This window comes from Carboxydocella sp. ULO1 (assembly GCF_002049255.1).
In the GTDB taxonomy this organism is placed as follows: Bacteria; Bacillota.
On the sequence record NZ_BDLQ01000081.1, the window covers coordinates 145,268 to 189,967 of the forward strand.

The window sequence follows — 44,700 nt, forward strand, 5'->3', positions numbered from 1 at the left end:
ACAGCACTGGTTCTGGCCGGAGATGCTACCGGTTGGCCACTGGAGAGGGGAATGATGATTTTTCTTTTTGCCACTGATTATCCCTTCTTTCGCAAAGACGGAAAGCCCCGCAGGGCTTTCCGCGGAGCTTAGTCCTGGTTGCCAGGATAGGGCCAGAAGGGGAATCCCAGCAACAGCAACACGATAATAATCACCACGATAACAACCACTTCTCTATTCCGGCGATGACCCATATGAATCCCTCCTTTTTAATACTTCAGATTACAGGACATCCAGTAACAAGAGGATGACCACAATCACCACAATGATGAAGATAAAATTGGGATAGTAATGCATAGGAGCTTCCCCCCTTCCCGATTTCTGCTTTATCTTACGGCAAAAGGCGGTCAGGGGTGCTCGGCGGTTAGCCTATTTTTCTGGGCTTGCGCTTGGGAAAGGAAATAGGGTATGATGGGAAAAAGAACTATTCTATGGGCTGTAGGAGGAAGACAGGTATGTTGCACAGATTTTCCCGCACAGAATTGCTGCTGGGGCCAGAAGGATTGGAACGGCTGCGCCAGGCCCGGGTGGCAGTCTTTGGTATTGGCGGGGTGGGTTCTTATGCTTGTGAAGCCCTGGCTCGAGCCGGGGTAGGGTCACTGGTGCTGGTGGACTATGATGATGTCTGTTTAACCAATATCAACCGGCAGATTCATGCTTTGAGCAATACAGTGGGGCGGCCTAAAGTGGAATTGATGGCGGAACGGATCAAATTGATCAATCCCGGAGCAGAGGTAGAATCCATCAAGGAATTTTATGCTCCTGAACATAGAGAGCGCCTGCTCAGGCCAGACTATGATTATGTAGTGGATGCCATTGATAATGTCACCGGCAAGCTGGACTTGATCAAGGGCTGTCTGGCGTTGAATATCCCCATAATTTCCGCCATGGGAGCAGGAAACAAACTGGATCCTACTGCTTTCCGGGTGGCAGATATTTCTGAAACGGCGGTCGACCCTCTTGCCCGGGTACTCCGGCGGGAATTGCGCAAAGCGGGGATCTACCGGGGGGTCAAGGTGGTTTATTCGGAAGAGCCACCCATCCCACCCAGGGTAGGGCTGGCTGATTGTAAGACCAATTGTGTTTGCACCAGCGAACAGGGCCGGGGCAGCTGCACCTTGCGGCGTCAGATTCCAGGCAGTGTTTCTTTTGTACCTCCGGTAGTAGGGATGATTATGGCCGGGGAAGTGGTAAAAGATTTATGCGGTCTTGTTGACAAAAGGACAAAAGGGGCATATAATAAAAAGCAAGATACCCGGGTATAGTATAGGGGGTGAGGATAGTGAACAGTACCGAAGTATCGGTAGAAGGCAAAGAGGAGATACTAAAAAGGCTGAGAAGGATAGAAGGGCAGGTCAAAGGGATACAGCGGATGATTGAAGAGGATCAGGATTGTCTGAAGATCCTCACCCAGATCGCCGCTGTTAAGGCAGCTGTTCAGGCTGTCGGAGTGACCATTGTAGAGCGCAATACCGTCAAGTGTCTGGAATCAGCCTGCAGCCAGGGGCGGCAGGATGAGTATGTCAAACATTTAGTAGAAGTGCTGATGCGCTTCGCTAAATAAGAAAAAAAGGAGGAGATTACATATGGCAGGCGCAAATGTTAAAACCTTTACTAATGCCAACTGGAAAGCGGAGGTTCTGGAAGCTACTCAACCGGTACTGGTGGATTTCTGGGCAGCCTGGTGTGGCCCTTGCCGCATGATCGCACCGGTAATTGACCAGCTGGCCGATGAATATGTCGGCAAAGTGGTAGTGGGCAAACTGAATGTGGATGAAAACCGGGAAACAGCCATTGAATACGGGGTCATGAGCATTCCCACCTTGTTGTTGTTCAAAGATGGCAAACCGGTAGAGCGGATTGTTGGCTACCAGACCAAAGAGCAACTGGCCCGCATTTTGGCCAAACACATCTAAATAAACAAAGGGGCATCCCTGGTGGGTGCCCTTTTAGTTTCATCTGGCCTGTTTCAGTAAATAAATTTCTCGCTCGTTTTCGGCAATTTTGCTGGTCTGGTAATCGATATAGGCTTGAATATTAAATAGTTTTTTGTTGATATTCTCAACTTTACCGGATAATTCAACAACATCTTCTGTTGTCCGTTGCAAAGCAGCGGAAATATATTCGGTGCGGTGTTCAATAGAACGGGTCACAAGATACAGCTCACCCTGGCGTGTATCAATTCCGTCAACCCGCTGTTCCAGGCCATTCACGCGTTGCTCCAGGTTGTCCATACGTTGTTCCAGGCCATTCATGCGTTGCTCCAGGTTGTCCATACGTTGTTCCAGGCCATTCATGCGTTGCTCCAGGTTGTCCATACGTTGTTCCAGGCCATTCATGCGTTGCTCCAGGTTGTCCATGCGCTGTTCCAGGCCATTCATGCGTTGCTCCAGGTTATCCATGCGTTGTTCCAGGCCATTCATGCGTTGCTCCAGGTTATCCATACGTTGTTCCAGCCGGTCGAAGCGCTGATTGAAAGTGCTATGCAAGTTTTCAACAGCATGCAGTATCTGGTATAACATTTGTTCCACCTTTTTCCCTCCCCCCATAGAAAATCCTGAATAAATTATAGCAAATGGGCATAGTGGAGAACAAGTGTTTTTGGGGAGAAAATTTTTAGAGAGCGATAATTTTATAGGGATGGGCGATCAGCCGTCTAGGGAGAGAAAAAGCCACCAGAGTCTGCTGATTATTGCAGATCTGCCAGTTGCCCACTTCTCTGGCCAGAGCCTGGGCCCGGGAGAAGACCAGGCCCAGGTTTTTCTGCAAACAAAGGGTGGCTCTTTGCAGAGCAGTATTCCAGGCGGTTTTGCTACTGGAATGGGATACTAGAAAAATCAAGGCATTAGGGGCTTCCAAAACAGGACCCTGTAACGGGAAGTCATCCAGTAAAGACATTTTTATATCTACCTGACAGGGAGGGGCTTCCCGGCAGTAGCTTGCGGAAACCATTGAGGGAACAGCTATCGGACCGAGATAAAGCAGGGGCTGACATTCAGAAACAGGCAAGTAGGCTGTCCAGCCAGCTTTGATAGTTATCGGCCAGAACCAGCCACCATGGCGGTTGAAATCAGCCAGGAGATGGGAGGAAAGTTTTAGTCCGGTCAGGCCCAGAAGCAAACTGGAGGGAATTTTGAAATGCAAAAGCTGTTGGATTTCCACAGCCAGTACGTGGCCAGTACGAGCCTGGGGTAAATATTTGCTGATTTGCCAGCTAAAGCGGTTTGGTTCCCGATGAGTCACCGGACAGACTGGAATTTGTAACTGAATTTCTTCCATATCCCTTCCCTCCTTGCCTTTTGTTCATTGATATGCAGCTAGCTCCCGGAATATGTGGGGAAAGATGGCGAGGAAAGAGAAGGTTTTTGGGGAAGAATGTAGAATGGGAAAAAAACAGAAACTGTCACAGGGGGGAATAAAGTGAAGTACATAGACTTACGCAGTGATACCGTAACCCAGCCGACCGAGGAGATGCGGCAAGCCATGGCCCGGGCGGAAGTGGGGGATGATGTTTACGGGGAAGATCCCACGGTTCGGCGATTGGAGGAAAAAGCGGCCGAGCTGTTTGGCAAAGAGGCGGCCCTGCTGGTACCCAGCGGGACTATGGGCAACCAGCTGGCGGTGCTGGCCCATACCCAGCGGGGAGATGAGGTTATAGTAGAGGCAGAAGCTCATGTCTTTTTCTATGAGGTAGGAGGCCTGGGCGCCCTGGCCGGAGTCCAGACCCGTACCATCCGCGGGGAAAAAGGGGTGTTGCCGGCTACCAGGGTGCGGGAGGCCATTCGCCTCAGTGATATTCATTTTCCACGCACGGCCTTGATCTGCCTGGAAAATACCCATAACCGGGCGGGGGGAACAGTAATGGGGCTTCAGGAAATGGAGGCTATTGGCCAGATTGGCAAGGAATATCAAATTCCCATTCATTTGGATGGGGCCAGGATTTTCAATGCTGCCACCTACCTTGGACTGACGGTAAAGGTGCTGACCAAGGATATGGATTCGGTGATGTTTTGCCTCTCCAAGGGTCTGGCAGCTCCTATCGGTTCCATGCTGGTCGGGTCTGCCCAGTTCATTGCCCGCGCCCGGCGTTTGCGGAAAATGCTGGGCGGTGGTATGCGTCAGGCCGGGATAATTGCGGCAGCTGGACTGGTGGCCCTGGAGACCATGGTGGAGCGGCTGGCAGAAGACCACCGGCGGGCCCGTCAGCTGGCGGAGGGATTGGCTGCCATTCCCGGGCTGAAGGTGGACCTGGAACGGGTACAAACTAATATCGTAGTGGCTGATATTATGGCAACAGGCTTGAGTCCGGCGGTTTTCCTGGGCAAATTGAAAGAACAGGGGGTACTGGCCGCAGCATTTGGCGGCAATCTGGTGCGGTTTGTTACCCATAAAGATATCGATGATCTGGATATTGATCAGGCACTAATGGAAATCGAGAGGATTTGCCGGAAAGGGAGATAGTATGAATCTGTTTGAACAGGCTAATCTCACGGGACGGGGGAAAATGGCTCCCCTGGCGGACCGCATGCGCCCTCGTACCCTGGAGGAGTTTGTGGGGCAGGAGGAAATTGTGGGGCCGGGGCGGCTTTTACGCCGGGCCATTGAGGCTGACCAGCTCAGTTCCATGATATTTTACGGTCCGCCGGGCACGGGAAAAACGGCCCTGGCCAAAGTAATCGCCAACCAGACCCGGGCTGTGTTCACTCAGCTCAATGCCGTGACTTCTGGTGTCAGTGAGCTGCGCCAGGTCACAACAGCGGCAAAAGAACGCCTGCTGTACGAGCAAAAGCGGACTCTTTTGTTTATTGATGAGATTCACCGTTTTAATAAAAGCCAGCAAGATGCCCTGTTACCTTTTGTAGAGGATGGGACCATCATTTTGAATGGGGCGACCACGGAAAATCCCTACTTTGAAGTGAATAAGGCTTTGCTTTCCCGCTCCCGGGTTTTTCAATTCCGCCCCTTGACTGAACAGCACATCCTGGAACTGCTGCGTCGCGCTCTCGACGATGAGGAGCGGGGCCTGGCCGGTTACCGGCCGGAGGTGACCGAGGAGGCCCTGCGGCATTTAGCCCGGATGGCCAACGGTGATGCTCGCAAGGCTTTGAATGCCCTGGAGCTGGCGGTGCTGACAACTCCGCCGCAGGAAGACGGCAGGCGGCTGGTAGACCTGGCGGTGGCGGAGGAATCCATCCAGCGCCCGGCCTTGCTTTATGATAAAAGCGGGGACCAGCATTATGATGTGATTTCGGCTTTTATCAAGAGCATGCGCGGTTCCGATCCCGATGCCACACTGCACTATCTGGCCCGCATGCTGGAGGCGGGGGAAGAGCCGGAGTATATAGCCCGCCGGATTATTGTCCATGCCGCCGAAGATGTGGGACTGGCTGATCCCCAGGCCCTGGTGGTGGCGGTAGCTGCTGCCCAGGCGGTGGAACGGATTGGTATGCCGGAAGGCAGGCTACCGCTGGCTCAGGCTGCTCTCTATGTGGCACTGGCACCCAAGGAAAACCGGATTATCAAGGCTATTGATGCGGCTCTGGCTGATGTGCGGGCTGGCAAAGGGGGACCGGTTCCCCTCCATTTGCGGGATACCCATTACGCGGGAGCCCGGGACCTGGGCCATGGACAGGGGTACAAGTACCCCCATAATTATCCGGGCGCCAGGGTGGAACAGCAATATCTGCCCGATGATCTGCGGGGTCGGCAGTACTGGCCCCGACAGGAGAAAAAAGACGAGTAAAATAGTTGGATTTGAAATTGACAAATATACCCCTGTATGCTATTATATGACCAGAAAGAAAACCGACGAATTTGCTAGGAATTGAGGTGAGGGGCATGAAGCTGTCCACGCGCGGTCACTATGGGGTGCAGGCTATGTTCGATTTGGCCCAGCACTACGGGGAAGGACCGATTCCTTTAAAAAGCGTGGCAGAACGCCAGAACCTCTCCGAACACTATCTGGAACAGCTGGTGGGCAGCCTGCGCAAGGCTGGCCTGGTCAAAAGCATTCGCGGAGCCCAGGGAGGTTATATCCTGGCCCGGGACCCGAAGGAGATCACCGTCGGGGACATTATCCGGGTGCTGGAAGGTCCGGTGGCTCCGGTAGAGTGTGTCGGTGAGGAGATGCAGGAAAGCTGCAATCGCCTGGATGTCTGTATTACCCGGCTGGTCTGGCAGCGGGTGAAGGAAACCATCGACCAGGTGCTGGATTCCATCACTCTGGCCGATATGCTGGAAGAAGCAGAGAAGTTGAAACAGCAAGGTGATTTTTATATGTACTATATTTAAAGGAGATGAAAGCAAATGCGGCGCATATACATGGACCACAGTGCTACCACTCCGGTGGATCCGGAGATTGCCCAGGCTATGGTCAAGTACATGACTGAGGATTTCGGTAACCCCTCCAGCATTCATGCCTTTGGCCGGGAAGCCCGCAAGGCGGTGGAAGAGGCCCGGGAGCGGGTGGCAAAAGCTATCGGTGCCAATCCCCAGGAAATCATTTTCACCAGTGGCGGTACAGAGGCGGATAATATGGCCATACTGGGGGTAGCCCAGGCTAACTGCAAGAAGGGCAATCATATCATCACTTCCTCGGTGGAACACCACGCTGTACTGGATACCTGCAAACATTTGGAGAAAAATGGCTATTCTGTCACTTACCTGCCTGTGGATGAATATGGCCGGGTACGGGTGGAGGATGTGGAAAAGGCTATAACCAAAAATACCATCCTCATTACCATCATGCATGCCAACAATGAGGTGGGTACCATCCAGCCCATTGCTGAAATTGGCCAGCTGGCCAAAAAGCATGGAGTGCTCTTCCATGTCGATGCCGTGCAGTCTTTTGGCAAGATTCCGGTGAATGTGGATGAGCTGCAGGTGGATCTGCTCTCCCTTTCCTCCCATAAAATCTATGGGCCGAAAGGAGTAGGAGCTCTCTACATCCGCCGCGGTACCCGCATCACTCCTATCACCCACGGTGGGGCCCAGGAGCGCAAGCGCCGGGCCGGGACGGAAAATGTGCCGGGGATTGTCGGCTTTGGCCTGGCAGCGGAAAAAATTGTAGCGGAAATGGCAGAAGAAAGCCCGCGCCTGCAGGCTTTGCGGGACAAGCTGATCAAAGGCATTATGGAAAAAATGGATTATGTCAAGCTCAATGGCCATCCGACTGAACGGCTGCCCCATAATGTCAATTTCAGTTTCCATTTCATTGAGGGCGAATCGCTGCTTTTAATGCTGGATATGAAGGGTATCGCCGCTTCCAGTGGTTCAGCCTGTACTTCCGGTTCTCTGGATCCTTCCCATGTCTTGCTGGCCATGGGGCTGAGCCATGAAGTAGCTCACGGTTCCCTCCGCCTGACCCTGGGCAAGGTCAATACAGAAGAGGATGTGGATTATGTCCTGGAGGAGTTGCCGAAAATTGTACAGCGGCTGCGGGAAATGTCTCCCCTGGGACCGGGAGTGACTATTGAAGCAAAGGAGTGTTATCATCATGTACACTGAGAAAGTAATGGACCATTTCACCAATCCCCGCAATGTGGGGGAAATTCCCGATGCCGATGGGGTAGGGCAGGTCGGCAATCCTTCTTGTGGGGATATCATGAAAATTTTCATTAAAGTGGACAATGATGTGATTACAGATATTAAATTCAAGACCTTCGGCTGCGGGGCAGCAGTAGCTACCAGTTCCATGGTCACTGAGATTGTCAAGGGCAAGACCATTCAGGAAGCCCTGCAGGTCACTAACAAAGATGTGGCTGAAGCTCTGGAAGGTCTACCACCCCAGAAAATGCACTGTTCCAATCTGGCTGCTGATGCTCTGCACGCAGCGATCAAGGATTATCTGCAAAAGCAGGGACGCAGTGAGTAAGGATGAAAAAAATCGAAGCCGTAATTCGGCCGGAGAAACTGAATGAGGTTAAACAGGCATTAGAAGCCTACGGGATCAAGGGTATGACTGTCTCCCAGGTAGTAGGCTGTGGACTGCAAAAAGGGCGGACTCAGCTTTATCGGGGTACGGAAATCAACCTCAACCTTTTACCCAAAGTGAAACTGGAACTGGTGGTACCCAATGCCTGTGTCGAAGAAATTATGAATGTTATACTAAATTCTGCTTGCACAGGCGCCGTGGGTGATGGTAAAATATTTGTGACAGCAGTGGAAAATGCCATCCGGATTCGAACTGGAGAAGAAGGAGAGGCAGCTCTTACTTAATAAGTTTTAACCCGGTGCGATGGGGTACCGGTTGAAAAAGGCGATGACGCCGATAGGACAGTCAAGGTAGACTGTCTTGTCGGCGTTTGTTTTTTTATTCCACGAGGAGGAGGAGAAAGGACAATGGAGTTGAATTTGCAAAATCTGTCTGTGGGTCTGGATACTATCTGGGTTTTGCTGGCGGCAGCTCTGGTTTTCTTTATGGAAGCCGGCTTTGCGGCCCTGGAGGCGGGGTTTGTCCGCTCCAAAAATACATTGAATATCATCATGAAAGTATTAATGGATTGTGCTCTGGGTTTACTGGCTTACTGGGCTGTCGGTTTCGGGTTGATGTACGGGCAAAGCAAGGGCTGGTTTGGCACTAATGGTTTTTTTCTGCAAGGGGATTTCAGTTTTCTCGGTTTAAATATTCCAGTCTCTGTTTTCTGGCTCTTTCAGGCTGCCTTTGCCGTGGCAGTGGCCACTATCGTATCCGGTGCGGTGGCGGAACGGATGAAATTCAGTGCCTACCTGATTTTCAGCGCAGTAGCTACCGGACTCATTTACCCGCTGGCTGCCGGCTGGGTCTGGAATAGCAATGGCTGGTTGCATAACCTGGGCATGCTGGATTTTGCCGGTTCCGCTGCGGTGCATGCCGTTGGCGGCTGGGCGTCCCTGGCGGCGGCGATGGTGCTGGGGCCGCGGCTGGGCAAGTATGGTAAGGATGGCACTATCAATGCCATTCCTGGACATAATATCCCGCTGGCAGCACTGGGGGGCTTTATCCTCTGGTTTGGCTGGTTTGGCTTCAATGCGGGCAGCACTCTTTCCGCTTTGCACAAAGACATCGGCCTGATTGCTCTCAATACCAACCTGGCGGCAGCAGCCGGGGGTACGATGGGTTGTCTCTATACAATGTTCCGTTTTGGCAAGGCCGATGTCAGTATGGCTATTAACGGGGCCCTGGCCGGGCTGGTGGCTATAACCGCTGGTTGCGCCTATCTGGAACCGGCGGCTGCGGTAGCGGTGGGCCTGATTGCCGGCTTGCTGGTGGTGGAAGCTATTGGTCTCTTTGACCGCCTGCGCATTGATGATCCAGTGGGGGCTATTGCAGTCCATGGGGTTGGCGGCAGTTTTGGCACCCTGGCGGTGGGCTTGCTGGCCAAAGACGGTGGCCTCTTCTATGGCGGTGGCTGGCATTTGTTCCAGGTGCAGTTGATTGGGTTACTGGCCGTTTCAGTCTTTGCTTTTGCTGCAACTTACCTGTTGTTCCGGCTGCTGGCTGCGACAATCGGCATCAGGGTAAGTGCCGAAGAGGAACTGGAGGGACTGGATATAGCCGAGCACGGCTTCCAGGCCTATAATGAACTGGTCAGTGGCAGCCTCAGTACAGCAGCATTGCCATCAGTTCTGGCGGAAAGCTGGGTGGAAAAGGTAGAAACCAATTAGAGTATGTGCCGGCCTTCGGGCCGGTTTTTTGCTGGCAAGGTAAAGAAAATTTATGATAAAATGAGGATAGTAATACAAAATCGAAAGGACTGGGAGTATGTCAAAAGAGTCTATTTATTCTTTAGAGGACATAAAAAATAAACTTGAACCGATATTCAGGAAGTTTGGGTTAAAAAGAGCTGCTGTTTTTGGCTCTTATGCCAGAAAGGAAGCCAGCATGAGTAGCGATGTGGATCTGCTTGTTTTATTGGATGACACTTTTGAACTGGAAAAATACTTAAAATTCGAGGCAGCTGTTAAAAGGGCACTAAAGAAGAATGTAGATATTCTAGAATACAGATGTATTAACCCTGTTATGAGAGATGATATTTTAAAGGAGGCTATAGAAATTTATGGAAACAAGAGACAGGAAAATACTCCTGGCAATTCTTGAGGATATAGAAGACATTTATAAGGCACTAGATGAATTTAGTTGTGATACTATGGAGAAATTTTTAGCAAGTCGTTTGTTACAAAAGTGTGTAGTGATGAGTTTGATAAATATTAGTGAAGGAATAGGAGAACTGAGTAAAGAATTGAAATCCAAGTACAAACAAATTGATTGGAGTCAGTTTAAAAAGTTACGTAATATTGCCGCACATAAGTATGGAGCTATTAATTTTGTTGTAGTATGGAATATTATCAACAAAAATATCCCTATTTTCAAAAAAAGTATAATTAACATTTTAAAAGAAACTGAGATACAGCAATAAAAACTTTAGTTGGAGGACTACAATGCTAGTTTTACTGGTAGCTATCGGTACGGCCCTGCTGGGGGAAGTGAAAATTCAGCCTTTCGGGACGGCTTTTCGCTTTGGCCTGGGCAGTGTGTTCTTTCTGCTGGCCCTGATATTCTGGCGCCAGCTGCCATTACGCCTGACCGGCCTGGTGGTGGGCCTGACCACTGTTGCCTGGCGGATAGGGCTGGCCAGCTATCACGGGCTAAGCTGGAGCGAGGCTTTGTGGCTGCATTTGCCGGCCCTGGCCTACTACCTGACCCTGGTTTTCTTCTTGCATAATGCGGGCTGGGAGAGCAAGCGGGAACAGCCCCTGCAACTGGGGGGACTGGTGGCTCTGGCTGATGGCGGGGCCAACCTGGTGGAGATGCTGGTACGCACCGGTTTCAATCTGGAGCTGCTCACCCCCGGAAAACTGTGGGCCTTGCTGGTCGTAGCCTTGCTGCGGGGGTTAGCCGTGGTTTTGCTGGCCGATGTCCTGCTGCAGGAACGGCATCGGACCACCAGGGAAGTGGAAGAGGAACACCTGCTCAGGCGGTTACTGGTGGGGTCTAACCTGCACATGGAGGCTTTTTTTCTGCGCAAATCCATGGCCCAGGTGGAAACAGTAATGGCCCGCAGCCATGAACTCTATCAGAAATTGAAAAATCGTCAACCGGTTCCTGACCCCCTGGCCAAAATGGCCCTGGATGTGGCCAAAGAGGTCCATGAAATCAAAAAAGATCTAAAACGGCTGGAAGAAGGCTTAAATCAGCTGCTGGCCGAAGAGCCGGTAACTGAGGTGCTGACGGTAGAGGAAATTCTGGAGCTGGTGGCAGCCACCAACCGGGCCTACGCCCAAACTCTGGGCAGGAAGATCGAAATACAGACTGAGGCGGAAGGACAGTATGTCACTGACCGTATTTATCCGCTGGTTTCCATCTTGAACAACCTGGTGCAAAATGCAGTGGAGGCCATGGAGGAAGGACAGATCATCCTGCGGGCCGGGCTGGTAGCGGGTAAACTGGAGCTGCTGGTAGCCGATAATGGCCCGGGCATCGCACCCCGGGACCAGGAGCTGGTGTTTGAACCCGGTTTTACCACCAAATTTACCCCGGAAGGGCGGCCTTCCACCGGGATAGGGCTGACCCAGGTCCGGGATATGGTAGAGCATCTGGGCGGGGAGATCAGTTTGTCTTCCCAGCCTGGAACCGGAACCGTTTTTGCTATCAAAGTACCCTTGTAGGGGAGGTGACCTATGGGCGAATTCAAATTCATGATTATCGATGACGACCGTATCTGCAGGCGCATGTTGAGTATGATCATCGAACAGGAAGGTTTAGGGGAAGTAGTCGGGGAACTGGAGACCGGGGAAATGGCCGATATGGTGGTGATGCAGGTCCGGCCCGATGTAGTGCTGGTGGACTTGTTGCTACCCGGTCAGGATGGGGTTGAGGTAGTAGCTGCCCTGAAAGAAAGAGGTTTTACGGGGGCCATTGTCATGATTTCTCAGGTGGAAAACAAGGAAATGGTGGCCGGTGCCTATCAGGCGGGCGTGGATTTTTATATCCACAAACCCATCAACCGGGTGGAAGTGGTATCGGTTTTGCAAAAAGTGCTGGCCAATTTGCGCCTGACCCAATCCCTGGCCCAGGTGCGCAATTCCCTGGCAGCATTGGATTGGATGGTGGGCAACCAGCAACCGGAACGGAGCAGTGACAGGGAGAGCGGCAGCAAGAAAATGCGCCGGGTTTTGCGGGACCTGGGACTGGCGGGGGAAATGGGCAGCCGGGAACTGAACTGGCTGGTGGAGATTTTGCGGGAGAAGGAAGAAGAAGGGCGCACTCCGGCCAACCTGCAGCTCAAAGAGCTATATCAGGAATTGCAGGAACGCTACCGCCAGGAAACTGGAGAAGAGGTGGATCTGGGTACCCTGGAGCAGCGCATTCGCCGGGCAGTACACGAAGCTATGGAACATCTGGCCGCTTTAGGGGCGGAAGATTACCATGATCCTCTTTTTGAATACTATGCTCCCCGCTTTTTTGATTTTAACGAAGTACGGGCCAAATTGCGAGGAGAAAAGGGCAAGATCAACCTGAAAAAATTCATCATGGCCCTTTATGATGAGGTTACGCATCAATAACTGGAGTATACAATGTAGGCTCCAGTTATTTTTTTGTAGTTTTTTGTGGGCTGGTCACCAAAATGGAGCCAGAGGTGAGAGCAGTGATCAAGTTCAATAATGTCAATAAATATTTCGGCAACCATCATGTCCTCAAGGATATCAATCTGGAAATCCGGGAAGGGGAAGTGGTGGTGGTCATCGGCCCCTCCGGCTCGGGGAAGAGCACCATGTTGCGCTGTATCAACCAGCTGGAGAAGATTTCTTCCGGTGAATTGATAGTGGACGGTTTCCGGCTGGATGACCCAAAGGTGAATATAAATCTCTTACGGCAGGAAATCGGCATGGTTTTCCAGCATTTCAATCTCTATCCTCACAAGACGGTGCTGGAAAATATCACTTTGGCTCCCATCAAGGTCAAAAAAATGGACCCCCGGGAAGCGGAAAAAATCGCCCGTTACTATCTGCAAAAGGTAGGCATTGCTGAAAAGGCTGACGCCTATCCCAGCCAGCTTTCCGGTGGCCAGCAGCAAAGGGTGGCCATTGCCCGGGGTCTGGCCATGAAGCCGAAAATCATGCTCTTCGATGAGCCCACCTCAGCCCTGGACCCGGAAATGGTCAATGAGGTACTGGATGTAATGAAGTCCCTGGCCCGGGAGGGAATGACTATGGTGGTGGTTACCCATGAGATGGGCTTTGCCCGGGAAGTGGCCGACCGGGTGATTTTCATGGATGAGGGGCGCATTATCGAGGAAGGCACCCCGGAACATTTCTTCAAAGAGCCCAAAGAGGAGCGAACCAGGCTCTTCTTAAGCAAAATTCTCTAATAAACAAGGGAGGTTGAACCGATGAAACTGAAAAAACTGATAGCATTGGCTTTCGCCGGGATCCTGTCGCTTGGACTGCTGGCCGGCTGCGGAGGTGGCGGAGAGCAGAAACAGGCGGAAAACCAGCCGGCAGCCGGAAAGGCTGGCAAACTGGAGCAAATCAAACAGCGGGGCAAATTGATTGCCGGTGTCAAGTATGATGTACCCCTGTTTGGCATGCTCAATACCCAGACCAACCAGGTAGAAGGCTTTGAAATCGACCTGATGAAGGAACTGGCCAAAAAGATTTTTGGTGATGAGAGCAAAGTGGAATTCGTCAAGGTTGAATCCAAAACCCGGATTCCTATGCTGCAAAACGACCAGGTGGATATTGTGGCCGGTACCATGACCATTACTGAAGAGCGGAAAAAGCAAATTGACTTTTCCGATGTCTATTTTGAAGCCGGTCAGTCCCTGCTGGTCAAGAAAGGCAGCTCCATTAAATCAGTGGATGATTTGAAAGGCAAGAAAGTAGCGACTGTCCAGGGTTCCACCAGTGCCAAGAACATTCGGGCCAAGGCTCCGGAAGCCCAGGTGCTGGAATTCCCCACCTATCCCGAAGCCTTCCTGGCTCTGCAAAATGGCCGGGCTGATGCTATGACCACCGATAACTCCATCTTGCTTGGTTTTGCCCAGCAGGATCCTAATGTAGAACTGGTAGGCGGGCTCTTTACTTCCGAACCCTACGGTATGGGCTTCAAGAAAGGCAATGATGACTTTGTCAAGTTTGTCAATGACTGGCTGAAGGAAATGAAGGACAGCGGCAAGTACGCTGAACTGTATAAAAAGTGGTTTAAAGAAGAACCCCCCAAGTAAGCGGCCGGGGTCCCCTGCCCGGGGACCCCTTTAAATTGCACCGGAGGAGGTAGTTTGTATGACCAACTGGGCAGATGTCTGGCAACGCTCGGATCAATTCTTCTCCGGGCTGGCCATTACCCTGCAGGTATCCTTGCTGGCCCTGGTTCTGGCCCTGGCGATTGGCGTAATTGTGGCGGTTTTGCGGGTTATCGAAAACCCGGTAACCCAGTTTATCGGCAAATGGTATGTGGAGTTTTTTCAAAATACACCCCTGGTAATTCAGGTCTTTTTCTTTTATCAGGGTTTGCCCTCTTTGGGAGTAAGCCTGTCGGAATTTACCTGTGGCACCCTGGGGCTGGGCATTTATACCGGTGCCTATATTGCCGAAGTGTTTCGGGCTGGCATCCAGTCCATTCCCAGAGGACAGTGGGAAGCGGCCCGCTCCCAGGGCTTCACTTATCTGCAAACCATGGGTTATATCATTCTGCCCCAGGCCTTGCGGGTAGCTTTGCCCCCGCTGGGCAACCAGGTGGTAAACCTGGTGAAAAACTCGGCCATTCTCAGCACCATTGCCGTTGCTGACCTGATGTATAATGCCAACCTGGTTTCTGCCGAAACTTTTATCGTTTTTGAAGTCTATATTTTTGCTGCCTTACTCTATCTGACTTTGACAATTCCCCTGAGTGCCCTGGTGGAATACCTGGAACGCCGGGTAGCTCAAGGTTATCATTAAAGGAGGGCTGAAGGATGACTACAAGTGGCTGGGCTCCCTTTCTGGATTTAAATAACCTGACCTTTCTGGCGGCTGGTTTGCGCTGGACCCTGGGGTTAGCCGCCCTGAGCATAGCCTTCAGTCTGTTTTTCGGTGTGCTGCTGGCTCTGATGCGCATTTCGGGCTGGAAGTTCCTGAGCGGGCCGGCCTATCTCTATATCCATGCCTTGCGCAATAGCCCCTTGTTGCTGATCATCTTTTTTACCTATTTCGCCTTGCCCCGGATGGGGATCAGCCTTTCGCCCTTCTGGGCCGGGGTGGTGGCTTTGACCATCTTTACTTCTGCTCTGGTAGCGGAGATTTTCCGGGGTGGAATTCAGGCGGTGCCTAAAGGGCAATGGGAAGCGGCTCGCTCCCAGGGTTTCACCTGGGCCCAGACTATGGCTTATATTATTTTGCCCCAGGCTTTCAAGAAAATTATACCGCCCCTGGTCAGCCAGTTTACTTCCCTGATCAAGGATACTTCCTATTGTTTCATCATTTCGGTACCGGAGCTGTTCAGCCAGGGCCAGGTTTTCTTCAGCCGTTACAATAACCCGATGCAGACTTTGCTGGTGGAGGCAGTGATCTATTTTGTCATCTGCTATGCCCTGACTTCCTACAGCCGCCGCCTGGAACGCAAGTTGGCCTATGGCCACTGATTGTGGTATAGTATATCCTGAGGTGATTTGTAGTGAAACCCACAGTGGCGGTTGGCATGAGCGGAGGCGTGGACAGTTCGGTAGCGGCCGCTCTTTTAAAAGAGCAAGGATATAATGTTATCGGCATAACCCTGCAAATCTCCCCGCGGGAAATTGAAGATGAGGATTACGGGGGCTGTTGCTCTCTTTCCTCCATCAATGATGCCCGCCGGGTTTGTGACAAACTGGGGATACCCTTTTATGTCCTCAACTTTCGGGAATTGTTTGCTGAAAAGGTAATCGATTATTTCTGTCAGTCCTATTTGCGGGGGGAAACCCCCAATCCCTGTATTGCCTGTAACAAGGAAATCAAATTCGAAGCCTTCCTGCGCAAGGCCCGGGCTCTGGGAGCTGACTATATCGCGACCGGCCATTATGCCCGCCGGAAATATGATGAACAGAGGGGGCGCTGGCTGTTGCGCAAAGGGGTGGATCAGCGCAAGGACCAGTCCTATGTGCTGTACACCTTTACCCAGGAGCAGCTGGCCCATACCCTCTTTCCCCTGGGGGAAATGGTGAAGGAACAAACCCGGGAACTGGCCAGAAAGCTGGAATTGCCGGTGGCCAACAAGCCGGAAAGCCAGGAAATCTGTTTTGTGCCAGATGATGATTATGGCGCTTTTCTTGAGGAAAAGCTGGGTGAGCAAATCAAGCCTGGACCTTTCCTGGACCGCCAGGGCCGGGTGCTGGGACAACACAAAGGAATTGTCCATTATACCATTGGACAGCGGAAAGGGCTGGGCATTGCCCTGGGTAAGCCCATGTTTGTGGTGGATATCGATCCGGAACGGAATGCAGTGATTCTGGGGGAAGCGGAGGAAGTGTATTCGGACCGGCTGGTTGCCGATGAGCTGAACCTGATTTCCCTGCCCGTCCTGAACCAACCTGTGGAAGTGGAGGCCAAAATCCGCTATGCTGCCCGACCGGCACCTGCATTGGTACGTCCTCTGGGAGAGAAGGCAGGCAATGGGGAGCAGGTACTGGTGGAATTTAAGGAGCCGCAGCGGGCAATTACCCCTGGACAGGCAGTGGTGTTCTATCAAGGGGAGTATGTGTTAGGCGGTGGAGTAATTAGAAAACTTCCTCTGCAAATATGCAAACCATAAAACTGCCGCAGTACCGGCAGTTTTTCTTTTTAAAACCCTTGCTTTCTGCACATACTAACAGAAACCGGAGGGATAAAGGATGGCAAAAAATCTTTGCCGGGGCCGCCATCTGACAGGCTTACCCCTGTACAATCAAGCGGGAGAAATGCTGGGGCGAGTACGGGAACTGGCTGTGGATGAAGAGGGAAAACTGCGGGCGCTGGCTATTTCTGATGATAAATGGTTTACCTGGGAACAAATTGTGGCTTGTACGGATGAGGGCATTAAAATCGCAGGGGAAGCCCTGGCGTCCTGTCCAGTACCCTGTCCGGCCTGGCTGGAACAAACTCTGCTCGATCAACAAAAACAGGAAATCGGACAGGTAGGGGATCTGATTCTGGATAAAACTACCGGAACAGTGCAGGGGATTGAACTGGCCCAGACTATTTTTGATGATTTGTGGCAGGGACGGCGGGAGATTCCATGGCAGCAATTGACCTGGGAAAATGGCTATCTGGTATGGTTAGAAAGTGAAAAAGCGGGTCAAACTATGAATGAAACCTGAAGAGAGAAAGGAGTCATTCTTATGATTTGTCCCGTTTGTGGTGGAAAAAGCACCGGGAAAGTGGGAGTGGACCAGTATTATTGCTGGGATTGTTTTGTGGAGTTTCGCCGCCAGGGTAATGAAATCCAGGTTTACGATGTTGCGGAAGATGGTAGTCTCATGGCCTGGGAGGAAGAATTGGCCGAGCCTTATCTCTAAGAGGAGGTGTTTTCTATGGCCAGAAGTTTCTGGAATGGGCTGGTTGCTGGAAGTGTGCTGGGAGCAATCATCGGTTTGGTAGCCGGACCACAGCTTAAACCCACTCCCAAACGGACTTTGCTGGGAAAAACCCGGCGGGTTACAGCCCGGGCAGCCAAAATGGTCAATGATGTGCGGGACGGTGTCAGGGATATCAAAAACATTCTGGACTAAAACCGGTGATGGCAAATGAACAGAGTTAAAATAATCGCCCGCCGCAGTTTCCTGATTGGAATGCTGTTGGCGGCGCTCTTTTTTTTCTGGACCATCAGAAAAGTTTTGCTGCTGTTTACTGGTGGCTGGCTGCTGGCCTATTTGCTGGGACCGCTGGTAGACAAGCTGGAAGAGAAGGGCTTGAGCCGTTTGCAGGCTCTGATTGTCCTCTATCTTGCCATGGCGACCCTGGTGCTGGCAGGCGCCTTTTTTCTCCTGCCTGCTTTTCTGCGGGAACTCAGTCAGGTAGGGGAAGTATTGCCCCGGATCTGGACCAGATGGGAAGGTTTCTGGCAAACCTGGTTACAGCGCCTGGATGGAGCGGGCTTGCCGGCAGAAGTGCAGAAGGTTCTAAGTAGCCGTCTGGCCCTGGCGCAGAAAGAGGTGGAAGGCTGGCTGGCCCAGGGGGCAGCCGGAATTCTGGCTCTGGCCGGGCAAGTTGGCACATTTTTGATTTTGCCTATCCTGGCTTTTTACTTTTTACTGGATTGGAACCAGTTGCTTCAGGGCTGGGAGCGATTGCTACCGCGGATCGCCCAATTCCATGTAGCAGCTCTGCTGGCCGAATTGGACCAGATTATGAAAAAATTTATCAGGGGACATTTGTTGATTTGCTTGCTGGTAGGTCTGTTAACGGGTTTGGCCATGCTGCTATTAGGGGTTCCTTATGCACTTTTCCTGGGGGTAGTGGCTGGGATTCTGGACCTGATTCCTTTTTTTGGTCCCATTCTGGGCGGGATACCGGCAGTAGTACTGGCCTTGCAGATAAGCTGGTCCAAGGCAGTGGCAGCTACTCTGGCGATTCTGGTAATCCAGCAAATCGAAGCCCATCTGCTTTCCCCCAAAATTTTAGGGGATGCTTTGAACTTGCATCCCCTCACCGTTATTTTTGCCTTGCTGGCCGGTGGTGAACTGGCCGGGTTATGGGGGCTGTTGCTGGCGGTGCCGCTGACAGCTATGGGCAAGGCCATTTTACGTTATGTTTTTCTTTTACTGGTAGAGGAATAATCAGCAGGGGCAGTTGGATAGCTCATTCCACTACCTCTTTATCGCTTAGCATTTGGGAAAAGAACAAGGAAAACACTCATGTTCGTGTTCTTCGGGTTCTCTGGTAGCTGCAATCAAAGTGGCGATGGCTTTTTCTTTGGCTGCACTGGCCAGGAGGAAGCTGTTGGCCAGCCGCACTACCTGAGCCAGTTGCTCGAAGTCACAGGCTTTCACCACCTCCTTACGCAAACGGTGAGCGATTTCGCAGAAAAGCTGGGCTTCACAGCGGGTAACGGGACCCTGGGTGCCGAGAATGCAGGGCAGGCAATGACGGGTATAGATGGCCTGATTGCAATCGGGACACTTATAATGGGGATTGTCATCACGTTCTTTGTTCATTTTTCTGGAACCTCCTTCGTGGGAATTACGAGTATATTCTCGTAAAAAATATGGCTGGGGAAGCAGGAATATGCCTGTTTAATCCAGCCATTTCAGCAGACGGGGATTTGGGTCAAGGATAGATTGATACTGCTTAATATTGCCGAATTTTCCTTCCGGATCCAGAGTCAGATAGCGGTGGTACTTAGCTATGCGATCCACCGGGCGGGCCCAGCCATAGTGCTTGATTCTGATAGCTGAGGCCAGGCCTGGTAACTCCGTGATATTTCTGGGAAAACGCCCGCAGTGCAAGGCAGTTTCCTGCCAGACATAGGGGAAAGAGGGAATATATCTAACCAGAAAGGGACGATAGGTCAGGTGGGCCTGCCAGTATTCATCTTCCCGGTAATGGTCTTCATCCCACATATCATAGAGGCGGAAGGCAATCCAGTCATATTCAGTCTGATTTATTAAGCTGGAAAACTCGCTATATATACGGTCTTCGAAAACTTCATCGGCATCTAAAGCCAGGATCCAGTCAGGCTCAGTCTTGATGGTTTCCAGCCACTGTTGCTGGCGTAATACGATTTCATTGTGAAAGGAAGATTGGGTTCGGCGAATCAGTTTTAAAGGGATACCCTGCAAGATTTTTTCACAGAGCTCCGGGGTTTCATCTTCGGAACCGTCATCAATGATTACGGCAGTATCAACCAGCGGGCGGGCCTGTTCTAAAACCCGGGCCAGATAGCGATTGGCTTCGTTACGTACCACCATGGAAAGGGTAACGCGGTTGTTGCTGTTTTTCCTTTGCCAGCCGGGGCGGGGGAAATTCCAGAGGGGCTGGTAGCTTTTTTTATATTCCTCAATTCGGGCCATGTCTGCTTCCCGGTAAAGGTGCAGGGCGGGAAACTGGGTATCTACATAGAGAGGGAAACCGAGAACAGCAGCCCGGATGCAGAAATGACGATCTTCGCCCCAGTAATCCAGATTGGGAATAAAATTAAAATTAACCCCGGCTGTTAGAGCCCGGTGGGAGATGAGGGTACAGGCCCCCAGCCCGCCCACCTGGTAAAGGCCGGGAACTTGCAGTCGTCGGAGAAATTCAGGACTTAACTGATACTGTCCCCTTTCCCAGACCTGGGGAAGGCGAGGTGTCTCCGGTTGCCAGCAGGTCCAGAAAATCTCCGAGACGATGTCTTTTTCACAGAGATAGAGATGCCGGAGGGTTAAGGGATGGAGGATTAGGTCGCTATCCACCAGAAAGACATGGGTGTATTCTTTTTCCAGTGCAAAATTGAGAATAAAGTTTTTTAAACTGGCTACAAATTTAATCAGCTCATCATTCCAGTGGTGAGTGGTAGTATTACAAAGATAAGGGGTGGAGTTGGGCGGGACCTGAGCGTAGAAGTAGGTAGAACCTTCCCGGCGAAAACCCTGCAGTAACTGGCTGGAGAGAGGATCATCATTGTTATCAATGAGGAGGAAATCGGCGGTTAAACCGGTCAGATCCAGCTCCTGCAGGGAGCGCAGAAACTCTCGTAAAATAGCAGGTTTTTGCCGAATGGGACTGGCAATCAGAATCATAGCCATCCTTCTTCCTTCCAGAATAAACCAGAGAGCAAAGACCAGCAGGGGTCGGGACTGAAGACAGCTCCCAGGGCCAAATAGATAACTGCCTGGTAGCAGGGCAAGGCTTGCTGCTCCAGTTGCTTTAATGGCAAGAAGGCTTTCTGGTAAGCCAGAGACATAATATAGTAAAGTACCAGCCGGGTATCGTGCTGCCAGTTCAGGAATTGCAACAGGCGCAAACAGGAGTCAGGAGTATAAAGACAGAACCACTCATCCTGCCAGAGCCGGGGATGAGTCTGAGCCAGCTCTAGCAATCTTGTCAGGGGATAGAGATAAGTCGGCTGGCTCTGGAGGGCCGCCAGATAATAGCGAGCAGCCATGGCAGGTTGCTGACGGGCCAGCGCCATATCCCCCCGGGCCTGCTGGATTTGGGTCCGGGCCTCCGGACAGCCCCTGGCTGCCAGGGTCAGCAGGGTTTCCGCAGCAGCATAATTATTTTGTTCCAGTTCCTGCAAAGCCAGGAGCAAATAAAGCTGAGGAGCCAGGGGGGCGTATTTTTCAGCATCAGCCCAATTGCCCAGCAGAAAATGGCAGTAACCTGCCCGCAGGGCCAGGTCAGGTAAGTAACCGGCACCGGTAGGGATGACTGCCAGGGCCTGTTCAAAATAATGCAGGGCGGTACGGGGATTAGCGGCGGTCAAATACTCACATCCCAGACTGTAAAGCAAAAAAGGGTCCTGCTTGTTCTGGGTCAGGGCCAGCTGGATTACCTGCTGGTTACGCTGACACTTTTGTTTTTGCTGGATTACTGCCGGGAGATAACCGTAATGGTAGATGGTGAGGGGAGCCTGACCAATGGCCTCCTTGCCGGCATGAGCGGCTATACTGGGCAGTACTTGTTCGTGGATTACCCCGCTGAAACGATAGTGAGGCCGGTTACGAAAAAGGCGGACAACCAGGTCCTGGCTGCGATACAGCCAGTTGTCTGGCTCATGCAAGTTAATAACCGGCAGGTAGAAGCCTTCATACAGACTGCCAGGCGCAGTCAAAAACCGCTGCAGCTGTTCTCTCCCCTGATGGATTAAAACCTCGTCGGCATCCAGCACCAGAATCCAGTCACCCCGGGCCTGCTCCAGGGCAAAGTTACGGGCCTGGCTGAAATCATGGGTCCAGGGACAGGAAAATAGGCGGGCAGAGAAACTGGCGGCAATCTCCAGGGTCCTGTCCGTAGAGCCTGTATCAACGATGATGATTTCATCCACCAGTTCCTGGACTGAGGTCAGGCAGCGGGCCAGACAGTTTTCCTCGTTTTTAACAATCATGCAAAGGGAGAGCAACATAATCAATCACCTCCGGCAATTAATGGGAGGCGATTCAGCCAGTACTGGCTGAGTTCCTGATAAAACCTGGCTACTTCCAGGGGAGGACTGGCAGCCAGCAGCCTGTTGCTGATTTCAATCATCCCTGTCAGAGCTGCCTGCCAGGCCAGCTCACGTACGGGGAAATTTTGTTGTTCATTGAGCCAGTTAGCCAGTCGTAGAGCCGGTTCCGAACAGCCGAGCCGACATAGGGTTTGATAAACCTGGACCGCTAAGTCCCTGGCAATTCCTTCCCCTGAAGGAGAAACGGATTGTTGCTCCAGTAGCCAGTTCAGGAGGGAAGCGTTAGCCTGGCCATCGGGAATGGAATTGAGTTCGGTCAGAATGGGAGTCAGTTCTTGCCGGGAGAGATATGCTGCCAGACAGGACCAGATGAGAGCAGCAGGACGCCGGTGATTCTTTGCAGGTATCTGCTGGAAATAAGCCAGGGCCTTGCTAAACTCCCCTTCCAACATGGCCGCTTCTCCCATTAACAGGAATTTATCAGCCAGTGCCACACAGGAAGTATTCTCAAGCAGTAAATTGAGAGCAGCAGTCTGAAAATGTTCCAGGAAAATCCGGCAAACCAGCAAGGTGGCTGCTGGGTTATTGAGGTTAAAATGGTAGTATAACCAGCGCAGGACGGTCAAACCATCAGCCAATTCCAGCCAGCAGGTTACCAGTTCCTTCAATGCTGGAGCGAAGGTAGGGTTATCCAGCAGAGCTTTAGTCCAGGCGATTACGGCCTGCCAGTGCTGTCGTAAAGCCCGGTAGGAAAGACCAAGATAGTAGAGACTGCGAAAACCGGTTACTCCCGCCCTGCTTGTGCCCCCGAAAGCTGGCCCGGTCCGGGCAAGAGCTGTCTGAAAAGCGCTGGCGGCCTGGCGGTGGTCGTCCAGAGCCCGGTAGCAGAGACCAAGGGCATAATGATAGTCGGGAAAATCGGGGTAGACCTTGATTTCAGCTTCCAGCATATTAAGGGCTTCCTGCCAGCGTTCCAGGGCGCTTAAACACTGGAAAGCGTTCATAACTGTAGCCGTACGGAACAGGATGACAGCCGGGGGTATTTGAGCCAGGGCCAGACTGAATTCTTCCCAGGCTGCTTGATAGTTTCTGATATAGAGATACTCAACTCCTAGATAATAGTGATAATAGGGATTGTCAGGCTGAGCAGCCAGGGCCCGCTGGAGGAGGTCAAGATTGCGCTGGTGCTTGTTCTGGCGGCGTTCCGGGAGATAGCCGCTATGAATAATCAGTGGTCCCTTGCTGGCAATTTCCGTTCGATAACCGGTCGGAACCGTGATCTGCTCGTGGATCTGACCCTGAAAGCGCATCCAGGGGTCCTGGCGAAAAAGACGCAATACCCAGGAGAGATGCCAGTCTGAGCCATCAGGAACCAGGAGATTTTTTACAGGTAATAGATAGGCGTCTACACCACTGGCATTAGTTACCAGTTGGGGTAGAAAGGCGGCTGATTCAGGCTCCAGGTATTCATCGGCATCCAAAACCAGAATCCACTCACCCCGGGTTTGATCCAGGGCAAAATTACGGGCAGCGGCAAAATCATCCTGCCAGGGAAAAGTATAGATTTTATCGGTAAAGCGGGCGGCTATGGCCCTGGTGTCATCAGTGGAACCGGTATCCACCACAATTATTTCCGTAACCCAGGGCTGAGCAGAGCTGAGACAGGTGGCCAGGGATTCAGCCTCATTGCGTACGATTAGGCACAAACTGATATCAGCCATAGCTTACACCTCAATTAGACAGGCTTCGATCCGGGCCAGCAGCTGAGCACATTCCTGGTGCTGGGGGTTTATTGCCAGTTCAGTACGCAGGACGGAGAGAGCCAGCTCCTGGTAAAGGCGGGCCAGTTCCCGGGCCACTCTAGGTTCATTGTAGCCCTGTTGATAGGCCTTGACCATAAACTGTTCGGCTTCCGCCAGTTTACCCTGTAACCAGCAACTTTTGGCCAGCAAATATTTCAGATACGGGTCCGGACTCTGACTGACCAGCTGCCGGGCCTGTTTTTCTGCCTGAGCTCCCCAGCCCTGTTGCAGGTATAATTCCACCCAGGCAAGATCGGGCTCCGGTGGCAACCAGGGTTTAAGCCGTTTCCTGGCTTGCCAGAATTTTTTCAGCTTTTGGTACTCTGCAATTTGGACCAGCAGTTCCCAGGCAGCCTGCTGCCATTCGCCTTCAATAGCAGCAGAGCTGGTTGGCGGGAGATAGCCGTAAACCAGCAAGTGCAGCAGACAGGCAGTCGGGGAAAGGAACTGCTGCAAATTGCGGAGAGTTTGAAGGGCATGTTTCCGGTGACCATAAACCCAGTACCAGAGGATAAGGTGGTATTGAGCCGACAGAAAAAGGGAACCAGCCGGGGAAAGGCGGCCAAACAGAGATTGGGCGGCCAGGATATTACCCAGTTTCAGCTGACAGAGGCCAGCTAACCAGATGATATTCTCCGGACCGTCCTCCAGCTGGCTTAAAGCTTGTTCAAAACAGGCAAGGGCCAGCTGATAAGCTTTTTCGTTGAATAACAGGCGGCCCAGTAACAAACGGGCAGAGGGCTCGGAAAAATCAAAAACCTTTTCCAAATCGGTCATAGTTTCCTGTGGATATTTGCGCGGTTCCAGAATGGCAATAATGCGGGCTAAAGCGGGAACCAGATTGGGATTGTGATGAAGGGCAGTTAAGTAATACTTGAGTGCCCCTTCCCGGTCCTGAAAATATTCAGCCAGTTCTCCCAGATGGTAATTAACTTTATCCACCTGGCAGCTGTACACATTGGCATAAAAGGCTGGCTGGGGTGGCAGTTCCAGACATTGACGAAAGCTGGTTATAGCCAGGGCCGGTTGTTTGAGCTCCTTTAAAACCAGTCCGTGGATAAAATACAGATCTCCCTGTTGGGGAAAGAGAGGACGCCATTCTTGCTCAATAAAATCCAGTAATTCCTGATAGTTTTTTAGATGTAAAAGACAGGAGGCAATGTAACGGTAAAGCTTGGGGGCATAAAGTGCCTGGGGAGCAAGCCGGGATTGAACCAGGCGGAACTGGGATAACGCTTCGGTATATTCCCGGGCGCGGAAATATTCCACTCCCAGGTGGAAACGGTTCAGAAGATGATCAGGGTCACTGTCTACTTCTTTCAACAGTAAGCGTAAATTGCGCTGCCGTTTGTCTTTGTTTTCGATCTCTTCATCCAGATAGCCATAGTGATAAAGCACTATATCTTCAGCAATTTCGATTTTAGCGGTGGGATTGACGGCCAGGATGTTGTCACAAATTTGTTCATGTACTGCCCCGGTAAAACGGTACTGGGGCCGGTTGCGGAAGAACCGGAATACCACATCAGCAGCTGTTAGCACTTCTGAGCCGGAATTGAAATAATTAATGATTTTCAGCAAATAACCTTCAACTTCGGTAGCTGAAATTTTGTTGCGCAGACAGGCAATACTGTCAGGATGCAGCTCTTCATCACCATCAATAACCAGAATCCAGTCCCCTGTGGCCTGTTGCAGGGCGAAATTGCGCACCTGACTGAAATTATCCTGCCAGGGCTGGATATATATTTTTTCCGTAAAACGGCGAGCGATTTCTAATGTGTTATCGCTGGAACCGGTATCTACGATAACAATTTCCTCCACTGCCGGTTTAATGCTGGACAAACAGCGTTCCAGGTATTTACCTTCATTTTTTACTACCAGGCAGGCGGTGATGGTAGGATTGTTCATTTCTATCCCCCCTTTGCCTAAAACTATATTATTGTTTAAACCAAAGAAAGTTGCAGAAAAAGGTAACAATTTTTTTGAGCTTATCATAGTGTATATCAGCTATCTGATTAATTAGGGAGTGAAAGGTATGCCGAACTATAAAGTTTTTCAGGATAATCCTGATTCACTAAAAATCAAGATATTCGGCAGCCAGAATCAGGCTATTAATACTGATAACTCTGGTAGTATAGTTATTACTTCAACGGGCCTGGCGGTTACCGGAAGTATTAATGTAGGTACAGTCACAGTCACTTCTACGGGATTGTCAGTGACTGGTGCAGTAGATGTAGGCACAGTAACTGTGACCTCGACGGGCCTGGCGGTTACCGGAAATATTAATGTAGGGACAGTCACAGTAACTACAGGATCAGGACAACTGGCCGTTTCTCTAGGTACTGGTCTGGTCAATGTCTCAATGAATAATCTGGCAACTACAGATGTTACAGAAGTAATTGCCAATAATGTTTCTGTTACTGCCAGCGGCGCAACTGCCAGGCCGATTCTGGGTTACAATACCTGGACATTTGCTGTCAAAAACAGCTCTACGGTGGCAAATGCCCAGGCGGTTGTTCAGCTACAACTTAGCGCAGTGGGAGCTGATGAGTCCGACTGGGTCAATGATGGTAGTCCGGTCACTCTGAACCAGAACAGTGTGGCTTTTTTGGTTGGTTCCTACCAGGTCAAATATGCTCGAATTTACTACCGGGCTGTGGATGCTGCCAGTGCTGTAACCTTAAATATAACCTATCAGGCACAGGTTTAGAACCTAATTTAGATAGGGCACTTTGTCTGAGCAGACAAGTGCCTGTTTTCATGTTTATCCGGGTCAGGATACAGGTTTTTATTAATATGGTCACTGGTGGTGAATAGCCAATGCTATTGTATATACCGAATGTAATTGCTAATACTACTGAAAATTCCACCGGCCCGGTAGAAATCAGTGGCGCAAGTACTGTTACGGTTTTTCTCAAAAACCAGGGCCTATTCCCGGTTATCTGGTGGCTGGAAATCAGTCCGAATGGAGAGGATTTTCTCAGGGAAAATGCCCAGACTTCGACCAATCCGGGCTGTTTGCAAAGGCTTATCTTATCCACTCCCGCTCCCTTTCTGAGAGTGAAATATAAGACAGAGTTTTGCCAGACCAGTTTTGATTTGTGGATTTATTACTTCTGATTGGGAGGGTAGAATATGAGCAAGTATGCCAATTACTATCCCAATGAGTTTAGGGTCCAGGTTTACGGAACCAATACCTCCCAACCGCTGAAAACCGATAACCAGGGGCAGTTGATTATAAAAAAAATTATTGAACCCATGAATGTTATTCAGGTACCTGTTTTTGTTTCACAAAAACTACAGGGTGTGCAGGTAACGGGCATACCCCAAAAATGGTTGCAGCAGGATGTAGCTACATTGCGTGAATATAGTTATCTGTTGCATAATGTAGGCAGTGTCACTGTAGTAGCTACTTTGCTGATCGCTCCGGAGAGCACCGGTCCGTGGGTAACGGATGGGTTGGCCCAGGTACTTGAACCCGAGAAAGCTAAGGTGATGAATCCAAACTTTTTCTTGCGCTACCTGGCGGTGGAGCTGGTAAAAATTGATAATCAAGGTCCGGATGGAATCGTGGATATATATTTTCAAGGTCATAGTTAAGAAAAAGAAGAATCGCCCCTGGCAACAGGAGCGATTTTTAATTACTTTGTATTCGCCAGGCTCAATCCGGGCAAACTGAATTCAACTACAACTGCCTCAAAAAGGCGACTAGATCTTTCTTTTCCTGTTCACTCAGCTTCAATTCCAGCACCAGGTTGAAAAACTCCACCGTATCCTCGATGGTCAACAATCTCCCATCATGCAGGTAAGGTGGACTATCCTTTAATCCCCGTAACGGGAAAGTCTTGATAGGCCCTTCCGGGCGGCCTTCATAGAAGCGTTCAACCTTCAGATCATGGGCCAGATTGTCGGTATAATAGGGAGCGGGATGGCACTTGCTGCAACGGCCTTTGCCGAAGAAGATCTGCTCTCCCCGCAGTTCTGCTTCAGTGGCTTTGGCTGGATTGAGGCGACCATATTCATTCAGCTTGGGTGCGGGTGGGAAATCCAGCATATTGATGAACTGGGCCATGTGCATTACCTGTTCCCGGGACAGGGGATTGATGCCCTTTTTGGCAGCAGCTACATGGTCGCCATCAAAATAGGCGGACCGCTGTTCAAATTCGGTGAAGTCCTCGACGGAACGCAGGGAACGCTTGGAACCGAATAGCTGCTGGATAAAGGTGCCGCGCAGGCTGGGAGTATCGATGCGGAAACGGGCTTCCTGGGGCCGGTTGTCAGGGTTAAGATGGAATTGCCCGGTGGTGTGGCCATTAACATGGCAATCGAAACAGGAAACCCCCTGGCTGGGCTTTTCCGATTTGCGGTCATCGGTAGCATTGAACTGTTGCTGGGGAAAGCGGGTGACTAACAGGCGCAGGCCTTCCAGCTGGACTGGGGTGAGGATGTCCTTGAACAGCTCATAAAAATTGTCCAGGGTAATGACCTGTCCTTTGGACACGTCTCCCAGTTCCGGTCTGGTGGTAAGAAACATGGCAGGCGGAAATTCGGGTAGATAAGCATCAGGCAGGTCGAAATCCACATCGAAACGGGTCAGCTCGGGAAACTGTTTTAACTGCACCGGGGGAAAGACCATACCGCCATTGGCCGGATGGGGATGGGGCAGAGGCAAATAGGGGAAAAGTCCTTTTTTCTTGATTTCCTCCGGGCTCATCTGGGCCAGCTCCTGCCAGGTCAGGCCCTTTTTCAGTCTGGCGGTGGGGCCCACGGGAATGGGTTTGCCCCGGGACATGGTAACTTCTTTGGTGGTTTTACCGGTGAGGTTATAGCGTTCTTCCAGCAATTTGCGCTGCCGGGCCATGACTTCCGGCTTTTCTTTTTTCTCCTTCTCCATGACCTCCTTGAAATTGCTGCGTTTCCAGGACCAGACATTCAGGGCTTTGCTGCCCGGGGTCAGAAAAGCCAGAGCTGCGGCCAGGAAGCCGATAGCCAGGATGCCGGCAGTTACTTTTAGTAAAAATCGTTTCAAACTGCGATAAGCCAGAAACATAAAACCCCTCCCTTCGGACAATTTCCCTAACAATTTATGTCCGCCAGGCAGGGGATATGCGTTGAACAAAATTGTTTTTTCGGGTATAATATGTACATAGATTGTGCATAAAATGTGTGTGGGAGGGCGGGTAAACCCGCCCTGTGGGGCACTACCGATTACCTTTGCGAGGGGCCTTCGGTGGTGCTTTTCTCATTTTTTCCATCAAATAGTGTATCAATGGTGCCAGGTAAGGGGCGAGAGTTTTTAGCCACTCGCGAAAATCGATAATGTCCATGGTTACCACCTCCTTTCCAGGGGTGGTTCCCCACACACTCCAATTATAAACATGTTATCCATTTAATTTCAACAGGTTTTTCTTTTTCTCAGCATGTACTCGTAAAATCCCCCACATTCCCGCCTCGACATCCCAGCGTAAGACCCCCGCCCGGTAGAGATAATCCCCCGGCACTCTGAATCTGCCCCCGGCTTTTTCCCGTAAATACAGGGTCCAGCTGTTGCCAATGCTCACTTTTCCCTGGCAGGCGATAATACTGGTCCCCAGAGTCCAGGTATGGCCGTGAATGAGGAAAGAGGTATTGCGGGGTTTGCTGGCAGCCATGCCGAAGTGAAAGACCAGGGGTTCACCGGTATAGGCTTCAAACAGGGGTGTTGCCGGGTCGCCATGAACAGCTGAGCTGAAGACCAGGGCCGGATCGGGGTTGAAGGCCAGTCGGTTAGCCAGCCGTTCACTGCGGTAATTGAAGGCTTTATGTCCCTGATCTTCAAAGTCCTCAACTTCCTGCGGGTCAGGTATCCGCTGACCCTGCTGATCAAAAAGTTCAATACCGTTGTGGGCAATGACTGCGAATTCCCGGTAGGGCGGTTGGCCAGGAGGATAGATGAGTAAATGAGCGCCATGGCTGCGGGGTTTGCCGCTATAGGGATCAAGCCAGTAGGAACCTGGCGGTTCAACAATTATGGCTCCGAACAGCCCCCGTTGTCGGTGGTTGCGCAGGTCAGTCATACTGTAGAAGAAATGCAGGCCCGGGACGTCAGCCTGAAAACGGTAGACCCGGGAAGCGCCGGGAGGAATGGTGCTGTCGGGATTGAAGCCGACGGCAGCGCCATCCTGTTCCGGACCCAGATAGGTCAGGGTCTGGATGTGCAGGGAAACCCGGCTGGAGGCAGGCCAGGGTATTTGCAGGGGCACTTCCGGGAAGGTGGCTGAAGGCAGGTACTCCGGCAGTTTGTTGGTGAGGTGGATTTCCACCACTTCACCCAGGTTGGCCCGCAGCAGCAAGGGTTCGGGAACAAGCGTGCCCTGCCGTATGGCCGCCTCATCGCGAGCCAGAGCGAAAAGCAGCCCATTGGGATCATGATCACCAAAGCGGTTATACACAATGGGGTGAGCCATGGCTACCACCTGGTAACGCCGCACCGGACCGGCTGGCAATGGCCGGATGGGAGCGGTCAGAGGCAGATATTGCCGGTCAGGCAACGGGTGCAAATGGGCAACCGGTCGGACATGGACCCGGAAAATACCCCATAGACCCAGCCAGAGGTCATCGATGCCGCCGAAATAATAGAGATAATCAGTACGACGCTGGGCCCGGGCGGTGAAAAAGAAATTGAAGGCTTCCGAAATACCGATGGTCTGGCTGGAAGTACGGGGGGATGCCGGATCCCGGGGCTGACGGTGCCAGCGGTGGCCGTGTAAAATAAAGGAATGCTGTTCTTCCTGGGCCCCATCCAGCAGCCGGATGCGGACGGGATCGCCGGCATAGGCTTCCAGCAGGGGGGTATCGGGCTCGCCGTGCACCCGGGAGCTGAAGACATAAGACGGATCCCCGGGACGGAACAGAAATGGGGTACAGCGGTAGTTAATCCCCATTACCCCGGGGTCCTGGGGCGAATCAGGAAAAGGCGGCGGATTCAGGGGTTGCCCTTCCCGATCGAACAGCAGGGCAAAGTCATGGACAAAGAGGACGAATTCCCGGAAATCCGGCAGGAAAGGGTTGTGAATGATGGCCCTGGTGCCGGATTTCAAGGGTATGCCGGTACCGGGATCGAGATAAATGGAATGAGGTGGCTCTACGATCAGGGCGCCGAAAACCCCGTGTTGCTGGTGCAGGTTGGCAAACTGATGGTCATGGAAAAAAACTGCATGCAATTCCCGGTCACAGTACCACTGGTAGACAATGGTCTCACCATAGGGGGCGCTGCTGTCGTAATTCCAGCCATTAGCGGATCCGTCAGAACATTGCACATCGAATTTCACCAGATGAATATGGATGCCGGCTTCAGTGGTATGATGCCGGTTTTGAAAAGCATTGCCGCCCAGTTGCAGGGGGAATTTGTTGGTGAATTTCACCCGCACCACTTCACCGGCATTGGCCCGAATCACCAGAGGTTCTGAGACTTTCTGGCCGGATAAAACAGCCTCTTCATCTTCGGCCAGTACGTACAGGCGTCCCTCCGGGTCATGCCAGCCCTGCTGATTGTAGACCAGGTCCCGGCTGATTCCGACAATCTCATATTCCCGTACCGGGGCATCGGGAGGGGCTGGATTGGCGAAAACCGCACCGGGCCGGGCATTGGCAGCAAAGGCCGCCTGTTCCAGCGGTGTCGGATCTCGTCCGCCGACTATGCCCAGAGGAGGAGCCGGGGGTTTCTGACCGAAAATGCCAGGAATAAAGAGGGGGAAGCCAGGGCGTTCCGGAGCAGGCGCTGGCGGCGGCTGGCGGTCAGGCAAAGGCTGCAGAGCCTTGATGGGGGTGCCATCGGGGTAGAAACGGCTGCCATCTTCCAGCACATCATGGGTACGCCAGAGGCCCCACATACCATTATCGAAGTGAGGATAGAGATGACAGTGAAAAATAGCGTCTCCGAAGTTACGGGCCAGGCTGCCGGCACCGTGCAGGGGTTTGAAGGTATAGGTTTCCTGGGGGCTGATGCTGATCGAGTCGATGATGGGAGAGCGGGGATTATCCGGTTCCAGATGCCACTGGTAGAGATGGAGGTGGAAGACATGGGTCTCCTTGATTCCGGCATGAATGAGATGGAAAACCGCCGGGTCCCCGATATAAGCGTGGAAAACAGGAGTGGCCGGATCACCGTGTACCCAGGAGCTCATCATACATTCCTCGCCGCTGCAGCCCCCGCGGGGCGGCCGAATGCGGCTGGGTTCGGAGCGATAACTGATGGTATGCACTTCCACCACTGGCTCCGGATGCATGGGATCGATGATGGGGCCGCCATCAGCTGCCACGGCCGGGAATTCGTCATGGAAGAAGACGACATATTCCCGAAAGGAGGGACGTCCGGGCGGGTGAATATCGGCTGCGGTGCCACTGGGCAATTCGCCTCCCGTCTCGGGATCGGTCCAGCGGGAGCCGGGAGGTTCGACGATCAGTGCACCCCAGAGACCATTGGCATTGCTGCCGGTCTCACTGCTGAGGGGGTTGGCCAGGTCATTGAACAGGTAGGCTCCTTCCCGGGGACAGAACCAGCGATAGGTGCTAGAGCCACCCGATGGGGCCAGGGATGACTGGTTCAGGCCCACCAGGCTGCCGTCACTTGTCTGTATGGAATAGGCGGCTTTTTGGATATGCATGGAGACCGGGAAGGGCAGCTGGTTTTCCAGCAGCACTTCCACCCATTCGCCGGCACAGGCCCGGATGACCAGGGGCTGGACCAGAGGCACCGGTTGTCCGGGGTTGCTGGCAATTTGTTGCCGTAGCTCAGCTTCCCTTTCTTTCAGGACAAACATCATGCCATTGGGATTGTATTCTCCAGCCCTGTTGAGCACGATGGGCACAGAAAGAGCGACTACATGGTAGTAACGGGCAGGTGCAGACACGGGCATCCCTCCCGCTATTTGTTCCTTCTCTATATTATGGACCGCCGGGCAAAGGAGTGCTTTGACACCTTTCTGGCTTTATGCCCATAAAATATAGCAAAAAAGCCCGGAGGTGGGCAAAATGGGCCATAATGATGACTGTAGCAAAGACAAACTGAAAGTGAAAATTCGCCAGTCGGAGGATGGGCGAAAGAAAAAAATCAAACTGGAAAATGACTTTATGTCCATCAGTATCCGTATTAAGGATGCTAAAGTTGATGTGGACTGCGATGGAGATTAATGCAAATATTGTCCATAAAATTGCAACTTTTAAAAAATGAGTCTTTAATCACAAGGATTTATTAGAATTGTAGCGAAGTATTAAAAATAAAAAATGGCAGCATGAGGAGAGCGAACAGGATGAAAGAAAAAGAAAGAGAAAATCTAATAGACATGGCTTTAGCGGAGAATACTGCTGGTAGTCTGGCCCGAGCCACTGGTCAGGCTTTTTTCCAGCAGCTTGTTTATTATCTGGCCCGCTTGTTGAAAATGAGCCATGTGCTGGTGGGTGAATATTTACCGGAAACTAACCAGGTGCGCACTGTTGCCGTTTGGGCTGAAGGGTTGGCCTGGGATAATTTCTGCTTTAATCTAAAGGAACTCCCCTGTGCCAGGCTGATGGCAGGACAGTTTTGTTGCTGCCCGCAGGGGTTGAGCCAGGCTCCGACATTCCCTCTCCTGAAGGGAAAGTTAGAAAGCTGTGTTGCTGCTCCCCTTCTTGATGCTGAAGGGAGATTGCTGGGGCTCTTGCTGGCCCTGGATCGTCAGCCTCTACGGGATCAGCAAGTGGTAGAAAAAGTGCTAAAGATTTTTACCATGCGGGCTGTATTGGAACTGGAACGCCTGCAACTGGAGGAAAAATTGCGGCAAATGGCTTACCGGGACCCGGTGACGGGTTTACCAAACCGGCGCTGGTTTTGTGAGCAGCTGGCCCAGGCTTTAGAACTGGTAAGGCTAAACCTGGACACGGTGGCGGTTATGTTCGTGGACCTGGACCGGTTGAAATTTGTCAATGATACTCTGGGCTTTCTGGCGGGAGATGAATTGCTGTTGCAAACAGCCCGGCGCCTGCTGGAGAGCGGGGGAGAAAAGCTGCGGATTGCTCGTCTCAGCGGGGATAAATTTGCCGTCCTGGCTCAGGGGATTGGGACAGAGAAGGAAGCGCTGGAGCTGGCCCGCAGGCTGATTAAAATTATGGCAGAGCCGTTTAAGATCAAAGGGGAAAAAATCTATACTTCCGTCAGTATCGGGATTACCCTGGCTCCTCAGCAGGGCATTGATAAAGAGGAATTAATGAGGCAGGCGGATACCGCCCTGTTTGAAGCCAAGGAACAGGGTCGCAATCTTTGCCGGGTCTTTGATCGGGACATGGGGGCCAAAAGCCTGGAAAACATGCAGCTGAAAGCCGATCTGGACCAGGCCCTGGTGCAGAAGGAATTAAGCCTGCATTATCAGCCCCAGGTGCTGGTGGAAAACGGTCAGTTGATAGGAGTGGAAGCATTACTGCGCTGGCAACATCGGGACAAAGGTCCCATCAGCCCCGGCGATTTTATTCCCCTTGCCGAAGAAAGCGGCCTGATTGTTCCCATCGGGGAATGGGTACTCTACCAGGCCTGCCGGCAAAACCGGCTCTGGCAGGAGGCGGGGCTTTCTTCCCTGCGGGTGGCAGTTAACATTTCCGCCCGCCAGTTTCTTCAGGATGATTTTGTACCCATGGTCAAGGGAATACTGAAGGAAACCGGCCTGGATCCCCGCTGGCTGGAGCTGGAGATTACTGAAAGCACAGCTATTAAAGATGTAGAGCGAACCATTGATATTCTCAAGGAACTGCGAGAACTGGGGATTCATGTAGCCATCGATGATTTCGGTACGGGTTATTCTTCCCTCAGTTATTTGACCCGTTTTCCTTTAACTGCCTTGAAGATAGACAAGTCCTTTATCCGTCAGGCACCTCATCATCCCAGTGACACTACGGTGGTAACCGCTATTATTCGCCTGGGACAGGCCCTGAATTTACATGTAGTGGCGGAAGGGGTGGAAACCCGGGAACAGCTGGAGTTTCTGCGGGAAAGCCAGTGCCACCTGGCCCAGGGTTTCTACTTTGGCAAACCCTTACCACCGGGGGAAATTGTGCCCTTGCTGCTGCGCCGCATTTGACATTGCTTGCCAGAACCCCTATGATGGTAAAAGGGGGGGAGCAAGATGTTTGACCGGGAGAAAGGGAGAATAAAAGTAATCTTTGGTGAGCGCGGGGCCAATTTTCCTTACAGTAACAACCTCTACCTGGAAGGCAAGGAAGTCAAGGCTCTGGTGGATGCCGGGGCCGGAGAGGAAAAACTGCAGGCCCTGAAAGCAAGGTTGCCGGTAGAGCGGGTCTATCTGACCCACTACCATTTTGACCATGTAGTCTATACCTATTTGTTTAAAGAACAGGCGGAAATCTGGAGTAATCCCATCGATGCCCCTAATTTACTGGATTTACGGCAGCTAGTGCGCACTATTGGGATAACCTGGGCCCTGGGAGAGGAAAAAGTAGCGGCCTGGCTGGCGGATTTGCAGGCTGATCGGATCAAGGGACAGAGTCTGGCTCCCTGGGGTCGCCAGGAATGGCTCTGGTCCACCGGCCGAGTTGATGGGACCTATCCTTATGGAGAACCGATGGACCTGGGGGATTTACCCCTGGTCTTCCTGCATACACCGGGCCATACTGCCGGCATGGCCTGTCTCTGGTTCCCGGAGGAGAAACTGGTCTTTACTGCTGATGTGGATCTGACGGAATTCGGGCCCTGGTATATGGGGGAAGATGGGGACATCACCGCCTACCGGCAGTCGGCTCTGGCTTTGCTGGAACTGCCGGCAAAATACTATCTTACCTCGCATGTACCTGAGCTATTGAGTAAAGATGAGTTTTATCGGCGTTTAAAGGAATACTTGCAAATTATCGACCATAAACATGAAAAAATCCTGACTCTCTGGCGTCAGGGTCTTTCGGTAGCTGAAATCGCAGTCCAGGGGATTTTTTATCCTGCCCGTTTCCAGGTGGATCCCTGGATCAATGCCTGGGAACAGTTGACCATCCGCAAACATCTGCAGCTGGCAGAAGGGGAATGAAGATGGATAAAAAACAGGTAGCCCATGTGCTGGAAGAAATCGGCAAGTTGCTGGAACTGAAAGGGGAAAACCCCTTTAAGGCCCGGGCTTTTTACGGCGGGGCCCGCATTGTGGAGACCCTGACCGAAGACCTGAACCAGCTGGTTGACAGCGGCCAGCTGGAAGAAATCAAAGGTATCGGCAAGAGCCTGGCGGAACAAATCCGGGAGCTGGTGGTAGAGGGGCGGTCCTCTGCCTATGAAGAACTACGGAATGAGTTTCCGCCAGGCGTGCTGGAAATGCTGGCGATACCCGGACTGGGCCCGAAAAAAGTGGGAACCTTATACCGGGAGCTGGGAATCAGTAATCCCGGGGAACTGGAATATGCCTGCCGGGAGAATCGGCTCCTGACCCTGCCGGGTTTTGGGGCCAAAAGCCAGGCCAATATTCTGGCCGCTATCGAGAAACGGCGGGAATATGCCGGGCGCTGGCGCTGGGCTGAGGCCAATGTCATCGGCTTTGACTTGCTGGCCGAGCTGCGTCTGTTGCCTCAGGTTAAGCGCGCCGAGATGGCGGGCAGCTGGCGCCGTTTACTGGAAGTGGTCAAGGATCTGGACCTGGTGGTGGAACTGGCCCCGGGTACTGACTGGCAGCAATTCCGGGCAGCTCTGGAGCAACTGTCCCTGGTCAAAGCGGTATCAAGTGGCGGCGAAAACAAGCTGACTCTGGAGCTGATGTCTGGTATCAACTGTGACCTGCGGCTGGCCAAAGGAGAGGAATTCGCCTGGACCTGGCTCCATTTTACCGGCAGCAAGGAACACAATACTCTCCTACGCCAGCGGGCCAAAAAACAGGGCTTAAAGCTCAATGAATACGGCCTGTTCCAGGAAGAGAAACCGGTAGCCGCTGCTACTTCTGAGCGTGAGGCCTATGCAGCCCTGGGCCTGCCTTATATCCCGCCGGAGCTGCGAGAGGGTCTGGGCGAGATTGAAGTGGCGGAAAAGGGGCAGCTGCCAGAACTGGTGAACCTTTCTGATCTGAAGGGAGTATGGCATGTCCATACCAATTACAGTGATGGCATCCACACCCTGGCGGATATGGCTGAGGCCGCCCGCAGGCTGGGCTGGAAATTTCTTGGTATTGCTGACCACAGCCGCTCTGCTTATTATGCCCACGGTCTCTCCCTGGAGGATATCCAGCGCCAGCAGCGGGAGATTGATGTCCTCAACCGTAAGTGGCAGGAAGAAGGCATAGATTTTCGCCTCTTGAAAGGGATAGAAGTGGATATCCTGCCTGATGGTGGGCTGGATTATCCTGATGAGGTGCTGGCCAGCTTTGATTTTGTTATTGCTTCTGTCCATTCCGGTTTTAAACAGGATGAAAAGCTGATGACCCGGCGCCTGCTGCGAGCTCTGGAGCATCCAGCGGTCACCATGCTGGGCCATCCCACGGGCAGATTGTTGCTGGCCCGGCCAGGGTATCCGGTGGATCTGGAAGAGATTTTGCAGGCTGCTTCCCGCTATGGCAAGGCCATTGAACTCAATGCCAATCCCTATCGCCTGGACCTGGACTGGCGCTGGTGCCGCCGGGCCAGGGAGCTGGGAGTTAAAATCGCCATCAATCCCGATGCCCATCGCCGGGAAGAACTGGGCTATGTCATTTATGGGGTCAATATCGCCCGTAAAGGCTGGTTAACTGCAAAGGATGTCCTGAATAGCCAAATCCCTCCTTGGAAAAGCTAACCCGGGGAGGGATTTTTTATGCTTAATTGCATAATCCTCTTGTTAATTATGGTGGTGATTATAGGACCGGATGCTTATCAATACTGGCATCTGGGTCAGCATAAAGAAGTCTGGGTTATGTTAGGGTTAACTTTTTCTGCCTGGTTACTGGGAGTAGTGATTATCTTTAAACTGGCAGAACCGCTGATTGATGCCTTCTTTGATCTTATTCCGGAAAGGTGGTAGCCAGTTTATGAAAAAAACAGGGAATTGGCGTAAACTGGGCAAAAATGCGGGTCAAGACCAAACCAATTTTCAGTTACAGGGTCAGCCTGTTCAAGATAGTACTATTATTATAGAGTGGCTTAGCTGTCCTGATGATCTGGTAGTCCAGAGTATTAAATGGCAAGGGGCTGAAGCCAGAGTCCTTTACCTGGAAGGGTTGGTGGAAGAAAGTCAACTGGCCAGGCTGTTAGCTGCGGAACGGGCAGGGCCGGATTTACGTAAAAGTGCTGATATTACAGAAATTGCCCGGGAGCTTCTCAATGGACGTACAGTCCTCCTGGTAACAGGGGAAAAAGAAGCCTGGCTGTTAGCGACTTCTGGCTGGGAACACCGTCAGCCGGAGCAGCCATTAGCGGAAATGGTACTTCGGGGTGGACGGGAAGGCTTTTGCGAAGTATTAAAAACTAATCTGGCTTTAGTACGACGTAGATGCCTCGATCGGCAGCTAAAAGTCAAATATATATCAATAGGAAGTGAACATCAGGTTAAAATCGCTTTTCTTTATCTGAATCATTTGGTCAGCCCATCCCTGGTTCGGGAAGTAGAGGGACGCTTGCGTCAGGTTCGGTTACGCGGAATATGGGATAGTGGTATGCTGGAAAGGTGGCTGGCCGACCGGCGCTGGTCCCCTTTTCCCCAGGTGCTGGCAACTGAGCGACCAGACCGGGTCGGGGCAGCTTTAGCCGAAGGGAGAATTGCCCTGCTGGTAGATGGGTCGCCGTTTGTCTTAATCGTACCTGGTTTATTTACTGATTTTCTCTTTTCGGCTGAAGATTATTATATTCACCCGATCCTGGCTACCAGCGTTCGCTGGATTCGGGTTTTATCCTTCATGATTGCTTTGTCATTGCCGGCTTTATATATTGCTCTCACTACCTTTCACCAAGAAATGGTCCCCACTTCCTTAATGTTATCGATTGCCGCCGGACGCAGTGGTGTACCTATGCCTGCCTTTGCAGAAGCAGTGATGATGGAAGTTGCGATCGAGCTGATTCGAGAAGCCAGTTTGCGTTTACCTGGGCCAATGGGTAATACCCTGGGAGTAGTGGGAGCACTGGTTATCGGGCAGTCAGCTGTCCAGGCCGGCTTGGTTGGGCCTATTCTGACTATTATCGTAGCCTTGACGGCTTTAGCAACTTTTGCTATTCCCAACTATTCCCTTGCCTTTAGTATTCGGTTGTTGCGATTTTTAGTTATGCTGGCAGCGGCAGTCATGGGGGGATTTGGCCTAACGCTGGCCCTGGGTTTGATTTTGGCTTATATATTGCAAATGGAGGTCTATGGTATACCTTATGCCTTGGGCCTGTTTCCTTCATCGTGGCGGGTGTGGGATGATCATCTGCTCTGCATCGGAGGAGAGGCTGCAGGTCAGGAACGCTTTCCTTTTAAAGGTGAGGTGGGCAAAGGGGAGGAACAACAATGACCGTTTGGCAGTTGTTCTGGTTAGAAACAATAGCAGGAATGGGCTTTTATTTTGTTACAATTCCCCGTACTTTAGTGGTATTGATGCAGTCAGGGGCATGGTTGGCTCCTCTGGGAGCAATCGTTTTGTTAGCCCCTTGCTTGTTCTGGTTAGTGCGAAGGATACCCTGGGGCAGCAGTATCAAGCTTGGACCAGGGCTGGCATTGGTAATTCTGGGTCTAACCATGATAGAGGGGGCAGTTACTTTACGCCGTTACGGAGAATTCATCAATACTGCCATAATGCCGGAAACCCCGATACTGGTTATCGTGATTTTGACATTGATACTGCCAGTTGTCTTAGCTCGTGGTGGGTTAAAGCTGATTGTTCGCTTTAATTTTTTGTTAACACCGATATTTATTTTAGCAACAGTCATAGTATTTATGTTATCCGCTCCTGACTTTGATCCCTTTCGCTTAAAACCCCTGTTTTTTATTGAATTTTCCGCCTTTATCAAAGCAGTAATCTTTCTGATGGGCTTTACTTTAAATATGTTACCCTTGTGGTTTTTGAGTGAGTATTTTAAGATAAAGAAAGAATATGAGCACTGGTTAATCTGGGCCGGAATGTTAATGCCAGCCTTGCTTATCAGTCTTACCTGTACGCTGGTGGTGGGAATTTTTGGTTTATATACAGTACAACGTTTATTTTGGCCGATGTTGGATGTAGTTAAAAATATTTCTCTTGGGGGTTTTATTGAACGGATTGAAGTGGCTTTTCTAATGCTCTGGTTTCAAAATGCAGTGATTAGGCTCGCTTTACTGTTGTATATCGGGGCCTGGGCTGTGGGACGGCTATTTCAGCTGAAGAATGATCGAATGCTGGTATGGCCTTTAGCATTCTGGCAACTGGGCCTGGCCATGTTGCCTACTGATGCGGTACAGGCAGTACTTAAGATCGATACAGTGCATTTTTGGTTAATTTTACTACTCAGTCCCTGGTTGTGCTGGTGGCTGGCCCGCCCTAAACTGAATAGCAAAAGGATTTTAAGCCTGTTAATAATCTTTATGATGTTAATCAATCAGGGCTGTTGGAACCGCAAAGAAGCAGAAAAAATCCAGTATGCCTTAGCTGTGGGAGTAGATCGGGCACCGGATGGTAAAGTGTTGATAACTGTACAGATGCCTTTGCTGGAAAAACTGAAAGCAGAGAAAGGGGCCGAGGGGCCTAAGAGCTGGACTATTATCAGTAATGGGGAGACTACCTTTGAAGCGGTTCGCCACCTGATCATGGCTACAGGGGCGAAATTGTTTTTTTCCCACATGCAGGTTCTAGTGATCGGGGAAGATGCGGCCAGGGAGGGAGTAGACCAAATTATCGATTTTTTCAGCTCTGATCATGAATTACGGGGTACACCCTATGTTTTGGTTGCTAGAGGCAAGGCTTACCAGGTACTGCAAAATGCTCCTCCTTATACACCCCTGCCGGCGACTTTTCTTAAAGACCAGGTGGAAAAAGTTGCTTCTGGTACTTCTGGTACTGTAAAAGTGAAAATGGGAGATTTTCTTGCTGCCCTGGCCAGCCAGGGAGCACAGGCACCGCTGGCGACAGCGGTTGAGCCATTGAGCTGGCGCAAATACAGCCGGGAGGTTTTAGGGCTGGAGGCAGAACAACGGGGGGAATTATTGCCGGAAAGAGTAATCTATATGGCTGGAGCAGCCTTTTTAAAAGGTACACGGCTAGCAGGCTGGCTGGATGCCAGAGAGACCCGGGGGGTATTGTGGGTTAAAGGCAAGGTACAGAGCGGGATTATCGTTGCACCCCAGCCAGGAGGAGGAAAAATTTCCTTTGAAATTATTCGGATAGAAAAAAGACGGCTCAAGCCTGGCTGGCGAAATGGTAAACCCTATTATCAATTAGAGTTGGAGGTGGAAGGCAATCTCGGGGAAAAAAGCGGATTTACCAACCCGGCTACTGGTCCGAATGTAAAGCAATTGGAACAGCACTTAACCAGAATGATACTTCAGGAAATTCAACTGGCCTGGAACAAACAACGCCAGACCCGAGCCGATATATTCGGTCTGGGGGCGGCGCTAGCTGCTGAAAAACCGGAAATTTGGGAAAAAGTGAAAGAGCGGTGGAGTGAAGTAATGCCCACCGCTCATCTGGAATTAAAGATTAAAGTGAGAGTACGGCGTTTATCTACCACTATTTATAGTCCCTGGGCGAAAGGGAAGTAAGCAATTCCACCGGGTGTTTCACCAGTACCGGCAGTCCCTGCTGCCGCAAGCCATGGCTGATTTGCAAAATACAGCCTGGACAGGGAGTGACCACTATCTGAGCCCCACTCTGGCGGATATTGGCTACCTTTTCCGCCAGGATAGTCTGGGACAGCTGATAGTTGGTGGCGAAAAAGGTGCCGGCCCCCCCGCAACAGCGGTCAGCCTGAGCCATTTCCCGCACTTCCACTCCCGGCAGCTGCTGCAGGAACAGACGCAGGGCGGCTTTTTGTTTCAGGCCCCGGGCCAGGTGACAGGGGTCATGGATGGTTACAGTCAGGGGTAATGTACTGGAAGCGGTAATTTCCCGCAGGCCTTGCTCGGCCAGGAAAGCGGTAACTTCCCGCGTGCGCTCAGCCCAGGTACGGGCGGTGGCTGCCAGTTCAGTACCGGCCAGCAGCTGGGGGTATTCCTTTAAAGCTGCGCCACAGGAGGCACAATCACTGACTACCCACTGAGCCCCGGCGGTTTCGATTTGCTCTAGTACCCTGGCCGCCAGGCTGACAGCGGTATCACGGGCGCCGTTACCCAGCTGGGGCATACCGCAGCAGTTCAGCTCCGGACTGATTACCACCTCAAAGCCCTGCTGACTCAAGGCCTTTACTGTGGCCTGGGCGATGTGGGGAAAGAGCATGTCAGTTGCACAGCCGAGGAAATAATAGACCCGGCCCCGCTTTTCTCCCTGAGCAGGAGTCACTGTGGGCAGCAGCTGACGGGCCCGTTGCCTGGGGACGGTGGTCAGGACGGCTTCCGCCTGCCCTAGAGAGCCGGGCAGCAACCGGGTCAACCCCAGCCCCCGGGCCAGGCTGCGGATACCCAGATGCTGATAGGCCTTGAGCAGCTCACCGGCCAGAGAGAGAAAACGGGTTCTGGGCCAGAGCTTGCCGAAGAGCTGGCGCTTGAATTTATAATACCCTTTCTTGGCCAGATGGCTGCGGGCGATACTGACATAGCGATGCACGGGAATCCCGGAAGGGCACTCCTGACTGCAGGCTTCACAGAGCAAACAGGCTGTGAGCTGGCCGGCCATTTCCTCCGACAGGGGCAGTTTTTCCTTGTGCAGCATTTCGGTCAGAAACACCTTGCCCCGGGGAGCGGCCGACTCCTTGCCCAGCACAGCAAAAACGGGACAGACGGAACGGCACTGGCCGCAGCGCACGCATTTTTTCAGCTGATTTAACAGTTCCGGTTCATGGGCCAGCATTTAGCTCTCCTCCTCAGGCAGCAGCACTTTCCCCGGATTCATGATATTTTTGGGATCCAGAGCTTTTTTAACTGCCCACATAGCTTTGAGGGCGGAACCGTGTTCCAGCCGTGCATAAGGAGCGCGGACCAGGCCGACGCCATGCTCACCGGTGGTGGTACCGCCCAGTTCCACGGCCAGACGGTGGATAGCATCAGCCAGACGGTGGGCCTGTTCCACTTCTGCCGGGTTTTCCGGGTCGATGACCGGGGCGGTATGGAGGTTGCCATCTCCGATGTGGCCATAGACCACCACCTTGACCCCGAATTCTTCCCCCAGGGCCTGAATGCGGCGCAGCGCCTCGGTTACCTGGGTAAATGGAACCGAAATATCTTCCCCGTGGAAAATCCGGCTGCCATCAGGGCGAACACGGGCAGCGGCAGTTGCCACCACGCCACGGGCGCGCCAGAGATCAGCCATGCGCTTGGGTTCAGTGGCCCATTCGATGCGCAGGGCCCGCTGTCCCACGATTTGCTGAATTTGTTCTCCTTCCCAGGCTACACTGGCGGGATTGCCATCCACTTCAAAGATCAGGATGGCCTGGGCATCCACCGGCAGATTCAGTTCCGGGGCGAATTCACTTACCGCCCGGATGGCGGAATTATCCATAATTTCGATGCCGGAAGGCAGGATACCGGCGCGATAGACGTCCAGGACAGCGGCAGGAGCATCTTCCAGGTTGGCGAAAACCGCCATGGCTATGCCCCGGCCTTTGGGTTTGGGCCAGAGGCGCAGGCGGATATTGGTGATCACACCCAGAGTGCCTTCCGAGCCGACAAAAACCTTGGTCAAATTGAGGCCGGTAACGCTTTTTACCGCTTTGGAACGGGTGCCACCGGTAATAATCACTTCCCCGTTGGGCAGAACCACTTCCAGGCCCAGGACATAGTTTTCTGTGGCTCCGTATTTGACCGCCCGCAGGCCACTGGAATTATTGGCTACCATGCCTCCGATGGTGCACATACGGGTACTGCCAGGGTCAGGGGGAAAGAAAAGTCCATAGGGAGCCAGGGCTTCATTTAGCTCAGCGTGAATGACACCCGGGCGTACCCAGACCTGCATATTGGCGGCATCGATTTCTTCGATGGTTTTCCAGCGGCTCAGGTCCAGTACGATTCCCCCTTTAACAGGAACACAGCCACAGGTTTCCCCGGTTCCGGCTCCCCTGGGGGTGACGGGAATTTCATGCTGCCAGGCCAGTTTCATAATGGCAGCGACTTCAGAAGTAGAGGTCGGGAAAACCACCAGATCAGGTAAAAAACTTTTTTCCCGGGCTAGAAAAGAACTGTCATAAGAATAGTAAGCCAGCTCCAATGGGCTGGTGAGCACTTTCTCATGGCCAAGCATCCGGATAATTTCTGTTTGGATTTGTTGGGCTAAGGCCACCCCGGTTCCCTCCCACGTATATTGAGTCTTATCTTAAAATATTATACGACTACAGCACTCCTCCTGTCTGCCCTAAATGAATAAGTATACAGTATTTTGCAAGTCTTGCTCTTTTCTCTGGTTCTGCGATTGGATAAGATGGAAGGTAGAGGGATGGAGGTAAGCAGCAGCTTCAGAAAACTAGACTATAATTGATTGTATTTAACTGTTTTGCTACATTAAAAGTATGGAACTATTATCCATTGGAGAAGCAGCAAAGTACGGCAGGGTTTCGGGGAGCTGATCAGGAATGCCAGAGAAACACGAGAAAAACAAATTTAGCATAACTGTGTGCGGGGAGTTTTTTCCGGAGATTTACCCGACTCACCGGTCTTCGAAATGGAGCCGGGGCGAAGAAGACCAGCTGACTACGGAGATGCGTCTCTTCTGTGCCTGTATGCGGTGGGCCTTTAACCGGCTCCTGGAAGGTGCT

General features: G+C 51.9%; 46 protein-coding genes. 34 read left to right on the top strand and 12 right to left on the bottom strand.

Annotation, left to right across the window (positions count from 1 at the left end; translation table 11 throughout):
* Positions 1-494: 494 nt before the first annotated feature.
* The 3 genes from ULO1_RS10895 to trxA are packed head-to-tail and all read left to right on the top strand — an operon-like array spanning position 495 to position 1,955.
* The gene (locus ULO1_RS10895) at positions 495-1,304 is read left to right on the top strand and encodes a ThiF family adenylyltransferase (RefSeq protein WP_079906745.1); all 810 of its coding nucleotides are present in this window, start codon (positions 495-497) and stop codon (positions 1,302-1,304) included.
* 17 nt (positions 1,305-1,321) lie between these two features.
* A complete protein-coding gene (locus tag ULO1_RS10900) occupies positions 1,322-1,603 on the top strand; it encodes a metal-sensitive transcriptional regulator (protein WP_078665460.1) in 282 nt (93 codons plus the stop codon).
* Positions 1,604-1,625: 22 nt separating this feature from the next.
* Entirely contained in the window at positions 1,626-1,955 is a 330-nt protein-coding gene (gene trxA, locus ULO1_RS10905) for a thioredoxin (protein ID WP_078665459.1), read from the top strand.
* Between the two features lie 39 nt (positions 1,956-1,994).
* Here trxA and ULO1_RS10910 read toward each other — a convergent pair whose 3' ends face one another.
* Both ULO1_RS10910 and ULO1_RS10915 read right to left on the bottom strand, forming a co-directional pair.
* On the bottom strand, positions 1,995-2,570 hold the full coding sequence (locus ULO1_RS10910; RefSeq protein WP_079933594.1) for a hypothetical protein: 576 nt from the start codon (positions 2,568-2,570) through the stop codon (positions 1,995-1,997).
* A gap of 85 nt (positions 2,571-2,655) precedes the next feature.
* Complete coding sequence (locus tag ULO1_RS10915) at positions 2,656-3,318, bottom strand: hypothetical protein (RefSeq protein ID WP_079933595.1); 663 nt, start codon at positions 3,316-3,318, stop codon at positions 2,656-2,658.
* A gap of 141 nt (positions 3,319-3,459) precedes the next feature.
* On the opposite strand from ULO1_RS10915, the gene ltaE reads away from it, so the two are divergent.
* The 20 genes from ltaE (at position 3,460) to ULO1_RS11010 (ending at position 18,785) form a co-directional block, all read left to right on the top strand.
* Positions 3,460-4,500, top strand: coding sequence for a low-specificity L-threonine aldolase (gene ltaE / locus ULO1_RS10920; RefSeq protein WP_079933596.1), 1,041 nt, complete (start codon positions 3,460-3,462; stop codon positions 4,498-4,500).
* Position 4,501: 1 nt separating this feature from the next.
* Positions 4,502-5,782, top strand: coding sequence for a replication-associated recombination protein A (locus tag ULO1_RS10925; RefSeq protein WP_079933597.1), 1,281 nt, complete (start codon positions 4,502-4,504; stop codon positions 5,780-5,782).
* A gap of 95 nt (positions 5,783-5,877) precedes the next feature.
* A complete protein-coding gene (locus ULO1_RS10930; protein WP_078665454.1) occupies positions 5,878-6,330 on the top strand; it encodes an Rrf2 family transcriptional regulator in 453 nt (150 codons plus the stop codon).
* A gap of 15 nt (positions 6,331-6,345) precedes the next feature.
* Positions 6,346-7,545 carry a cysteine desulfurase NifS gene (gene nifS / locus ULO1_RS10935; RefSeq protein ID WP_078665453.1) on the top strand — a complete coding sequence of 400 codons (1,200 nt, stop codon included), beginning with the start codon at positions 6,346-6,348 and terminating at the stop codon, positions 7,543-7,545.
* A complete protein-coding gene (gene nifU / locus ULO1_RS10940) occupies positions 7,535-7,912 on the top strand; it encodes a Fe-S cluster assembly scaffold protein NifU (protein WP_078665452.1) in 378 nt (125 codons plus the stop codon). The genes nifS and nifU overlap by 11 nt, the downstream gene beginning before the upstream one ends.
* 2 nt (positions 7,913-7,914) lie before the next feature.
* Entirely contained in the window at positions 7,915-8,256 is a 342-nt protein-coding gene (locus ULO1_RS10945; RefSeq protein WP_078665451.1) for a P-II family nitrogen regulator, read from the top strand.
* 123 nt (positions 8,257-8,379) lie between these two features.
* Positions 8,380-9,684, top strand: coding sequence for an ammonium transporter (locus ULO1_RS10950; RefSeq protein ID WP_079933598.1), 1,305 nt, complete (start codon positions 8,380-8,382; stop codon positions 9,682-9,684).
* A gap of 97 nt (positions 9,685-9,781) precedes the next feature.
* Positions 9,782-10,117, top strand: a complete 336-nt coding sequence (locus tag ULO1_RS10955) for a nucleotidyltransferase family protein (RefSeq protein WP_078665449.1) — start codon at positions 9,782-9,784, stop codon at positions 10,115-10,117.
* Positions 10,077-10,436, top strand: a complete 360-nt coding sequence (locus ULO1_RS10960) for a DUF86 domain-containing protein (protein WP_079933599.1) — start codon at positions 10,077-10,079, stop codon at positions 10,434-10,436. The genes ULO1_RS10955 and ULO1_RS10960 overlap by 41 nt, the downstream gene beginning before the upstream one ends.
* Positions 10,437-10,458: 22 nt before the next feature.
* Positions 10,459-11,685 carry a HAMP domain-containing sensor histidine kinase gene (locus tag ULO1_RS10965; protein WP_079933600.1) on the top strand — a complete coding sequence of 409 codons (1,227 nt, stop codon included), beginning with the start codon at positions 10,459-10,461 and terminating at the stop codon, positions 11,683-11,685.
* Between the two features lie 12 nt (positions 11,686-11,697).
* On the top strand, positions 11,698-12,582 hold the full coding sequence (locus ULO1_RS10970) for a response regulator (RefSeq protein WP_078665447.1): 885 nt from the start codon (positions 11,698-11,700) through the stop codon (positions 12,580-12,582).
* An 83-nt stretch (positions 12,583-12,665) separates the two neighbouring features.
* A complete protein-coding gene (locus tag ULO1_RS10975) occupies positions 12,666-13,388 on the top strand; it encodes an amino acid ABC transporter ATP-binding protein (protein WP_079933614.1) in 723 nt (240 codons plus the stop codon).
* A 21-nt stretch (positions 13,389-13,409) separates the two neighbouring features.
* A complete protein-coding gene (locus ULO1_RS10980) occupies positions 13,410-14,243 on the top strand; it encodes an ABC transporter substrate-binding protein (RefSeq protein WP_078665446.1) in 834 nt (277 codons plus the stop codon).
* Positions 14,244-14,301: 58 nt separating this feature from the next.
* On the top strand, positions 14,302-14,958 hold the full coding sequence (locus ULO1_RS10985) for an amino acid ABC transporter permease (RefSeq protein ID WP_078665445.1): 657 nt from the start codon (positions 14,302-14,304) through the stop codon (positions 14,956-14,958).
* A 14-nt stretch (positions 14,959-14,972) separates the two neighbouring features.
* Complete coding sequence (locus tag ULO1_RS10990) at positions 14,973-15,638, top strand: amino acid ABC transporter permease (RefSeq protein WP_078665444.1); 666 nt, start codon at positions 14,973-14,975, stop codon at positions 15,636-15,638.
* A 32-nt stretch (positions 15,639-15,670) separates the two neighbouring features.
* Positions 15,671-16,783, top strand: a complete 1,113-nt coding sequence (gene mnmA, locus ULO1_RS10995; protein WP_278308229.1) for a tRNA 2-thiouridine(34) synthase MnmA — start codon at positions 15,671-15,673, stop codon at positions 16,781-16,783.
* Between the two features lie 79 nt (positions 16,784-16,862).
* Positions 16,863-17,327 (top strand): PRC-barrel domain-containing protein, encoded by a 465-nt coding sequence (locus tag ULO1_RS11000; protein WP_079908021.1) that lies wholly within the window; start codon positions 16,863-16,865, stop codon positions 17,325-17,327.
* Between the two features lie 21 nt (positions 17,328-17,348).
* Complete coding sequence (locus ULO1_RS14965) at positions 17,349-17,525, top strand: hypothetical protein (RefSeq protein ID WP_174183020.1); 177 nt, start codon at positions 17,349-17,351, stop codon at positions 17,523-17,525.
* Positions 17,526-17,540: 15 nt separating this feature from the next.
* Positions 17,541-17,738 carry a hypothetical protein gene (locus ULO1_RS11005; RefSeq protein ID WP_079908019.1) on the top strand — a complete coding sequence of 66 codons (198 nt, stop codon included), beginning with the start codon at positions 17,541-17,543 and terminating at the stop codon, positions 17,736-17,738.
* 15 nt (positions 17,739-17,753) lie between these two features.
* On the top strand, positions 17,754-18,785 hold the full coding sequence (locus ULO1_RS11010; protein WP_079908018.1) for an AI-2E family transporter: 1,032 nt from the start codon (positions 17,754-17,756) through the stop codon (positions 18,783-18,785).
* Positions 18,786-18,830: 45 nt separating this feature from the next.
* On the opposite strand, the gene ULO1_RS11015 is transcribed toward ULO1_RS11010, so the two are convergent.
* The 5 genes from ULO1_RS11015 to ULO1_RS11035 all read right to left on the bottom strand — a co-directional run bounded on the left by ULO1_RS11015 (position 18,831) and on the right by ULO1_RS11035 (position 25,800).
* Positions 18,831-19,163, bottom strand: a complete 333-nt coding sequence (locus tag ULO1_RS11015) for a hypothetical protein (RefSeq protein ID WP_079933601.1) — start codon at positions 19,161-19,163, stop codon at positions 18,831-18,833.
* A 78-nt stretch (positions 19,164-19,241) separates the two neighbouring features.
* Complete coding sequence (locus ULO1_RS11020; RefSeq protein WP_200806960.1) at positions 19,242-20,732, bottom strand: glycosyltransferase family 2 protein; 1,491 nt, start codon at positions 20,730-20,732, stop codon at positions 19,242-19,244.
* Complete coding sequence (locus ULO1_RS11025; protein WP_079907129.1) at positions 20,723-22,051, bottom strand: glycosyltransferase family 2 protein; 1,329 nt, start codon at positions 22,049-22,051, stop codon at positions 20,723-20,725. Before ULO1_RS11025 ends, ULO1_RS11020 begins: the two co-directional genes overlap by 10 nt.
* 2 nt (positions 22,052-22,053) lie before the next feature.
* Positions 22,054-23,814, bottom strand: a complete 1,761-nt coding sequence (locus ULO1_RS11030; RefSeq protein ID WP_079907127.1) for a TPR domain-containing glycosyltransferase — start codon at positions 23,812-23,814, stop codon at positions 22,054-22,056.
* 3 nt (positions 23,815-23,817) lie between these two features.
* On the bottom strand, positions 23,818-25,800 hold the full coding sequence (locus ULO1_RS11035) for a TPR domain-containing glycosyltransferase (RefSeq protein WP_159446893.1): 1,983 nt from the start codon (positions 25,798-25,800) through the stop codon (positions 23,818-23,820).
* A 127-nt stretch (positions 25,801-25,927) separates the two neighbouring features.
* Between ULO1_RS11035 and ULO1_RS11040 the strand changes: the two genes are divergently transcribed.
* The 3 genes from ULO1_RS11040 to ULO1_RS11050 all read left to right on the top strand — a co-directional run bounded on the left by ULO1_RS11040 (position 25,928) and on the right by ULO1_RS11050 (position 27,492).
* Complete coding sequence (locus ULO1_RS11040; RefSeq protein WP_079907123.1) at positions 25,928-26,602, top strand: DUF6385 domain-containing protein; 675 nt, start codon at positions 25,928-25,930, stop codon at positions 26,600-26,602.
* A gap of 110 nt (positions 26,603-26,712) precedes the next feature.
* On the top strand, positions 26,713-27,012 hold the full coding sequence (locus ULO1_RS11045) for a DUF6385 domain-containing protein (RefSeq protein ID WP_079907122.1): 300 nt from the start codon (positions 26,713-26,715) through the stop codon (positions 27,010-27,012).
* A gap of 15 nt (positions 27,013-27,027) precedes the next feature.
* Entirely contained in the window at positions 27,028-27,492 is a 465-nt protein-coding gene (locus tag ULO1_RS11050; RefSeq protein ID WP_079907120.1) for a DUF6385 domain-containing protein, read from the top strand.
* 85 nt (positions 27,493-27,577) lie between these two features.
* Here ULO1_RS11050 and ULO1_RS11055 read toward each other — a convergent pair whose 3' ends face one another.
* From ULO1_RS11055 to ULO1_RS11060, 3 genes are all read right to left on the bottom strand, one after another.
* Positions 27,578-28,942 (bottom strand): hypothetical protein, encoded by a 1,365-nt coding sequence (locus ULO1_RS11055; RefSeq protein WP_200806961.1) that lies wholly within the window; start codon positions 28,940-28,942, stop codon positions 27,578-27,580.
* Between the two features lie 151 nt (positions 28,943-29,093).
* Complete coding sequence (locus ULO1_RS15325; protein ID WP_278308230.1) at positions 29,094-29,219, bottom strand: hypothetical protein; 126 nt, start codon at positions 29,217-29,219, stop codon at positions 29,094-29,096.
* A 54-nt stretch (positions 29,220-29,273) separates the two neighbouring features.
* Positions 29,274-32,783 (bottom strand): multicopper oxidase domain-containing protein, encoded by a 3,510-nt coding sequence (locus tag ULO1_RS11060; RefSeq protein WP_242947945.1) that lies wholly within the window; start codon positions 32,781-32,783, stop codon positions 29,274-29,276.
* 121 nt (positions 32,784-32,904) lie between these two features.
* Here ULO1_RS11060 and ULO1_RS14815 point away from each other — a divergent pair, with 121 nt between their 5' ends.
* From ULO1_RS14815 to ULO1_RS11090, 7 genes are all read left to right on the top strand, one after another.
* A complete protein-coding gene (locus ULO1_RS14815; protein ID WP_159071795.1) occupies positions 32,905-33,063 on the top strand; it encodes a hypothetical protein in 159 nt (52 codons plus the stop codon).
* A gap of 119 nt (positions 33,064-33,182) precedes the next feature.
* A complete protein-coding gene (locus ULO1_RS11065) occupies positions 33,183-34,979 on the top strand; it encodes a bifunctional diguanylate cyclase/phosphodiesterase (protein WP_159446894.1) in 1,797 nt (598 codons plus the stop codon).
* 45 nt (positions 34,980-35,024) lie between these two features.
* Positions 35,025-35,933: an MBL fold metallo-hydrolase gene (locus ULO1_RS11070; RefSeq protein ID WP_078665432.1), complete on the top strand. Its 909-nt coding sequence runs from the start codon at positions 35,025-35,027 to the stop codon at positions 35,931-35,933.
* A 2-nt stretch (positions 35,934-35,935) separates the two neighbouring features.
* Positions 35,936-37,654, top strand: coding sequence for a DNA polymerase/3'-5' exonuclease PolX (polX, locus tag ULO1_RS11075; protein ID WP_078665431.1), 1,719 nt, complete (start codon positions 35,936-35,938; stop codon positions 37,652-37,654).
* 18 nt (positions 37,655-37,672) lie between these two features.
* Positions 37,673-37,879, top strand: coding sequence for a hypothetical protein (locus ULO1_RS11080; protein ID WP_079907752.1), 207 nt, complete (start codon positions 37,673-37,675; stop codon positions 37,877-37,879).
* A gap of 7 nt (positions 37,880-37,886) precedes the next feature.
* Positions 37,887-39,341: a spore germination protein gene (locus ULO1_RS11085; RefSeq protein WP_159446627.1), complete on the top strand. Its 1,455-nt coding sequence runs from the start codon at positions 37,887-37,889 to the stop codon at positions 39,339-39,341.
* Entirely contained in the window at positions 39,338-41,560 is a 2,223-nt protein-coding gene (locus ULO1_RS11090; RefSeq protein ID WP_079933607.1) for a Ger(x)C family spore germination protein, read from the top strand. The genes ULO1_RS11085 and ULO1_RS11090 overlap by 4 nt, the downstream gene beginning before the upstream one ends.
* On the opposite strand, the gene ULO1_RS11095 is transcribed toward ULO1_RS11090, so the two are convergent.
* Positions 41,529-42,803, bottom strand: a complete 1,275-nt coding sequence (locus ULO1_RS11095) for a (Fe-S)-binding protein (RefSeq protein WP_079933608.1) — start codon at positions 42,801-42,803, stop codon at positions 41,529-41,531. The two genes, ULO1_RS11090 and ULO1_RS11095, sit on opposite strands and share 32 nt — an antisense overlap.
* Positions 42,804-44,228 (bottom strand): FAD-binding oxidoreductase, encoded by a 1,425-nt coding sequence (locus ULO1_RS11100; RefSeq protein ID WP_375804204.1) that lies wholly within the window; start codon positions 44,226-44,228, stop codon positions 42,804-42,806.
* A gap of 289 nt (positions 44,229-44,517) precedes the next feature.
* Here ULO1_RS11100 and ULO1_RS15235 point away from each other — a divergent pair.
* The coding region (locus ULO1_RS15235) for a hypothetical protein (RefSeq protein ID WP_242947946.1) at positions 44,518-44,700 on the top strand (183 nt) is incomplete at its 3' end.

Coding starts and splice junctions, on each gene's coding strand:
- ULO1_RS10895 (WP_079906745.1), top strand. CDS start 495: ATGTTGCACAGATTTTCCCGCACAGAATTGCTGCTGGGGCCAGAAGGA.
- trxA (WP_078665459.1), top strand. CDS start 1,626: ATGGCAGGCGCAAATGTTAAAACCTTTACTAATGCCAACTGGAAAGCG.
- ULO1_RS10915 (WP_079933595.1), bottom strand. CDS start 3,318: ATGGAAGAAATTCAGTTACAAATTCCAGTCTGTCCGGTGACTCATCGG.
- ULO1_RS10925 (WP_079933597.1), top strand. CDS start 4,502: ATGAATCTGTTTGAACAGGCTAATCTCACGGGACGGGGGAAAATGGCT.
- ULO1_RS10930 (WP_078665454.1), top strand. CDS start 5,878: ATGAAGCTGTCCACGCGCGGTCACTATGGGGTGCAGGCTATGTTCGAT.
- nifS (WP_078665453.1), top strand. CDS start 6,346: ATGCGGCGCATATACATGGACCACAGTGCTACCACTCCGGTGGATCCG.
- nifU (WP_078665452.1), top strand. CDS start 7,535: ATGTACACTGAGAAAGTAATGGACCATTTCACCAATCCCCGCAATGTG.
- ULO1_RS10945 (WP_078665451.1), top strand. CDS start 7,915: ATGAAAAAAATCGAAGCCGTAATTCGGCCGGAGAAACTGAATGAGGTT.
- ULO1_RS10950 (WP_079933598.1), top strand. CDS start 8,380: ATGGAGTTGAATTTGCAAAATCTGTCTGTGGGTCTGGATACTATCTGG.
- ULO1_RS10955 (WP_078665449.1), top strand. CDS start 9,782: ATGTCAAAAGAGTCTATTTATTCTTTAGAGGACATAAAAAATAAACTT.
- ULO1_RS10960 (WP_079933599.1), top strand. CDS start 10,077: ATGGAAACAAGAGACAGGAAAATACTCCTGGCAATTCTTGAGGATATA.
- ULO1_RS10965 (WP_079933600.1), top strand. CDS start 10,459: ATGCTAGTTTTACTGGTAGCTATCGGTACGGCCCTGCTGGGGGAAGTG.
- ULO1_RS10970 (WP_078665447.1), top strand. CDS start 11,698: ATGGGCGAATTCAAATTCATGATTATCGATGACGACCGTATCTGCAGG.
- ULO1_RS10980 (WP_078665446.1), top strand. CDS start 13,410: ATGAAACTGAAAAAACTGATAGCATTGGCTTTCGCCGGGATCCTGTCG.
- ULO1_RS10985 (WP_078665445.1), top strand. CDS start 14,302: ATGACCAACTGGGCAGATGTCTGGCAACGCTCGGATCAATTCTTCTCC.
- ULO1_RS10990 (WP_078665444.1), top strand. CDS start 14,973: ATGACTACAAGTGGCTGGGCTCCCTTTCTGGATTTAAATAACCTGACC.
- ULO1_RS11000 (WP_079908021.1), top strand. CDS start 16,863: ATGGCAAAAAATCTTTGCCGGGGCCGCCATCTGACAGGCTTACCCCTG.
- ULO1_RS14965 (WP_174183020.1), top strand. CDS start 17,349: ATGATTTGTCCCGTTTGTGGTGGAAAAAGCACCGGGAAAGTGGGAGTG.
- ULO1_RS11005 (WP_079908019.1), top strand. CDS start 17,541: ATGGCCAGAAGTTTCTGGAATGGGCTGGTTGCTGGAAGTGTGCTGGGA.
- ULO1_RS11010 (WP_079908018.1), top strand. CDS start 17,754: ATGAACAGAGTTAAAATAATCGCCCGCCGCAGTTTCCTGATTGGAATG.
- ULO1_RS11015 (WP_079933601.1), bottom strand. CDS start 19,163: ATGAACAAAGAACGTGATGACAATCCCCATTATAAGTGTCCCGATTGC.
- ULO1_RS11020 (WP_200806960.1), bottom strand. CDS start 20,732: ATGGCTATGATTCTGATTGCCAGTCCCATTCGGCAAAAACCTGCTATT.
- ULO1_RS11025 (WP_079907129.1), bottom strand. CDS start 22,051: ATGTTGCTCTCCCTTTGCATGATTGTTAAAAACGAGGAAAACTGTCTG.
- ULO1_RS11030 (WP_079907127.1), bottom strand. CDS start 23,814: ATGGCTGATATCAGTTTGTGCCTAATCGTACGCAATGAGGCTGAATCC.
- ULO1_RS11035 (WP_159446893.1), bottom strand. CDS start 25,800: ATGAACAATCCTACCATCACCGCCTGCCTGGTAGTAAAAAATGAAGGT.
- ULO1_RS11040 (WP_079907123.1), top strand. CDS start 25,928: ATGCCGAACTATAAAGTTTTTCAGGATAATCCTGATTCACTAAAAATC.
- ULO1_RS11045 (WP_079907122.1), top strand. CDS start 26,713: ATGCTATTGTATATACCGAATGTAATTGCTAATACTACTGAAAATTCC.
- ULO1_RS11050 (WP_079907120.1), top strand. CDS start 27,028: ATGAGCAAGTATGCCAATTACTATCCCAATGAGTTTAGGGTCCAGGTT.
- ULO1_RS11055 (WP_200806961.1), bottom strand. CDS start 28,942: ATGTTTCTGGCTTATCGCAGTTTGAAACGATTTTTACTAAAAGTAACT.
- ULO1_RS15325 (WP_278308230.1), bottom strand. CDS start 29,219: ATGGACATTATCGATTTTCGCGAGTGGCTAAAAACTCTCGCCCCTTAC.
- ULO1_RS14815 (WP_159071795.1), top strand. CDS start 32,905: ATGGGCCATAATGATGACTGTAGCAAAGACAAACTGAAAGTGAAAATT.
- ULO1_RS11065 (WP_159446894.1), top strand. CDS start 33,183: ATGAAAGAAAAAGAAAGAGAAAATCTAATAGACATGGCTTTAGCGGAG.
- ULO1_RS11070 (WP_078665432.1), top strand. CDS start 35,025: ATGTTTGACCGGGAGAAAGGGAGAATAAAAGTAATCTTTGGTGAGCGC.
- polX (WP_078665431.1), top strand. CDS start 35,936: ATGGATAAAAAACAGGTAGCCCATGTGCTGGAAGAAATCGGCAAGTTG.
- ULO1_RS11080 (WP_079907752.1), top strand. CDS start 37,673: ATGCTTAATTGCATAATCCTCTTGTTAATTATGGTGGTGATTATAGGA.
- ULO1_RS11085 (WP_159446627.1), top strand. CDS start 37,887: ATGAAAAAAACAGGGAATTGGCGTAAACTGGGCAAAAATGCGGGTCAA.
- ULO1_RS11090 (WP_079933607.1), top strand. CDS start 39,338: ATGACCGTTTGGCAGTTGTTCTGGTTAGAAACAATAGCAGGAATGGGC.
- ULO1_RS11095 (WP_079933608.1), bottom strand. CDS start 42,803: ATGCTGGCCCATGAACCGGAACTGTTAAATCAGCTGAAAAAATGCGTG.